This is a genomic window from Lentzea sp. NBRC 105346 (assembly GCF_030269605.1).
Classification (GTDB): Bacteria; Actinomycetota; Actinomycetes; order Mycobacteriales; family Pseudonocardiaceae; genus Lentzea.
In genome coordinates, this window is record NZ_BSTQ01000024.1 from 1 (window position 1) to 56,042 (window position 56,042).

Below are 56,042 nucleotides of genomic sequence, written 5' to 3' on the forward strand. Positions count from 1 at the left end.
TGCCCGCTGGTGCCCAGCTGTCGCTGCGTGGCGAGGCTGTGGTGACCGAGGTGGCTCGGGCCGACGGCGGCACGCCGGGCGTGTTCTCGAAGACGCCCGGCAAGGCCGAGAAGGTGCACATCAAGGCGAAGAGCACCAAGACCGGCAAGGACGTCGGCTTCACCGTCGACCCCGCGGCAACGCCGAAGCAGGCACCGCAGGCAAGTGTCGCGGAGCCCGGCATGAGCACGCAGTCGGACATGCAGGCGACGGCCAACCAGGACATGAGCGACGAGGCGGCCACCTGCGCGATCAAGCGCAACGACCTGGGCAAGCAGGTCTACCAGCCCAAGCCCAAGCAGGTCGAATGGGCGGCGAACTGGGCGGTCTACGGTCTGCTGGAGGACAAGGTGGTGCGGCCCGCGGGCTGGCACAACAACGGCCTGGACTTCTCCTACAACCTGCAGAAGCCGGGGATGCTCGAGTCGCTCCCGCTCAGGGGCGGTGGCCGGGTCCCGGTCCAGGTCCTGCTCGGCGTCCTCGGTCAGGAGTCGAACCTCTGGCAGGCCAGCAGGCTCGTGCTGCCCGGTGAGTACGCCAACCCGCTGGTCGGCAACTTCTACGGCAACGACATCTACAACAGGAACACGGCCGACGACTGGATCGTCAACTTCGCCAAGGCCGACTGCGGGTACGGCGTGTCGCAGACGACCGACGGCATGCGGCTTGCCGGCCGTGAGGGCGACCACCCGAAGGCACGTCCCTACGGGCAGCAGGTCATCATCGCCACGGACTACGCGGCGAACGTCGCGGCGGGTCTGCAGATCCTGCAGAACAAGTGGAACGAACTGCAGGACGCCGGCGTCCGGATGAACAACAACGACCCCAGCAGACTGGAGAACTGGTTCGGCGCTGTCTGGGCCTACAACTCCGGTTACCACCAGCCCGGCGAGGCGGGGTCGGACGGCGCCTACGGCCTCGGCTGGGGCAACAACCCCGCCAACGCCCGGTACCCGGCGGACCGGAAGGACTTCGGGCGTTACCCGACCGACTTCGCCCGGCCACAGCAGTGGCCCTACCCCGAGAAGGTGATGGGTTTCGCCGCGAACCCGCCGTCGACCTTCGAGGACGCGACCACCGAGGTTCGGTTCTTCAACGCCGCGACGTGGAACGGCGACCCGGAACTGGACATCACCGATCCGGGGAACCCGGAGTACCGCAGGAGGGCCGTCAAGCCTGACATCGACACCTTCTGCAAGCAGGCGGACAACCAGTGCGACAAGAACTGGAAGAACCTGCCGAACGCACCCGATGTGATCGGCGAACCTCCCAGCAAGTGCGGGCACACGAACGCCGCGGGCCAGTACGACCTGAAGTGCTGGTGGCACGGTTCGGCGACGTGGAAGCCGGACTGCGAGGAGTCGTGCGCCTACGAGAGCTTCCGGTACCGCCGCCCGGACGTCGAGGTGGAGCCTGCCGACGGCATCAGCTCGCAGCCGACGTGCGGCGGCGCGAACCTGCCCGGTGACGCGAGCGTGGTGGACGACGTCGACGCCGACACCAAGCCGGCGTTCGACGACACCAGGGCGAACCACCCGACGTGCCTGCGGGCGGATCTCGACCGCAACGGCACGTTCAACATCGAGTTCGCCAAGGACACGTACGGCGAGGAACCGGCGCGCATGGACCTGCACCAGGCCACCAGCGCTTACGGCGGCCACATGTGGTTCAGCCACGCCTGGGGTGACGACGACGACGGCAAGAAGCTGAGGATGACGGCCACCTGGACGTCGGGCCGTACGTTCACGATGCCGATGAAGGTGTGGGTGCATCAGCCCGCTCGATCGCAGAAGACCCTGGGACGGCTGGACTACACGGTTTACACGGCGGACGGCCCACTCCAGGTGACCGCTCCGTACCCCGACGAGTACACCCCGACGCCGCTGAACTGGGTGGAGCTCGGCACGTTCAGGTTCACGGACAAGCCCAAGGTCTCGCTCAGCAACTGGAACGCCGACGGCAACGGCCGGGAGGTCCCGTTCGACGCGGTCGCGTTCGTACCGGGGGCGGGCAACTGGGGTGACAACAACATCGCCAAGATCATCAACAAGAACAGCGGACGGTGCCTGGCCGAGAGCCCGCCCGGTGCGTCCGGCAAGGTCTACGCGATCCAGAAGGCGTGCACCGACCAGTTCACGGACAACTGGACGTTCCGCCTCATCAAGGTCCAGATGAGGGGGAGTGCCGAGGGGCCCAAGGCGCACTACACCTACAAGATCGTGAACCGCGTCAGCGGTTCCTGTATCAGCGCCACGGAGTTCCCGTCCGTGCGCCTCGGTGGTTGCTCAGGCGTGTCCTCATCCCTGCTGTGGGAGACCGAGTTCGGGTTCATGGCCGATGACAAACCGATCCAGAACATCCAGAGCCTCGCGCACAAGGGAAAGATCGAACTGCTCTCCATCGCGAACTGTTCCAAGGAGGACGACGGGAGCGCGCAGGTGATCGACTCCTACCCCGACCCCAACGGGGATCCACTCGGAACGCAGCCGGGCTGCAAGCCTGACGAGACGTCCTGGGATTGGAACATCGCCAGGCAAGGTTCCTGACCGGATAGGAGTGACACCATCGCCGGCCGCTGCTCGTGCAGCGGCCGGCGATGTGTTTCACCGGTCACCGACGGATCGGGCGGACCGCCTCGACGCCACGGCTCGCCGGATCATCGAGCTCCCAGTCCACCTAGCCCTTGCCGGGCAACACCGGGCACGTGTCGCCGCACCCCATGGTGACCACGACATCGGTAGCGCGAAGCGTGTCGTCGGTCCACTTCCGCGCCGAACCGCCGGAGAGCGCCACGGCGCGATCGCCCGCGAGGTGGCGGAAGAAGCCCATCGCCATCTGCGACCGGCCGGCGTTGTGCACGCACAGGAAGAGCACGGCTGGTGTCATGTGCGCATGATCCTGCGCTCGGTACTCCTGTTCGTGCTCGCCGCGCTGGCGGAGATCGGCGGCGCCTGGCTCGTGTGGCAGGGGTTCCGCGAGCACAGGGGACTGCTGTGGATCGCGGCCGGCGTCCTCGCGCTCGGCGCCTACGGGTTCGTGGCGACCTTCCAGCCGGACCCGCACTTCGGCCGCATCCTCGCCGCCTACGGGGGCGTCTTCGTGGCCGGCTCGCTCGCGTGGGGCGTGCTCGTCGACGGCTTCCGGCCGGACCGCTGGGACTACGTCGGCGCCGTGGTGTGCCTGGTCGGGGTAGGTCTGATCATGTACGCCCCGCGCGGCTAGGCGCTAGAATCGCGCCGATCCGGGGGAGGGAGAGGCGATGACACATCCATCCCTCGCCCAGAAGCTCACCGACCTGTTCGAGGTCGTCCGGCCCAGCCCGGAGCGCGAGTACCGCAACACCGAGGTGGCGGACGCGCTGGCGGCCATGGGCATCAAGGTCACGCCGACGCAGATCGCGAACCTGCGCAGCGGCAAGCAGGACAACCCCTCCGCCCGTCTCAGGGACGGCCTGGCGCGGTTCTTCAACGTGCCGCTGGAGTACCTGGCCGATCCGGTCGAGGAGCCCGAGCGCCCCATCGAGAACGCCATCGGCTGGCAGAACGCGCGGCAGCTGGCGGTGGCCGTGCAACGCATGCTGTCGTCGATCGGCAACGACCTGGACGGGCTGCCGCAGTCGGCGGTCGACTGCCTGACCAACCTCGCGGGCGCGCCGGACGGCACGCTGTCGATCACCGAGCTCGCGAAGCTCAGCGACGTCACCACCGCGACGGCGAGCCGCATCGTGACGCAGCTCGTCGAACGCGGGCTGGTGGTGCGCGTGCTGCCGCGCGAGGACGACAAGGACCGGCGGTTCCGGCGCGTGCGGATCACCGACGAGACGCGCGACCTGGTCGGGCACTACTACGAGCTGCAGCCCGAGCATCAACTCAAGTTGTTCGGGCAGTTCAGCGCGGAGGAGCTGGAGATCGCCGCCAGGGTGTTCGGCGTCGTCACCGAGATCGCGCACGACCGGGCGGACGCCATTCAGAGCGACCGCGAGCAACCGCGGGCGACCAACCGGGACGCCGGTTAGCCGACGTCGTTCTCCGAGTCGGAACCACGGCCCGTCTGGATCGACGAGGCGCGGTCGTGCGCGATCCGCGTGACGACCGAGAACACCTTTGCCGCGATGGCCAGCTCCTCGTCGCTGAACTGGTCGAACCACTCGAGGTTGTGCGGCTGCAGCGCGTAGTAGCCGATGATCATCTGACGGGCGGTGCCGGTGATCTGGACGCGGCGCCTGCGCCGGTCCTCGCCCTCGCGGGGCAGGACCCGCACGACGAGGTTGCTGTCCACCAGCTCGGTCACGGTCCGCGCGGCCGTCTCGGGGCTGATGTCGCCCAGCTCGGCGATCTCCTTGATGGTCAGCGTGCCGTCGGCCGACTTCGTGAGGTTCGTCAGACAGTCCACAGCGGACTGACCGAGCCCGTCCAGGTCGTTGCCGATCGACGCCCACATGCGGCGCACGGCCAGGGCGAGGTCGCAGACGTGCTTCGCCCACAACTGCTTCTGAAGATCTGCTCGTTCCACGTTTCCCCCAGGACTTCGCTTCAGGTGCGCAACACTACCGGGTATGACTGACCTGGGGCCCTTCATCCGGACGACGAGCGACGTGCCTTTGGTGCCGTTTCTCGGCCTGACCAACCAGTTCACGCTGCCGGCCGAGGCGACGGGCGGCGCGCTCACGCTCATCGACGCCGGCACGATTCGGAAGAACTTCTCCCCGCCGCTGCACCACCACCTGACCGAGCACGAGGTGTTCCTCGTGACGAGCGGGGTGGTCGACTTCGCCTGTGGTGACACGCGGACGACGGTCGAGGGCAGCGGCGCCGCGTTCCTGCCCGCCGGGCGGCCGCACTCGTTCCGCGTCGTCGAGGACGCGCGGATCTACGTGATCACCGTGCCGAGCGGGGCCGAGCCCGCCGGCGACTTCGAGCGGTTCGTGCACGACGTGAGCGCCGCGGGCGGTGACCTCCAGGCCGTCGCCGAGCTGGGTGAACGGCACCGCATCCCGATCGTCGGACCGCCGCTTGCGGAGTGAACAAGTTTCCTGATGCACGGATCGGCGCCAGAAACTGTCGGCCATTAGAGTGAATGGACCAAGCGTGGCTCAACTCTAGTTCAGTAGACTGGTAGACATGTGGTGGCGGTGGGGTCACCGGAACTGGGGGGCGACGATGACCGTTGGTTCAGTCGGGGGGTGCGGTGGCCTCACCGTCGAGTGGAAGGGCGCGGCCGCGCGCGATCACGTGAGGTCGGCGGCCGCCTCGGGCCAGCGCGGGTACTGAAACTCGAAGCCCGCGTCGAGCAGCACGCCGGGCACCACGAAACGGCTCTTCAGCAGTAGTTCGGGGTCCGAGCGCAGTGCGAACGCGCCGAGCGAGGCCATCCACGCGGTGGCGGGCAGGCCGAACGGCATGCCGCACGCTCGGCGCAGCGCACGGACGAAGTCGCGCTGTGGCAACGGATTCGGCGCCGCCAGGTTGACCGGACCGCTGATCTCGTTCTCCAGCAAGAACTCCACGGCAAGCACGAAATCCAGCCAGTGCAGCCACGACATGTACTGCCTGCCGCCGGCGGCCGGTCCGCCGAGCCCGAGCCGGGCCATGCGGCGCAGCACGTCGAACGCGCCGCCCCGGCCGGGCGCCATCACGATCGCGGTCCGCAGCGCGACCTTGCGGACACCCGGAAGATCGGCGTCCGACATGGCCCGTTCCCACGCGGTGGCGATGTCCACGCTGAACCGCCAGTAGCCCGGCACGTCCGGCTCGTGGCCGCCGATCATGCCGGTCGCCTCGTCGTTCGGCTGGTCGAAGCGGTGCGCGTAGATGGTCGCGGTGCTCATCTGCAGCCACACCGGAGGCGGCGCGGAAGCCTGCGCCAGAGCCGCGCCGACCGCCCGCGCCGAGTCCACCCGCGACGCCATCATCTCGGTGAGGTTGTTCTTGGTGTACCGGCAGCTCACGCTGCGCCCGGCCAGGTTGACGACCGCGGCGGCGCCGTCGATCTCGGCAGCCCACGGGCCGGGCGTCCGGCCGTCCCAGCGCACGTGCCGGACGCCGTCACGCACTCCCTCGAAGCCGCGGCCGAGCACGACGACCTCGTGCCCGCGCGCGGCCAGTGACCTGCTCAGAAAAGTACCGATGTGACCGGACCCGCCGGGTATCACGATCTTGCCGACATCCCCCATGAACCGACGGTAACACCGAATTTGAACGCGTTCAACTAGACGTGCGCGCTAGCGTCGGCGGATGGAGGGTTACGGGTTCAACCTCGCGCTCGTCGGTGTGCTGATCCTGCTCAACGCGGTGTTCGCGGGCAGCGAGATGGCCCTGATCTCCTTGCGGGAGGGGCAGATCCGCCAGCTGGAGCGCGAGGGCAAGCGCACGCTGGTCCGGCTGACCCGCGACCCGAACCGGTTCCTCGCGACCATCCAGATCGGCATCACGCTGGCCGGCTTCCTGGCCAGCGCGACGGCCGCGGTCTCGCTGGCGGAACCGGTCAAACCGTTGCTGGGTTTCCTCGGCACCGCGGCCGACGCGACGGCGGTCGCGATCATCACGGTCGTCCTCACGTTCGTCACGCTGGTGTTCGGCGAGCTGGCGCCGAAGCGGCTCGCCATGCAGTACGCGCTGCGCTGGGCGCAGATCGTCGCGAAGCCGCTGGACCTGCTGTCCACGGTCTCGCGGCCCGCGGTGTGGCTGCTCAGCGTCTCGACGAACCTCGTCGTGCGGACCTTCGGCGGCAACCCGAACGCCGACCCCGAGCAGATGTCACCGGACGAGCTGCGCGAGCTCGTCGCGAGCCAGCGCGGGCTCAACGCCGAGCAGCGGATCATCATCAGCGGGGCGCTGGAGATCCACGAACGGCGCCTGCGCGAGGTCTTCGTGCCACGCCGGGCGGTGTTCACGCTGCAGACGGACCTGCCCGTGCCCGAGGCGCGGCGCACGCTCATCGAGACCGGGCACTCGCGCGCTCCCGTCGTGCGGGACGGCCATCTCGACGACGTGATCGGCATCGTGCACGTCCGCGACCTGTTCGACGACGACGCGAACCTCGCCGACCTGTCCCGCCCGCCCGTGCTCTTCCCGGACTCGCTGCGCGTCGCGGACGCCCTGCGCAGGTTCAAGGCCGAACGCGAGCAGTTCGCGCTCGTCGTCGACGAGCACGGCGCGGTCGAAGGTGTCGTCACTATGGAGGACCTGCTCGAGGAGGTCGTCGGCGAGATCTACGACGAGACCGACCGCGACATCATCAGCCTGCGGCGGGAACGCGACGGCTCGATGGTGCTGCCCGGCACGTTCCCGATGCACGACCTGTCCGACATCGGCGTCGAGCTGACCGAGGTGCCCGACGTGGACTTCACCACGGTCGCCGGGCTGGTCCTGGCCATGCTCGGCCGGATCCCCGAGGAACCGGGAGACGAGGTCGCCGTGGACGGCTGGTCGGTCGAGGTGCTGGAGGTCGACCACCACGCGATCACGAAGGTGCGGCTGCGACGGTCAGAGTGACCTGACCCAGCGCGCCGAAGTCGGCGGTCACCACGTCACCGCGGCGCACCGGGACCTGCACCACGGCACCGGTGATCACCAGGTCGCCCTCCTGCAGGCGTTCCCCGACGGACTCGAGGATCCGCCCGACGGACGTGACCCGGTCCAGCACGTCGGAAGGAATCGGCGCACTGGCCCGCACCTCGCCGTTCACCAGTAGGCGCACCGTATCCGCGACCTGCTCCGCCGGAGCCCCGAGCGCGAACGCGCGGTGGAACACGTTGTCCGCCACGATCTGCGGCGCCTCGTCGGTCCCGCTCAGGTCGACGATCTCCAACGCGGGGGAGAAGGCAAGGTCCGGGCCCACGGTCACGGCGATCTCCGCGTCGGCGTGCAGCTCCTCGCCGTCGCGCGGCACGTAGGTCTGGCCGGGCGAGAGCTGGCTCTCCGAGGTCAGGTGCCCGACGACGATCCCGTCGCCGATCCGTTCCCGTTGGCCCGCACCGACTTTCCAGCCGACGCGCCACGCCCCTCGGCGGAGCGCGGCGCGTTGCTGTTCCAGCTGGGCGGAGAGTGCGGTGCTCAATGACGTCACCGCACAGAGATACCCGTTCTCAGTTCTTCTTCACCTGGTTCAACCGGGTGATGACCGCGCCGCCGTCCTTCGGGCCGGTCGACTGGCAGGCGGTCGCCCAGTCGAAGCGGCTGCAGGCGTTCGACTGCGCCACGATGTCCTGCTCGTTGTTCCAGCCGTACCCGATGATCTTGCCCGCCGGGGAGACCCAGGTCGCGGTGACCGGGTTGTAGGCGAACCAGAGCAGGTTGCCGCTGGTCTGGTCGACGGCGTAGAACACCTCGCCGCCGGGCGAGCTGAGGTTCTTCAGGTTCTGCCAGCCGGTGGTGACCTGCGTCGTCGGCTGGACCCACGTCGCCGTCGCGTTGGTCCACCAGTCGATGTGGTAGCGGTACACCGTGCCGGCCGCGTTCCGGGCGTACACGACGCCACGGCTGGTCGCGACGATGGCGTTGTACTGCGTGAACCCGGTGTCGAGCAGCGCGCCGAGCACGGCCCACTGGTTGGTGCCGAAGTCGTAGTACCACGCCTTCAGCTCGCCGTTCGGCTCCAGCGTGTAGATCACGCCGTCCTCGTCCACCGAGATCCGGTTGCGGGTCGACGCGGACGAGTAGGACCAGCCCTGGCCGATCACCGCGTAGCCGCTGCCGCCGATCGGGTCCCACTTGGCGCCGTTGTAGTGCAACAGCCTCAGTTCACCACCGGTGGTGATGCAGAACATGTAGCCGCTGGGGCCCGCGAGCACGCGCCCCTGCCAGCCGTTGCCCACCTGGTAGTTCTTGCCCCAGGTGAAGTCACCGGTCGTGGGCTTCTTGTGCTCGAACAACCACAGCCGGCCGTCCGTGTGCACCGGGTACAACGGCGCGACGCTGTAGCGGGCTGTCAGTGTCGTGCTGGGTCCTGGCATGTCTGTCTTCGCTCCCCGAACTGTTCGTCAACGTGGCGGCGCCCCTCGGCGAGTACACCGAGGGGCGGAGATGGATGCAGGGCTAGTTCTTCTTCACCTGGTTCAACCGGGTGATCACCGCCCCGCCATCCTTCGGGCCGGTCGACTGGCAGGCGGTCGCCCACGGGAAGCGGCTGCACGCGTTGGACTGCACGACGACGTCCTGCTCGCTGTTCCACCCACTGCCGATGATCTTGCCCGAGGCGGACTTCCACGCCTTCGTCACCGGGTTGTAGCTGTACCAGAGCAGGTTGCCGTTCGAGGAGTTCACCGCATAGAAGACCTCCCCGCCGGGCGAGCTGAAGTTCTTCAGGTTCTGCCAGCCTGTGGTGACCTGGGTCGTGGGCCGCACCCACGTCGCCGTCGCGGTGGTCCACCAGTCGATGTAGTAGCGGAACACCGTGCCGGCCGTGGTGCGCGCGTACACGACGCCACGGCTGGTCGCGATGATCGCGTTGTACTGCGTCAGTCCCGTGTCCAGCAGTGCGCCCTGTACCGCCCACTGTTTGGTCGCGAAGTTGTAGTAGTGCGCCTTCAGGTTACCTGAAGTGTCCAATGTGTACAGAACTCCGTCCTCGTCGACGGAGATCCGGTACCGGGTGCTCGCCGCGGTGTGGGACCAGCCCTGGCCGAGCACCGCGTACTCGTTGCCGTTGAACAGGTCCCAGTAGGCGCCGTTGAAGTGCAGCAGCCTCAGCTCACCGCCGGTGGTGATGCTGAACATGTAGCCGCTGGGGCCCGCGAGCACGCGGCCCTGCCAGCCGGCGCCGATCTGGTACGCCTCGCCCCACGCGAACGTGCCGGTGGTGGGAGTGCTGTGCTCGAACAGGTACAGGTCGCCCGCCGTGTCACACGGATAGACCGGAGCGAGGCCGTACCGAGCGCTCAAGGTCGTGCTTGGTGCTGGCATGTCTCACATCCGTTCAGCTGTTCAACAGGGCCGTGGCGGCGTCCAGGAGGGTCTTCTCGGTCGTGCCGGCGACGGCGCCGGCCGCCGAGTACGCCAGCGGGCAGGCGTAGGCGTAGAACGAGGTCCAGGTGCCGGGGCCGGACATCGTGTTGTCGTCGGTCCAGCCCGCCTCGTAGCCGAAGTGCTTGGTCTCGCCGGCCTTCAGGGTGTCGTTGCCCGCCACGTAGCCCTCGCACTCGTTGGCGTAGGCCATGACCCACAGGTTCCCCGCGAACGCGGCCTTGAGCGCCACCTCGTACCGGCTGAGCACCTCGTGGCCGAGCGCGAGGACGGTCAGGCCGCCCATGTGCCAGCGCTGGATCGGCATGTTCATCCAGCGCGGCACGCCCACGCCCTGCAGTTGCTGGACCATCACCGCGGCGTGCCGGTACGCGGTGTCGTCCGGCGGGTACGTGTCGAGCCGCGCCGAGTACTTGTCGCGGGTCTGGATCACCGCGGCCGGGTCGCCGAGGTCGACCATCAGCGGCAGCTTGACCTCGGTGAAGCCGGTGCTGAACGGTCCGGTGACCGCGGTCCAGCCGGTCGTGTTGACCATGTTGACGACCTTGTTGCCCAGTTGCGCGCCGAGGGTCGTGACCTGGCTGGGCTGGTGCGGGTCGTTCGGCTCCTGGTCGCCCGCGGTGCCCTGGAAGAACAACGCGGGCACGCCGAGCGCCGAGGTGATCGTGTCCGTCGCGGCACCGGGGTAGTCGCTGCAGAACACGCGGTCGTTGCCCCTGGACACGGGGTGGCACGCGTAGCCGAACAGCACGGCGAACGGGCTGTTGTCGCTGGACTTCCGCGCGAGCAGGGCGGACACGGTGCTGAGCACGGTGCCGGCTTCCGCGCGGTTGTACCCGATGGTCGTGGTGCCCGTCTTGTACCACAGCGTGACCGGCGTGCGGCCCAGCGCGACGGTCTGCTGGACGAGCTGCACCAGCTGGTTGACGAAGACGGTGGTGGTGCCTTCGATCGCGTTGATGTCCGCGGGCGTCAGGCCCATCATGATGTACGGCTCGGGCCGCGTGGTGCCGATCATCGGCCCGGAGTGGGTGTGGCTCGCGATCATCATGAAGTTCGCGGTGTTGTTGCCCACCAGGGACAACACCTGGGATCTGATCGCCTGGTGCACGTATGCGGGGATGCTGACGACGTCGACGCGCAGCAGCACCTTCACGCCGGCGCCGTCGTCGAACACGACGCACTGGGCGCGCAGCCTGCGGTCCACCTGGCCCTGGTTGCCACGCGGCGAGCCGGCGTACCCGCCCATCCACAGGCTGGGGTAGGGCGGCGCGGTCGGGGTGTAGTCCAAGGTCTTGACGGCCATGGAGATGGGCATCGCTGGTTCCTCCGGCGGTTCAGGCGGTCTCGACGTACGCGACGCAGGTCGGCTTGTACGAGTCGGGGGTCGACAGGGCGTTGTCCGGCTTGCCGGTCGAGGTGTCCGCGGAGGTGGTCTTGCGGTTCTCCTTGTCGATCACGTAGGTGCGCGCGCCGTCCTTGCTGAGCGTCAGCGGGCCGTTCGCGCGGGCGTTGTCGGACTGGGTGACGATCCGGTTCGCCTGCACGTTCACCGTGGCGAGCACGGCGGGCTTGCTGTTGCCCGTGTAGAGGCTGACGACCGCCAGCACCTGGCCGGGGTGCAGCGCGAGACCGCCGGGGCGGCCCGGCAGGTCGGTCTTGCCGCCGGCGTTGCCGTTGCGCAGGTCGTAGGTGACCAGCTCGCGCGGCGCCGCCGCGAAGAGCCTGGATCCCTTGTCGTCCACCGCGAGGAACAGCGGCGTCTGCTCGGTCTTGATGGTCCCGGCGACCTCGTTCCTGGCCGTGTCGATCACCGAGATGCCCTTGGCGCGCTCGTCCGCGACGAACAGGCGGGTGCCGTCCGGCGTGATGGCGAGCCGCTGGGGCAGCAGGCCGGCCTCGATCCGGGCGCGCACCTCGCCGGACGCGGCGTCGACCACGACGACGTGCCCGCGGGATCCACCCGCCGCGCTGGAGCCGGTCGCGACGTAGACCAGCTTGCCGTCGGGCGAGAGGACCGGCGCGGTCGCGAACCCGCCGACCTCGAACTCGGCGGTGACCTTGCCGGCCGCGACGTCGACGACGCTCAGGCCGGGGCCGAACTGCTGAGCCACGTAGGCGCTGCGGCCGTCCGCGGTGCTCGTGATGCCGTTGGGCTGGCCGCTCAGGGCGACCGACGCCGGCGTGCCCGTGAAACCGGGGTCGGCCAGCTGGAGGAACCCGCCTCCGAAATGATCAACGCTACCGATCAGCAACGTCTTGCGGCCGGCCGCGGCGAGCGCGGGGCTCGCGAACAGGCTCTGGCCGACGACACCGGCAGCGGCACCCCCCAAAGCGGCGGCCAACAACGTGCGTCGGGAAAGCGGACGCGCTTCGTTCGTCATGCCGCTGATCCCCCTCCTCGTCGAACTCGATTGGTTCGTGATTCGACGTGAGGGACGCGCGTGTTATCACCGGGTGTGACCAGCGAGAAGGCTGTGACCGACTTGTTGCAAATTAACACTTAGGGTGGTCGTCAGTTCACTACAACCGTCTGAGCTGGGCTGTTCGGCCTATTCGTCAGAGGACTGTTAATGGGACTTTGTGCCCTGTTCACGGTCTTCAGGCCGTTGTATAAGCCCGATTGTCACGGAGAGTTAAGACGTTATAGCTCGATGACGGTGCCGTCCGGCGGCACTTCGACGCCCGCTTCGCGGAGCTTCGCCGACTCGGCCGACTCGGGGTCGAGCACCGGGTTCGTGTTGTTCAGGTGGGTGTAGATCCGCCGCACGTGCGGATGCCGCCGCAGCTCCGGCAGGCTCAGCGTGATCGGCAGGTGGCCCATCGCGGCCTGGCCGGACGAGCTGCCGGTCGCCGAGCCCATTTCGGACGCCGCGTAGAACGTGCCGTCGAGCAGCACGCAGTCCGCCCCGGCGACGACGTCGTCGAAACCCGCCGGCCACGATGCGAGGCAGGGCGCGTACACCAGCACGCCGCCGGTCGCCGGGTCCTCGATCCGGTACGCGACCACCCAGTGGCCGCCGATCTCCGAATTACGGGTGTACTTCGGACGCTTGCCGCTGATCGGGATCGCCGTGACGGTCAGTCCGCCGGTGAGCTCGAACGGTTGTTCCGGGTCGACCTGCCGCCAGGCCCAGGGCGAGTAGCCGTCCAGCACGGACTTCAGGTCGAACGACTCGCTCAGCGCGTGCCGCACGGTCGCCGGCGCGTACACGGTGAGGTCCGCGCCGCCGCGCAGCGTCAGCAGGCCGAGCGTGTGGTCCAGCTCGGCGTCGGTGAACAGCGCGCCGCGCAACGGGGTGTCGCGCGGGCCCGGTCCGGGGGTGAGCAGCGGGGTCGACGTGATCTGCGTGCGGATGTCGGGGGAGGCGTTGACGAGCCACCAGTCCGTGCCGTTGCCGCTGACCGCGAGGCAGTCCTGCGACCGCGGCGCCAACCGTCCGGAGTGGACACCCGCGCACATCGCGCACGCGCAGTTCCACTGGGGGAAGCCGCCGCCGGCCGTGGTGCCGAGCAGAATCGCCTTCACCCGCCGATCCTCCGCATCGCCATCGCGGGCACGATCTCGGGGGTCATCTCGGTCTCCAGGATCAGATCCACCTTGGGGGACAACGGGCGCACGGGGTCGGTGTTCGCGGTCAGTTGTAACGACTGGCAGCGGTATCCGCCGCCGGCCGTGGTGCCGAGGAGAACCGCCTTCACCCGCCGATCCTCCGCATCGCCATGGCGGGCACGACCTCGGGTGTCATCTCGGTCTCCAGGATCAGATCCACCTTGGACCGGTTGGGGGACAACGAGCACACCGGGTCGGTGTTCGCCGCGTCACCGGTCAGCTGGAAGGCCTGGCAGCGGCAGCCACCGAAGTCGATCTCCTTGCGCGGGCAGCTCCGGCACGGATCGCGCATCCACTCGAAGCCGCGGAACGCGTTGAACGACTCGGAGTGGTACCAGATGTCGTGCAACGAGGAGTCCCGCACGTTCTCGATCTTGAGCGAAGTGATCACGGTCGCCGCCGGGCAGGGCAGCACGTCGCCGTTCGGGGCGACGGTCAGCTGCCGCGCGCCCCAGCCGTACATGCACGGCTTCGGGTGCGCCTCGTGGTAGTCGGCGATGACATAGACGATCTCCATCCGGCCGCGCAGCCGCTCCTGGGCGGCGTGCACGATCGGGTCGGCGTGCGCCAGCTGTTCCTTGGTGGGCAACAGGACCGCGCGGTTGCGCAGCGCCCAGCCGTAGTACTGGGTGTTGGCGAGCTCCAGCCGTTCCGCGCCCATCTCCTCGGCCATCGCGATGACGCCGGCGATGTTGTCGAGGTTCTGCCGGTGCAGGACCGTGTTGACGGTCAACGGCAGGCCCTCCTCGCGGACGTACGCGGCCGCCTCGATCTTGCGGTCGAACGCCTTGATGCCCGCGATGCGGTCGTTGCCCTCGCGGGTGGCGTCCTGCAGCGAGAGCTGTACGTGGTCGACGCCGCGTTCGGCGAGGTCGTGCAGCCGTTCCCGCGACAGGCCGACGCCGGAGGTCACCAGGTTCACGTAGCAGCCGAGGCTGTTGGCATGTGTGACGAGCTCGGGCAGGTCCTTGCGCGCCAGCGGCTCCCCGCCGGACAGGTGGATCTGCAGCGCGCCGAGCGAGCGCGCCTGGTCGAACACGCGGCGCCAGTCCTCCGTGGACAGCTCGGCCTCGCGGTGCACGAGTTCGAGGGGGTTCGAGCAGTACCCGCACTGCAGCGGGCACCGGTGGGTCAGCTCGGCGAGCAGTCCGAACGGGGCCTCAGCCGTCGGTGACATCGATGTCGACCACCCTTCGGGCGACGAGCCGCTCGACGAGTTCCGCCACGTCGGCCGGCTCGACGCCGTCGAATTCCTCCGCCAGGCGCAAAGCGATGTCGCCGACGGTCGTCTTGCCGTCGCACAGGTTCACCACGGACGCGGCGGTCTCGTTGAGCACGAGCACGCCTTCGGGGAACAGCACGACGTGGCTGCCCCGGATCTGGTCGAAGGTGCATTTCACACCTCGCCGGATCCGGGGAACGGCCTGCAGTGAGCTCACGGTTTGCCCTTGCCCGAGTAGTAGTCGACGGCGTCGAGGACCGCGCGCAGCACGTCGCACTTGAACGACAGCGCGGCGATCGCCTTCTCCTGCTGCTCTCTTGTGACGCAGTGCTCGACGACCAGGTCCAATGTGGACTTTCCTTCGCCGGCGACGGCCTTGATGCGCGAGGTGAAGTAGGCGAAGCCCTCCTCGGCGATCCACGGGTACTGCTCCCGCAGTGCCGCGAGCCGCTTGCGCATCAACGCACCGGAGAACATCTCGGTCAGGCCGGAGGCGACCGCCTCGACCCAGGGCTTGGTGCGGGCGAAGGTGACGTAGGCGTCGACCGCGAACCTGGTGCCGGGCAACACGTGCCGCTCGTCGAGCACCTCTTCGCGGGTCAGTCCGACGGCCTCGGCGAGACGGAGCCAGTTCTCCGCACCACCCTCGCCGGGTTGGGTGCCGTCGTGCCAGATGATCCGTTCGCGCCACTGCCTTCGGACGTCCGGCAGCGGGCAGTTGGAGAGGATCGCGGCGTCCTTCTGGGCGATGCAACGCTGGTAGTACCAGCGGTTCGCGGCCCACGCCTGCAGTTCGTGCTTGCTGAGGCTGCCCTCGTGCATCCTCAGGTGGAACGGGTGGCTGTCCCAGTACCGGGGGGCAAGGGCGCGCAGTTCGGCGACGAAGTCGTCCGGAGCTGCAAGGGTCATGGCGGACTCCTCGGCAGGGAAGGTCTGAACCGGGGTCCCCTCTTCGGTTCGGGGACCCCGGCTACGTGCTCACGTCAGCTGCGCGCGGCGTAAGCCGTGACCTCCATAGGAGTGTCGAAGTCACGGAAGTCGGGCTTCACCCAGACACGCTTCTCGGTGACCGTCTCGGTAACTGGCATTGCGCAACTCCTCGGGTCGTGTGCAGGACTGCTCATTGGGCAGCCCTCAGTACTCCGTGGGGCGCGGCGGCAAGCAACACGTTAGGTCCTCTAACCTTCGCTGCGCTAGACCGTACATAAAGTTACCTAAAGTCATCGGATGCTTAACCCTTTGGGTGGTACGTCCGCAACTACGCTCTGTGCTTGAGTCGGGATTGCCCCTCTTGTGACGTAAGTCATGAACTTTCGTTACGAGCGCTTCGCCGCCGCAACGACGCGGAGTTGGAGGGTGAGCACATGGGTGCTCGTCGTACTGCGTTCGCAAGCGTCCTGGCGCTGGCGGTCGGCACCTTCGTGGGACCGACGGCCCTGGCCGCCGGCGATGACGTCGAGCCGATGGCCATCAAGCAGATCGCCAGCGGACTGAAGCAAGCCTGGGGTCTGGACTTCCTGCCTGACGGGACCGGTGTCTTCACGCAGAAGGACGCCAAGACGGTCAGCACGATCACGAAGGACGGCAAGGTCACCAAGATCGCGGACATTCCCGGGGTCAGCGTGACCAAGGAGGCCGGCCTGCTGGGGATCGCCGTGTCGCCGGACTTCGCGACCGACAAGACCCTGTTCATCTACTACACGACCGGGAGCGACAACCGGATCGCGAAGCTCCCGTACGGCAGCTCGACGCCGCAGCCGATCGTGACCGGCATCCCGCGCGGCTCGCAGTTCCACCACGGCGGCCGGCTCGAGTTCGGACCGGACGGCTTCCTGTACGCCGGCACCGGTGACGGTCAGAACGGCGGCAACGCCCAGAACAAGAGTTCCTTGGGCGGCAAGGTGCTGCGCATGACCAAGGACGGCAAGCCCGCGCCGGGCAACCCGTTCAACTCGCTGGTCTACTCCTACGGCCACCGCAACGTGCAGGGCCTGGCCTGGGTCGGCAGCACGCTCTACGTGTCGGACATCGGTGCCAGCAAGGTCGACGAGCTGAACAAGATCGAGGCCGGCAAGAACTACGGCTGGCCGACGTGTGAGGGTTCGTGCAGCAACCCGAACTTCGTCAACCCGGTGAAGCAGTGGCCGACGTCGTCGGCGACGCCGAGCGGCCTCGCGTCGTTCAACGGCAAGCTGTACATGGCATCGCTCAAGGGCGGTACGTACAAACTGGACACCAGCGGAAACGGCGGCAAGATCTACACGAACCTCGGCCGGACGCGCGCTGAGGAAGACGGCCCGGACAACTCACTGTGGGTAGTCACGCCGGGCGGAATCTACATCGCCGACGGTAACTGACCGTAGCCCGCGGCGCTCCGCGTCTCGACCGCTCGTAGGCGCGGAGCGCCGCACCCCTCCGATGACTGTTGTGTACCACTGCGTTCTGTGATTGCATCGCTACGCCCCGATCCGCCGCCGCCAAACGAGCGGACCTGGAGGAGAGCACATGCGTGCTCGCCGATTCGCGGTCGCGGCCCTCGGCGCCGCGGCTGTTGTGTCATTCGGCGTTGGGCCGGCCGTCGCACAGGACGGACCTTCGGCGCAGGCCGTGCGGACCATCGCCACCAAGCTCGATATCCCCTGGGACATCGAGTTCGCACCCGACGGCAGCGGTATCTTCACCGAGCGGGACACCCGGAAGATCAAGAAGATCAAGGGTACGACGATCACCACCCTCGACACCGTCTCGGAAGCCTCGACGACGGGCGGTGAGGGCGGCCTGCTCGGGCTCGCGTTGTCGAAGACGTTCGCGACCGACAACACGGTGTTCATCTACTACTCGACCGGTAGCGACAACCGCATCGCCAAGAAGAAGCTGGGCAGCCCGGCGCAGCCGATCGTGACCGGAATCCCGAGGAACCGCTACCACAACGGCGGCGGTCTCGAGTTCGGTCCGGACGGCTTCCTGTACGCCACCACCGGTGACGGCCAGAACAAGGCCAACGCGCAGAACAAGAACTCGCTCGGCGGCAAGATCCTTCGCTTCGACACCAACGGAAAGGCCGCGCCGGGCAACCCGTTCAACTCGCTGGTCTACTCCTACGGTCACCGCAACGTCCAGGGCATCACGTGGGTCGGCACCACCGCGTACGCCACGGAGTTCGGCGACGCCAAGACCGACGAGCTGAACAAGATCGAGGCGGGCAAGAACTACGGCTGGCCCAACTGTGAGGGCCCGTGCAACACGCCCGGCTACACGAACCCCGTGAAGTCGTGGAGCAACAAGGAGGCCGGCCCGGCCGGCATCGGTTTCTACAAGGGCGCGCTGTACATCGGCGCGGTCACCGGCAAGCGGGTGTGGAAGGTGCCGGTGAACGGCGCCTCGCTCGGCAACCCGCAGTCCGTCTTCACCGGCTACGGCCGGGTCCGTGCGGTCGCCCCTGCCCCGGACGGAACCCTGTGGCTCGGAACGTCCAACCAGGACAACAACGGTTCGCCCGGTGCCACGGACGACCGGATCCTGTCGACTGACGGCTGATCTGCGCTAGTTGCGTGCTGCGGGCATCCGGCGGAACTGTTCCAGTACCGCCGGATCCTGCAGCTGCATCCACTGAATCACCTCGGTGTAGGTGGCGCAGACCGTCTCCGGCTTGCCGCACACCTCGTCCATGTACTGCTCCACCGCGGTGGAGAACGCCCCGCCCGCCCACTCGTTGAAGTGGTTGCCGATCACGATCGGCGCGCGGTTTCCGTTGAGCGCCGCCGTGTACACCGACCGGTAGGTGTCGACGACGATCTGCGTGAACTCGGCCGTGCGCGCGTTGTCGTCCTTGGCGCCGTTGAGCGCGTACCAGAGGTTGAAGTCCATCATCACGACCTGCTTGCCCAGTGCGGGCACTCTCACCTCGGGCATGGGGAACTCCCACATTCCGTCCACAACGGACGGCCACTGGACGCCGAGGCTCACGTGGCTCGTGTCGTAGGCCAGGCCGTGGCCGAGCATCGCCGGGAACGCCTGCTTCCAGTCGCCTTCCAGGCACGGCGTTCTGCCGCCGCGCACGGCGTCCGGCGGCAGGTTCAGCCCCGCGGCGCGCGCCTTGTCGAGGATGCGGCGGAACGAGTCGAGCTCGGCGTTCCAGTCCGCGGTCTGCCAGCGTCCGACCGAGGGCTCGTCGCCGGTGCAGTAGTGGCCGTTGTAGTGCGTGCCGATCTCGTGCCCGTCGGCGATCACGTCGTTGAGGTACTTGATGCGGTTCGCGACGTCCTGCCGCGACCCGCCGAACCCGATGGACGAGTAACCGCGCTGATGGCCGGGACCGGTGTAGTCGTTGGCGTCCTGGTCCGCGACGAGGTACACACCGGACAGCAGACCGGTGACGTGCGCGCCCTTCCGCTTCGTCAGCGGCAGCACGCGATCCCAGTGTTCCTTCGACGCGGCGCCGTCGAACGAGAACAGCACGAACTGCGGCGGCTTCTCACCCGGCGCGAGCTTGCGCATCCACGGCTGGTTGCCCGATCCGGCCGGGACCGTCGGCGTGGGACCGGTGTTCTTCGGCGACGGCAGGCGCGGGGCCATGGGTAACGGCGAGGACTCCTGTGTGGTCTGTTCCGGCTCGCCGCCGACGAACATCAACAGGATGAGGGTCAGTGAGAGCGCGACCCCCGTGCTCAACCATGCCCAGCGCTTCACATAAGGGGAAGACTCGCCGTCACCCGAAAGGGTTGCTTCAACCCTGTGTTTGATTCCTAGAGGGGGTCGGCGATCACAACGCGGTTCGCCTCGTACCCGCTCTGGCCGCCGATCCACTGTCCGCCGCAGGTCACGAGCACGAGCCGGTGCGCGCCGCGCGGTCCGAAGAGCTCGAGCGCCCGGTTGGGCAGATCGTTCTTGTTGATCGTCAGGACCTGCGAGACCTTGAACGTGAACTGCTTGCCCGCGCTGTCGGCGACGGTGATCTCGCGCCCGACCGCCGCGCGCCACAGTTCGGCGAACGGGCCCTTGGCGCCCTTCCAGTCGACGTGTCCGGCGAGGACGGTCGCGCCTTCCTTGCCGGTGAGCTCGGCGCCCCACCAGGTGGCCTCGCCGATGCCGTCCGGGACGGGCAGCACGCCGTTGACGACCTCGCGGCGCACGAGCGTCGCGGTGCCGCCCTCGGGCAGCTTCACCGTGCCGGGCTTGGGTTTCTCCTGCGGTGGTGCGGCCTTCTGCTGTTCACCCTTGATCCGGGCGCCGCCGACGAGTCCCGTCAGGTCGGCGCCGCGGCCGGTGGCGAGGCTGTCGCCGATCGGGCCCGCGGGCACGACCGGGACCTCGTCGCCCAGCGCTTTGCCGAGGACGATCTCGGGCTTGGACGTGGCGACCAGCGCGCCGGTGGCGAGGATCCCCGCCACCAGCGCGCCGGTCAGGAACGCCTTGGAACTCACTGCCTGCGCCACACCAGGAAGCCGGCCAGGGCGGCAACCGCCACCACGAGGCTGCCGACACCGAGGATCAGGCCACCGCGCAGCTCGGTGCTGAAGGAGGCCGTGGCCACCGGGGTCTGGCCGTTCGCACCTGCCGGGATGGTGCTCGGGACCTTCGGCTTGTTCGGCTTGTTCAGCACCTCGAGCGCGAGCGTCTGGCCCGGCTCGACCTTGCCGCACGCGGCCGGCGGTGCCTTCGGGTCGAAGAACTCCTCATAACCCTTGGGCGCCGCGACCTCGATGATGCAGATCTCCTGCGGGGTGCGCAGGTCCGGGATCGCGACGGTGCCGTCCTCCCCGGTCTGCAGCACGATCGGCTTGCCGTCCGTGCCGACGAGCTGCGTGTCGTCCTGCTTGAGCGCGGGCGCGACCTTGTCCGCACCGGTGACGCGCAGCGCGACGCCCGCGATGGCCTTCTTCGTCTCCGAGTCCAGCTTGGTGATCTTCACCGCACCGGGCGCGGTCTTCGCGGTCGTCCCGGCGTTCGCGGGCAGCTTCTTCTCGCCGCCGGTCGTGACGATGCGCTGCATGTTGTCGGTCGTCGTCGGCACATGCACGACCGGCCGGTCGGCCGGGCTGTCCGCGACGATCGCGAGCGCGGGCTTCGGGCCCGTCGGGATGACGCTGACCTTCAGCGCCGAGCCGTCGGCGGGCGTGGTGAGCGTGCCCGTCGTCGACCCGTCCTCGAGCTTGGCGTCGGTGAGCGTGAACGAGACCGGGGCGCTCGGGACGCCCTTCTGGTTGGCCTTCAGCAGCTGCACGGTCCACTCACCGGCGGTGCCGATCACCTGCGGGGTGGCCGGCGCCTTCGCCTGCAGCGTCCACGGGCCGCGGTTGGCCTCGGCGTCCGCCTTCAACCGGCCGACGGCGTCGCGGACGACCTGCGGCAGGTTGTTGAAGTAGAACTCGGCGTTGTACGCCAGGAACTTCGGGTCGGTCGTGTCGTAGCGCAGCTGGTTGTGCGGGAAGGCGGTCCAGCTGTGCAGCAGGTGCGCCAGTGCCGCGGCCTCTTCGGGAGCCTTGGTCGTGGTGTAGCGCAGCAGCAGATAGGAGATGTTGGCGGCGATCTCGGGGGCGAGCTTCGCGCCGCCCTTGGTGAGCAGTTCGTCACCGTCCTTGTAGGGGACGGCGCTGTCGGGGGCGGGCAGCGCGTACTGGACGCACCAGACCTGCTTGCCCTGCCAGATGTAGGAGCCGTGCCACTCCGACCCGGTCGGGGCGTTCGGCTGCAGCGCGCCCGCGTTGAAGCCGATTCCCTTGACGCCGACCGCGTCCGCCGCCGCGGGGGCGGTCAGCAGGGCCAGCCCTGCCACCACCATCGCGCCGGCAAGTCGTTTCCAGCCCATCGCTGATCTTGATCCCCTCTGACCTGTGGGTTTCCGGATGCGAGACTGGCCTTCCCCCACATTGGGGACAAGCCGCCACAGGGGGGAAGTGTGTGGTCACTCTCGGTGTGAATGTGATTGGAATGTGACGAGGGTTACTCACTTTGGGACCGACACGCCGCGACACGCCGCCATCTCATTACGCTCCGGAGTTATTGCATGTTGCGGTACATGTGATCTCCCTCGCGGGTAAAGTCCCTTTTACCGACGGGGGAACCGGGCGCACAGCAGGTTCGTTGAACCCGTGACGGCGTCAGATACGCCAATCCAGGAGGACGAGGTGCGTTCCACCAGCAACCCGGCTTTCCGGAACCTGCCGACAAGCGGTGGGTACGGAAGCTACGCAGGCTTCGGCCAGCCGCAGGAAGCGTACGGCTACCAGCAGGCCCCGCCGCTGGCCGGCGAGCGGCCGATGACGATCGACGACGTCGTCACCAAGACGGCGATCACGCTCGGCGTGGTCGCGGTCGGTGCCGTCGCGACGTACCTGACCAAGGCTTACGCGCTCGCGTTTCCGGCGGCCATCGTCGGTCTCGTGCTCGCCTTGATCATCATCTTCAAGCGCACGCCCAGCCCCGCGCTGGTCATCAGCTACGCCGTCGCCGAGGGCATCTTCCTCGGTGGCATCAGCGGCATCATCGGTCGTGCCCTCGACAACGTGGTGCCGGGCAACGGGATCGCGGTCATCGGGCAGGCCGTGATCGGCACTCTCGGTGTGTTCGGCGGCATGCTCGTCGTTTACAAGACCGGCGCGGTGCGGGTCACTCCCAAGTTCACCAAGTGGATCGTTGGGGCGATCATCGGTGTCGGCGTGCTCATGCTGTTCAACCTGATCGCATCGTTCTTCGTTTCCGGTGGGATCGGGCTGCGGGACGGTGGGCCGCTCGCCATCGTGTTCTCGCTCGTTTGCATCGGGTTGGCGGCGTTCTCGTTCTTGATCGACTTTGATGCTGCCGATCAGGCTATTCGGGCCGGCGTGCCGGCCAAGTACTCGTGGCAGATCGCCTTCGGACTGACGGTCACGCTCGTGTGGCTGTACACCGAGATCCTGCGGCTGCTGTCGTACTTCAACTCCGACTGATCGTTGCTTGCTTAGGCGCCCCTCGGCTTCGGCCGGGGGGCGTTTTGCGTTGCGTTTGTGTTGACGCGGCGGCTTTCGTGGTGGGTCGCGTTTGTGTTGACGCGCTGACTTTCCTTGGCTGCCGGTTCCGTGCGTGGTTGCGCCTTGGCTGCCGGTTTCGTGCGTGGTCGCCTTTTACTGCTCGGGGCTCCGCCCCGGACCCCGGCTCAGCTCAAAGAGGGGCCCATGGGTGGTTTCGTTTCGTAGTGGGTTGCGTTGGGGTGGTGTGCCCCTCCCGTCGCATCGCACCAGAGGCAGCCACAACTGAGCCCCGAGGTCAAGCGAAAAGCGTGCTTGACCTCGGGGCTCAGTTGCGGCAGGGCTTCGCCTGCGATGCGACGGGAGGGGCCCACCACCTGGTGGTTTCCTGCGCTGGCGCGCAGGTGAGGGCTCGCTCGCTTCGCATCGCGAGTCCCACGTTCCTGCACCCCGAGTCCTACGTTCCCGGGGCCTCGCGCTTCGCGCATCGTGTGCGCGAGTCGCAATTCAGCCCGCGTGTTGCCCGCTCAGCCCCGCTGAGTTGTCCTTTCAGGCGACAAAAAAGGGGCTAACCCCTTGTGGGGCGCCCCTAGCTCCTCCAGCGGACCTCTTCTGGGAGTTCCGTTCCTACTTTGATCAAGCAGGTCGTGCAGAGTTGTCCGTGTTGCTCGCGCTCGACCCGTTCCTGGGGGACCGAGTGTTCGCACACCGCTTCGTAGTAGCCGCGTGCCGCGTCGTGTGCCTGGTCTATGGCGAAGGCGTGGCATCGCAGGTCGTATCCGCTGTGCCACCACACATATGGCATGTCCGACCCTCCTTGCTCACCGGTAGGGACGGACTCCCACGCGTGTGATGACGCCGGTTGCGGCGAATAACGTCATCGGCACCTGAGAGGGTGTGCGAGTACCTCCGATCGGGTGGTACTCGCACACCTGTCAAAAGACCGTCAGGACAAACGCTCCAGGACCATCGCCATGCCCTGGCCGCCGCCGACACACATCGTTTCCAGACCGAACTGCTTGTCGTGGAACTGCAGTGAGTTGATCAAAGTGGTGGTGATTCGGGCGCCCGTCATGCCGAACGGGTGGCCTACCGCGATGGCGCCACCGTTGACGTTCAGCTTGTCCAGGTCGATGCCCAGGTCCTGGTACGAGGGGATTACCTGGGCCGCGAACGCCTCGTTGATCTCGACCAGGTCGATGTCGTTGATCGACAGGCCGGCCAGGGCGAGGGCTCGCTTGGAGGCCTCTACCGGGCCCAGGCCCATGATCTCCGGGGACAGGCCCGAGACGCCCGTCGACACGATGCGGGCCAGCGGGGTGATGCCCAGTTCGCGGGCCTTCACGTCGGACATGATCACTAGGGCTGCGGCGCCGTCGTTGAGGGGGCAGCAGTTGCCTGCGTTCACTCGGCCGTTGGGGCGGAAGACCGGCTTCAGGCCCGAGACCGCCTCGTACGTGACGCCTGGGCGGGGGCCGTCGTCGGAGGAGACCACCGTGCCGTCGGGGAGGGTTACCGGGGTGATCTCGCGCGCCCAGAAGCCGTTGGCGATGGCCTTTTCCGCGAGGTTCTGCGAGCGGACGCCGAACTGGTCCATCTCCTCGCGCGAGATTCCCTTGGCCAGGGCCAGGTTCTCGGCGGTCTGGCCCATCGCGATGTAGATGTCCGGCACACCACCGGACGTGCGCGGGTCCTCCCACGTCGTCGCGCCGGCCTCGGCGGTCGACGCGGTGCGGGCCTCGGCGTCTGCGAAGAGCGGGTTGTGGGTGTCCGGCCACGAGTCCGACGAACCCTTGGCGAAGCGCGACACGGTTTCCACGCCCGCGCTGATGAAGACGTCGCCCTCGCCCGCCTTGATGGCGTGCAGCGCCATGCGGGTCGTCTGGAGCGAGGACGCGCAGTAACGCGTCACGGTGGTGCCGGGCAGTTCGTCGTGGCCCAGGAGAACGGAGACCACGCGCGCCATGTTGAAGCCCTGTTCGCCGCCGGGCAGGCCGCAGCCGAGCATCAGGTCGTCGATCTGCGCCGGGTCCAGTTGCGGGACCTTGTCCAGCGCCGCCTTGACCATCTGCGCGGCCAGGTCGTCGGGGCGGACCTCCTTGAGCGAACCCTTGCCCGCCCGGCCGATGGGCGAACGGGCGGCAGAGACGATGACGGCCTCGGGCATTGCGAAACTCCTTCGTTTCACCGCATCAGGTGTGCGCAGCCTAGTTAACGCCGGTTCAGGCGCACACGTGATGTCAGACTCCCGCGGCGGCGCACACCGGGGCGAGGAGTACCGCTACCGCGGCGGCGTAGCCGACCGCGCTGGGGTGGAAGCGGTCGCGGCTGAAGTAGTCGGCCGGGCGCGCCACGAACTCGGGGGACAGGAGTTCCGCCAGGCCGACTGGGGTGCCGCCCGCCTTGAAGACCTCGGCGCGTTGGGCTCGGGCCAGGCGCAGGCTGTACTGACGCGCGACGGTGCGCAACGGTTGGGCGATCGGCAGGACCGAGCCCAGGTCCGGGCACGTTGCGACGACTACGCCCGCGCCCGCGGCGCGCAGGCGGGCCACCTGGGAGCCGAGCAGGCGGGCCGACTCCGCGATCGACATGCGGGTGGTCACGTCGTTCGCGCCGATCACGATCAGGGCGACGGTCGGGGGAGACTCCAGGACCACGTCCACCTGCCGCGGCAGGTCGCGGGTGGTCGAGCCGCTGACCGCCAGCGTGTCCAGGCGCACCGGGCGGCCCGCCTCCTCGGCCAGGCCCGTGGCCAGCAGGACGCCGGGGAGCTGTTCGAACGTCTCCACGCCGACGCCGACGCCCATGGAGTCGCCCAGCACGGCGAGGTGCAGTGGCTCACCGGTGCCTGTGCCGAACAGGCCGTTCGCGGCCGGCGCCAGATGCTCCAGCACGCCGATCGCCAGCCTCGCGCGCCTGCCCTGCTCGGTGAGCAGGCCGAAGAGCGCGCCCGACAAACCTCCCACCGCGCCGAGCGCCATCACCGCCGCGCGTACCTGCCGTAGTCCGGGCATCCGAACCACCCCCTTACTGCAGTGAATCGTCACAACCGCCGTTCGAATTAACCTCAGAGGTCACTAGGGTTAGGCTTCGTTTCGGTATCTCGGGGATTGGGAAGGAAGACCGGTGGAGTACGTCGAGCACGTCGTGGACCTGGTCGGCAACACGCCGCTGGTGAGGCTCAACTCGCTGACGGACGGCATGTCGCCGCTCGTGCTCGCGAAGGTCGAGTACCTCAATCCCGGTGGAAGCGTGAAGGACCGGATCGCGCTGCGCATGGTCGAGGCCGCTGAACGGGACGGTTTGCTCAAGCCGGGCGGCACGATCGTGGAGCCCACGTCCGGCAACACCGGTGTCGGCCTCGCGCTCGTCGCGCAGCGCAAGGGCTACAAGTGCGTGTTCGTCTGCCCGGACAAGGTCAGCGAGGACAAGCGCAACGTCCTGAAGGCCTACGGCGCCGAGGTCGTGGTGTGCCCGACCGCCGTCGCGCCGGAGCACCCCGACTCCTACTACAACGTCAGCGACCGGCTGGTCCGTGAGATCCCCGGTGCGTGGAAGCCGAACCAGTACGCGAACCCGGAGAACCCGGCGTCGCACTACTTCCAGACGGGCCCGGAGATCTGGCGGCAGACCGAGGGCAGGATCACGCACTTCGTCGCCGGCGTCGGCACCGGCGGCACGATCAGCGGCACCGGCAAGTACCTCAAGGAGGTCTCGGACGGTCGCGTGCAGATCATCGGTGCGGACCCCGAGGGCTCCGTGTACTCCGGCGGCACCGGGCGGCCGTACCTCGTCGAGGGCGTCGGCGAGGACTTCTGGCCGGAGACCTACGACAAGACCATCTGCGACCAGATCGTCGAGGTGTCCGACGCGGACTCGTTCGACATCACGCGCCGGCTCGCCCGCGAGGAGGGGCTGCTCGTCGGCGGCTCGTGCGGCATGGCGGCCGCGGCGGCGTTGCGCGTCGCGCGCGACCTCGGCCCGGACGACGTCGTCGTGGTGCTGCTGCCGGACGGTGGCCGCGGCTACCTGTCCAAGGTCTTCAACGACCGGTGGATGTCGTCGTACGGCTTCCTGCCGCCGGACTCGACCGGCGCCACCGTCGGCGACGTGTTGCGGCGCAAGGGCGGCAAGCTTCCCGACCTGGTGCACACGCACCCGCACGAGACGGTCGGTGACGCGGTCGCGATCCTGCGCGAGTTCGGCGTCTCGCAGATGCCGGTCGTGAACGCCGAGCCGCCGGTGATGGCGGCCGAGGTCTCGGGCGCGGTCAACGAGCGGGACCTGCTCGACGCGCTGTTCACCGGCAAGGCGCAGCTGTCGGACCGGCTCGACAAGCACATGTCCCCGCCGCTGCCCACGATCGGTGCGGGCGAGGCGGTCGGCGTCGCGATGAACGCACTGTCCCATGCGGACGGTGCTCTGGTGCTGGAGGACGGAAAGCCCGCCGGCGTCGTGACCCGCCAGGACATTCTGGGCTTCTTGGCTGGTCGCTGAGCGTCCTCACGGGTGCGTCCGATAGCGTGATGCCGACTCACTAGCCACAACGGCCCAGCCAAGGGGGTTGGAAACCGGATGAACGCTCCGCAGCCGCCAGGAAACCAGCAATTCGGCGGTCAGCCGCAGCAGGACCAGGCGGACAAGACGCAGGTGGTGCCACAGGGCGGGCAGCCGCCTGCCACTCCGCCGGCGGACGCGACTCAGGTCGTCGCCCCCGGCGCCACTCCTGCGGCTCCCCAGCCCAACGCGGACGCCACCCAGGTCGTCAGCCCAGGCCAGGTGCCTCCCGCAGCGGCGGCCAACCCGTACGGCCAGCCCCAGACGCCGGGCTCCGGCGGCTTCCCGGCCCAGGGGCCGGGTTCGGGCGGGTTCCCCGCCCAGCAGCCGCCGGCCTACGGTCAGCCGCAGTCGAACCCGTACGGCCAGCCGCAGGCGCAGCAGCCCTACGGTCAGCCGCAGTCCAACCCGTACGGCCAGCCGCAGCAGCCGTACGGACAGCCGCAGCAGCCGGCCTATGGCGCACAGCCTGGCTACGGCCAGCCGCCTTACGGCGCGCAGCCGGGTTACGGCATGCCGGGTGCGTTCCCGCCGCCGCCCACCGGCTACGCGGAGTGGGGCTCGCGCCTCGTCGCCGGCCTGGTCGACTACGTCGCGCCGGGTGTGGTGTTCGGTCTGCTCCTCGGTATCGCCGGCGCGACCGGTGAGCCGTCGCTCGTCTTCATCCTCATGGCGATCGGCTACCTCGGCCTGATCGGTTTCCAGGTTTACAACTCCTGGTACCTCGCGGGCACGACCGGACAGTCGTTCGGCAAGAAGATCGCGAAGATCAAGCTGATCAAGGAGGACACGGGCCAGCCGGTCGGCTTCGGCAACGCCTTCGTCCGCCACCTCTGCCACATCGTCGACGGCCTGCCCTGCTACGCGGGTTTCTTCGCCCCCTTGTGGGAGCCGAAGAAGCAGACCTGGGCGGACAAGATCATGGGCACCATCGTGGTCAACGCCCCGGAGACGCCGGGTGGCTACGGCCAGCCGCCGTTCGGTGGTCAGCCGGGCTACGGCCAGCCGCCGCAGCAGCCGCAGTCCAACCCGTACGGCCAGCCACAGCAGGGCGGCTACGGCCAGCCCCAGCAGTGGTAGTTCGTTGAGCTATGCGCATCCTCCGCACCAGCCCCCGGCCCCGTGGCCGGGGGCTGGTCCGGTGAAACCCCCGAGTCCACTCACCGCGTCCCTCGCGGGCATGGGCGCCATCGTCGCGGCGGCCTTCCACGCGCTGGGCCTGCTGATGTTCTGGATGGACGCGCGGATCTTCAAGTTCACGCTCGACCAGCCGCCGGTCATCATCGGCCTGGTCCTGCAGCTGCTGAGCGTGCTCGTGCTCGGCATCGGCGGCGCCATGCTCATCGCACGGGCGGCCGCGGGCCGGTTCCTGGTGCCGCTGGGCGCGCTGCTCGTCGTGCTGCAGCTGGTGCTGGCGATCGGCCAGGCCGCCCCGTTCTTCTCCCGGCAGCTGCTGTTCCACGTCGGCTACCTGTCGGACTGGGCGCTCGGCGTCGTGCTGTGCGCCCTGGTCGCGGCGGTGCTGGCGATCCTGCCGTCGACCGGTGCGTACATCGCCACCAAGAAGCCGAAGCAGCAGCCCGGATTCCCGCCACCTGGATTCCCGCCGCCCGGAAATCCGCAATCGGGGTACGGGCCGCCACGTCAGTGGTAATACTCGCGCGGTGAGCTACCCCCAGCCGCCCTACCCGCAGCAGCCCCAGTGGGGGCCGCCGGGGCCCGCGTTCCCGAAGCCGCCCTCCAAGGGCACGACGATCACCGCCGCGATCCTCGCGCTGATCTCCGGCCTGCTGTCGAGCGTCTTCCAGGTGACCTCTCTGGTGCGACTGGGAGAGTTCCTCACCACCGCGCTCGGCGAGCCCGGATTCCTCGTGCCCTTCGGACTGGGCGTGCTCGCCACCATCCTGCAGCTGCTCGGCGCGATCATGTTGTTCGCGCGCGTGGGCGCGGGCCGGTTCCTGGTGCTCGCGGCACCGGTCATCGCACTCGGGCTGATCGCGTGGAACGCCGTCGGCTACGGGTTCCTCGGCCTGACGCCCGCGACGCTGCTGCTCCTGGTGCTCGACATCTCCGCGGCAGTGCTCGCGATCGTGCCGCCGACCGGTCGCTGGATCGCGGCGAAGAAGCAGCCGCCGCCCGGATTCCAGCAGCCGGGTCCTCCGCCACCGGGATACCAGCAGCCCGGTCCGCCGCCACCCGGATATCAACAGCCGGGTCCTCCACCACCCGGATACCAGCAGCCGGGCAACCCGCATCCGGGATACGGGCCGCCTCAGTGGTAACACTCGCGCGGTGAATTACTCCCAGCGGCCGCAGTACCCATCACCGCCCGGCCGGTGGATCGCGGCGAAGAAACAGCCGCATCACGGTTTTCCCCCACCGCTACCGGGATATCAGCAACCGGGATACGGGCCGCCACCGCACTGGTGATACTCGCGCGGTGACCGAGCACACACCCGCGCCAGGCGCGACACCGACCCAGGGCACCACCATCGCCGCGGCGATCCTCGCGCTGATCGCCGGACTCAACGCGGGATCGCAGGCGTTGACCTGGATCTACATCTTCAACGGTGGCCCGATGCCGACCGCGGCGGCGCCCGGCACCGAAACCGTCGAGCGTGGTCCGGCCTGGACCCTGATCGCGGCCGGGTTCGCGGTGGAAGCGGTGAGCGCGCTGTTGCTGATCCTCGGCGCGATCCTGCTGTTCGCGCGGAGAACGGCGGGCAGGTACGTCACGCTCGCCGGCATGCTGCTGGTGGTGGGCGCCGCGGTCGCGCGGATGTTCATGATGGCGATGTCCGGTATGCCCGGAACCGGGTCCGGGCTCATCGCCTTCGATTTCGTCGGCCTCGGGCTGCCGATCGCGGCGGGCGTGCTGGCGATGCTGCCGTCGACCGGCCGCTGGATCGCGGCGAAGTAGCAGCAGCCGCAGCCCGGTTTCCCGCCACCGCCGGCCGGATATCAGCAGCCGGGCTACGGCCCGCCGCCCCAGTGGTGATAATCGCGTGGTGAGCCATCCCCAGCCGCCTTATCCGCAGCAGCCCCAGTGGGGCCCGCCCGCACCGACGCCCCCTTCTCGGGGGACGGCGGTCGCCGCAGGTGTGCTCGCCCTGGTCGCCGGTCTGTTCGGCGCGGGCGATCTCATCAGATTCCTGGTCAGCGTTCGCGAGTACCTGGGCGGCGTCTTCCAGCAGCCGACGTTCCTCGTGTCCATCGCGCTGCAGGTGCTCGCGGTGATCCTGCTGCTGATCGGCGGGATCATGCTCTTCGCGCGTGCGGGCGCCGGGCGGTTCCTGGTGGTCGCGGGCGCGGTGTGCGTGCTCGGTCTGGTGGCGTGGAGCATCATCAGCATCGGCGTTGCCGTGCTCGACCTGAGTGCGCTCGCGGTCCCGCTGTTCGCGGTGCTCGCGTCCGTGCTCGCGCTGCTGCCGTCGACCGGACAGTGGATCGCGGCGAAGAAACAGCCGCCTCACGGTTTCCCGCCACCGCCGCCCGGATACCACCAGCCGGGTTACCCGCCACCCGGATACCAGCAGCCGGGAGCCCAGCAGCCGGGATACGGTCCGCCTCGGCAGTGGTGAGTACTCTCATGGAATGACGGACAGCACTGCCCCGTACGGCTTCGCGACCAGGGCCATTCACGCAGGCCAGGAGCCGGACCCGACGACCGGGTCGGTCATCGTGCCCATCCACGCGACGTCCACGTATGCGCAGGACGGCGTGGGCGGACTGCGCCAGGGCTACGAGTACTCGCGCACCGGCAACCCCACGCGGACCGCGCTGGAGGAGTGCCTCGCCTCGCTGGAGCGCGGCAGGCACGGGCGCGCCTTCTCGTCCGGCATGGGCGCGACCGACACGGCCATCCGCGCGCTGTGCCGTCCCGGCGACCACATCGTCATCCCGAACGACGCCTACGGCGGCACGTTCCGGCTGATCGACAAGGTCTTCAAGCTGTGGGGCATCGAGCACACGCCGGTGGCGCTGTCGGACGTCGACGCCGTGCGCGCCGCGATCCGCCCGAACACCAAGGTCGTGTGGGTCGAGACGCCGACCAACCCGCTGCTGAACATCGCGGACATCGCCGCCCTCGCCGAGGTCGCGCACCACGCGGGCGCCAAGCTGGTGGTGGACAACACCTTCGCCTCGCCCGCGCTGCAGACGCCGCTGGAGCTCGGCGCCGACGTCGTGCTGCACTCGACGACCAAGTACGTCGGTGGTCACTCCGACGTCGTCGGCGGCGCGCTGATCACGTCGGACAGTGAGCTGGACGCCGCGTTCGGCTTCCTGCAGAACGGCGCGGGCGCGGTGCCCGGCCCGTTCGACGCGTTCCTCACGTTGCGCGGCATCAAGACCCTCGAGCTGCGCATGGAGAAGCACTCCGACAACGCCGAGCTGGTCGTCGAGGCGCTGGTCAAGCACCCGAAGGTGACGAAGGTGCTCTACCCCGGCCTGCCGGCGCACCCCGGCCACGAGGTCGCGGCGAAGCAGATGCGCCGGTTCGGCGGCATGATCTCGTTCACCGTGGCCGGCGGCGAGGAGGCGGCGCTGGCCGTGTGCTCGCGCACGAAGCTGTTCACGCTGGCCGAGTCGCTCGGCGGCGTCGAGTCGCTGATCGAGCACCCCGGCAAGATGACCCACGCGTCGACCGCGGGGTCCATGCTCGAGGTCCCGTCCGACCTGGTTCGGATCTCCGTCGGCATCGAGTCCGGCGACGACCTGGTCGCGGACCTGCTCGAGGCCCTCGCCTAGGGAGCTGTGGCCGCGCCGAACCGGTTGATGTTGTCCGCCTCAGCCGTCGGCGCGGCCGGCAGGTCACGGCCGTTGACGCAGCCACCGGTGAACTCCAGGCCGGTGCTCGTCCGCACGAAGGAGCCGACCTCGTCGCAGCCCGCGTGCGCCACGGTGAAAAACGCCGCGCCGGTCAGCGCCGCAGCCGTGGTCACGGCTCCGACCAGCGGTACTACCGCGGCTACGCGTCGCGCGAGCGCCATGCCACCTCCCCAAGATGTAAGGTCCCCGTTTGGCAGGGTACCCGTCACCTCAGGGGTGGTGGCGATCAGCCAGCATGACGATCTCACCCTGCTCGTTCAGAACGATCTTGGTTCCGTAGTGGCTCGCCATGCCCAGGTACTCCGCCCGCGTGCACGCGAGCGCTCCCACGCCCTCCGCGTCGAGCGTCACGCCCTTGGGTTCGCCGCACTCCAGCGGGTGGTAGAACTTCACGTCCGGCGCGAGCTCCGCGGTCTCGTGCTGTGTGCCTTCGATGGGCTGGACGACGCCGTTGTCCGGCCCGCCGGACACGATCTTGCCCGTGATCCAGGTGACCTTGCCGTCGTCGATCGAGCTGATCATCGCGACGTCGACCGTGCGCGCGCCCTTGGGCTTGTCGTCGACCGGCTTCTTCTCGGGCGTCTTCGGTGCCGAGGAATCCGAGGCCGGGGATGACGAACTCGTCGGCGCAGGCTTCGGGGTGCTGGTCGGCGCCGCCTTCGGCGTTCCGCACGCGGAAAGCACCAGGACGGCGCCGACGAGCAGCAGAGATCCCTTGATGAACTTCACGACTTCCCCCACGGGTGAGCGGTTGCCGTCAACCTAGGTGTGGGGGTGGCCGGGAGTCGTGTCCTGTTCCGACAGTCGGATCACGGGTGGTAGCGATCGGCCATCTTGACGATCTCGCCCTGCTCGTTGAAGAAGATCTTCGTGTCGCGGTGGCCGCCCGCCGCGTTCTGGTATTCGTCGGCCGAGCACTCGTACGTCCCCAGACCCTCGGCGTCCAGCGACGGCGACTCGGACTCGTCGCAGCCCATCGGGGTGAGGAACTTCGCGCCCGCCGCGAACGACGCCTCCTCCGGCTGTGCGCCTTCGACGGGGACGACCATCACGTTGTTGGTCTCCGCGGGCACGATCTTGCCCGGCACCCAGGTGACCCTGGCGCCCTTGTGGATGCTCTGGACGATCGCGACGTCGACCGTGCGCGGGTCCTTCGGCTTGACCTCGATGGTCTTGTTCTCCGGCGTCTTCACGGCAGCCGAGGGCGTGCTGGACGCGACGGTCGGGGTGCCGGTCGGCGTCGGCGCCGCCGTGCTGGTTCCGCATGCGGACAGCAGCACGGCAGCGCCTGCGAGCAGCAGAGATCCCTTGATGAACTTCATGACTTCCCCCAGGTAAGCGTTGTTTCGCCTACCTAGACGCAGGGTTCGGTCAGAGGTTGCCCCGGCGTTCCTGCTCCCGCTCGATCGCCTCGAACAGGGCCTTGAAGTTGCCCTTGCCGAAGCCGAGCGAGCCGTGCCGTTCGATCAGCTCGTAGAACACCGTGGGCCGGTCGCCGATCGGCTTGGTGAAGATCTGCAGCAGGTAGCCGTCCTCGTCGCGGTCGACCAGGATGCGGTGCTGCTTGAGCACCTCGATCGGCACGCGGACCTCGCCGATGCGCGCCCGCAGCTCCGGGTCGTCGTAGTAGGAGTCCGGGGTGTCCAGGAACTCGACGCCCGACGCCCGCATGGACTCGACCGTGCGCACGATGTCGTTGGTGGCCAACGCGATGTGCTGCACGCCCGCGCCCTCGTAGAACTCGAGGTACTCGTCGATCTGCGACTTCTTCTTCGCGATCGCGGGCTCGTTGAGCGGGAACTTGACCCGGTGGTTGCCGTTGGAGACGACCTTGCTCATCAGCGCCGAGTAGTCGGTCGCGATGTCGTCGCCCACGAACTCCGCCATGTTCACGAAGCCCATGACGCGGTTGTACCACTCGACCCAGTAGTCCATCTTGCCGAGCTCGACGTTGCCGACGCAGTGGTCGATCGCCTGGAACAGGCGCTTCGGCGCACCGGCGGGACGCACGACGGTGGACGTCCGCGCGACGTAGCCCGGCAGGTAGGGGCCGTCGTAGCGGGAGCGGTCGACGAGCGTGTGGCGGGTCTCGCCGTAGGTCGCGATCGCGGCCATCCGCACGGTGCCGAACTCGTCGCTGACCTCGTACGGCTCGTCCAGCACGGTCGCACCCTGGGCGCGGGCGTGCTCGACGCAGCGGTCGACGTCCTCGACCTCCAGCGCCAGGTCCACGACGCCGTCGCCGTGCTTGCGGTGGTGGTCGAGCAGTGGGCTGCCCGGCCGCACGCCGCCGTTGATCACGAAGCGGGCGGAGCCCGACTTCAGCACGAAGGACTTGTAGTCACGCTGCCCGGTCTCGGGACCGGCGTAGGCGACCAGTTCCATGCCGAACGCCACCTGGTACAGCCAGGCGGTCTGCGTGGCGTTGCCCGCGACGAACACCACGGCGTCCATGGCGCGCACGGGGAAGGGGTCCTTGGTCGCGTCGTAGTCGACCAGTCCCACGAGCTGCCGGAGCTGGTCGTAGCTCACGTCGTCAAGCTGCTGAGTCATGTGGAAAAGCATGAATCGACCGGACAGGCTGAGCAACAGTCGCTCATTTTGCTATACAAGTTGTACAGTGATCTATGCCTAGCGATCAGCAGAGTGAACACTCTGACCAGCCGTTGGACTCCCTCGACGCGAGGCTGCTCCTGCTGCTCACCGACGAACCCCGGCTCGGGGTGCTCGAATGCTCCCGCCGGCTGGGCGTCGCCCGCGGAACGGTCCAGGCCCGGCTCGACCGTTTGGTGGCGAAAGGCGTGCTCACGGGGTTCCCGCCGGCGCTCGACCTGGCCGCGATGGGCTACGGCCTGACGGCGTTCGCGGTCCTGGAGATCGCGCAGGGCCGGCGGCAGGAGGTGTCGGACGGGCTCGCCGCCATCAACGAGGTGTGCGAGGTCCACGCGACGACCGGGCAAGGCGACCTCTTCGTGCGCATGGTGGCGCGGTCCAACGCGGATCTGCAGCGGGTGATCGACGAGATGGTCGACGTGCCCGGCGTGCAGCGCCTGTCGACGTCGATCGCGCTGTCGACTCCGGTGCCCCCACGGGTGCGGCCGCTGCTGGAACGCACCACCTGAAGGTCACGCGGGAGCCCCGCGATGCATGACATGCATCGCGGGGCTCCCGCGTGACAGTCAAACCATGACTAAGGGGCGGCCACCCGGTTCGGTGGCCGCCCCTTGAAGTCGTGTGGGTCAGGCCGAGTACGGCACCGCCTTGATCAGTGTGACCTTCTGGACGCTGCCGTTCGGCAGCTCGTACTCGACGGTCTCGCCGTCCTTCGCGCCGAGCAGGGCCTTGCCGAGCGGCGACGCGGGGGAGTAGACCTCGATGCCGCCGTGCGCACCCTCCTCGCGGGTGGCCAGCAGGAACGTCTCGCTCTCGTCGTCACCCTCGTAGCGAACGGTGAGCACAGTCCCCGGTGCCGCGACGCCCTTGGTGGTCGGCGCCTCGCCGACCTTGGCGGACTGCAGGAGCTCGTGGAGCTGGCGAATGCGAGCTTCCTGCTTGCCCTGCTCCTCACGGGCGGCGTGGTAACCGCCGTTCTCGCGGAGGTCACCCTCCTCCCGGCGGGCGTTGATCTCGGCAGCCATGACCGGGCGATTCGCAATGAGCTCGTCCAGCTCGTGCTTGAGCCGGTCGTAGGCCTCCTGGGTCAGCCAGGTCACCTGGGTGTCGCTCACGGTCACCAACTCCTCGTCTTGCTTCCAGGCCCACCTGTGCGGGCTGGCAGTTCCCGGACGCTCGGCCCGGAACGGAAAAACACGGCCCGCGCGGGGGCCGTGCTGAGCGTCAAGAGTAACACGTGGACAACGTTCAGCGACGGCGATTTGTTCCCGAGGCCGCCGCTAAACCCGCAGATCACCCGCTTGGCCGCTAGGGCGTGGACAAATATGCGGGAACCTGGTAGGAGCACCCGAACACCTCGCCGGTGACCGGGGGCTTGCTGCTGTGCAAAACAGTTGTCTCGCGGACGATCGAATTTCCGGGAGGAACCAGAACTTCTCGTCTTCCGGCTTCGTCGCCGTCCTTCGAACGCGCCCGGATGATGCAAACCGCGGGCCGTTCCGGGGTGTCCCGGGAAACCTCGAATGTGACCTTCACCGAACCGTCGTCGATGATCTCGAACGACGTCTGTTTGGCCTCGATCGGTTTGGTGCCGAGATTCCGATACCCCACGAACGCGACCACCAGGCCGACCAGCAGTGCTACGGAGAGTAATGTCCAGCGCTGCCAGCGTTTGATCGTCCGCCTGGCGCCGTACCGGCCCTCCGGAAGTGCGCGTTCTGCCACTTTCACGCGCCCTCCTGGTCGTGAGGAACAATGACGGTCGACGCTCGGTTGTGAGTGTCGCAGAGCCGGGTGTTCAAGGAGGACCGCGGGGGTCATGGTCGAGAAGCTGCGCCTGATGGCAGTGCACGCGCACCCTGATGACGAGTCGAGCAAGGGTGCCGCCACCATGGCCCGCTACGTCGCCGAAGGTCATGAGGTGATGGTCGTGACCTGTACGGGTGGGGAAGCGGGCAGCATCCTCAACCCGGCGATGGACCGGCCCGAGGTCCTGGAGAACATGACCGAGATCCGCCGTCAGGAGATGGCGGAGGCGGCCAAGATCCTCGGCATCCAGCACCGCTGGCTCGGCTTCGTGGACTCGGGCCTGCCGGAGGGCGACCCGAAGCCGCCGCTGCCCGAGGGCTGCTTCGCGCTGGTGCCGCTGGAGGAGTCCGTCCCGGCGCTGGTCCAGGTGATCCGCGAGTTCCGCCCGCACGTGATCGTCACCTACGACGAGAACGGCGGCTACCCGCACCCGGACCACATCCGCACGCACGAGATCTCGATCCCGGCGTTCGACGACGCCGGCGACCCGGAGAAGTACCCGGAGCTCGGCGAACCGTGGCAGCCGCTGAAGCTGTACTACTCGCACGGTTTCTCGCGCGCGAAGCTGACGGCGTTCCACGAGGCCCTGGAGGCCCGCGGCATCGAGTCGCCGTACGCCGAGTGGCTCGCGAACTGGGATCCGTCCCGCCCCGACGTGATCGACCGCGTCACCACGCGCGTCGAGTGCGCCGACTACTTCCACCTGCGTGACGAGGCGCTGAAGGCGCACGCCACGCAGATCGACCCGGACAGCCGCTGGTTCATCGTGCCGCTCGACGTGCAACGCGAGGTGTGGCCGACCGAGGAGTACGAGCTCGCGCGTTCGCTGGTCGACAGCACGCTGCCCGAGGACGACCTGTTCGCGGGCGTTCGGGAGAAGGTGAACGCGTGAACGCGTGGACCGACACGGTGGCCATGGTGGTGCAGCCGTCCACCCCGCCGTCGGAGAAGGACAAGGGCGGTCAGGGGGAGGACTTCGGCAAGTCCTCGCCGCTGGGCCTGCTCGTGCTGGTGTTGTTCTTCATCGCGGTGTTCTTCCTGGTCCGCTCGATGACTAAGCACCTCAAGCGGGTGCCGGAGTCGTTCGACGAGCAGCCCGATACCAAGTCCGACTAGCCTTTCTCGCCGTGGACGAACTGCGCTCGCTGGACATTCCCTGGTGGATCGGGGGCAGTCGCGCGTTGGAGCGGTTCACCGCGGTTCGCCGGCCGCACCCGGACACCGACGTCGGCATCTTCCGCGACGACCTGCCGGTCTTCGTGGCGACGTTCCCCGCTGTGGAACGGGTGTCGCACGACCGGCTGAAGTTCGGCTCGTTCGACATCTGGCTGCACGACACGGTGTTCCCGCCGGACCCGTCGGTGGTGCTGCCGCTGGACGACGTGACGTTCACCAGCGACGGCGTGCGCTACCTGCGGCCCGAGTACGTCCTGGTGTACAAGGCGGCGCAGAAGACGACGACCGACCTGGAGTCCACGCTGCCGTGGCTGCACGCGGACGCCCGCGCGCGGCTGGTCACGCTGCTGGACCGGGTGCATCCCGGTCATCCGTGGCTCGACCTGATCTCGTCCTGACCCGCAGGTCCACGACCAGGTCGTTGATCTGTTCGTCCGCGCTGGGGCGTTCGGGCAGCTCGCTGTGCTCCTGCGCGTGCCGCAGTTCGTCGTGCCACAGCTTCACGTCCTGCTCCAGCCGCGACTTCGTCGGCCGGTAGGGCACCCCGGCCAGCGCGCGGTGCTCGCCGAGCGCCTTCGCGTCGATCAACGGCCTGAGGTACTCCGGGCCGTCCAGCTTCGTGAGCAACGTCGGCAGGTGCGCCACGACCTCGCCCGTGCGCATCAGGTGCACGCCGGTGAACAGCGCGCGGAACGTGTACAGCAGCGGCTTGAGCTCACCGGTCTTCTCGAACAGCCGCCACTGCGTGTGCGCGAACCCGCGGTAGTGGTGTGCGTGCCGGCTCGTGACGAGCTCCGGGGTCAGGTTCCTGAGGTCCTGGTGGCCCCTCGTCGTCAGTGCGACGATCGGCGAGAGCAGCTGCTCGAGCACGTACCCGTTGGGCCGCAACAGGAGGCGGCAGAACTTCAGCAGGTCGTGCGTCACCAGATCGAGCTCGACGCCGTCGCGCACCCAGATCCGCTGCAGCGTCTCCGGGCCGGGGCGCAGCCCGACGACCTCCTCCACGGGCAGGATGTGCACGCCGCGCAGGTCCACATCGGAGTCGCGCGACGGGAACCCGTAGAGGTGCGCCCCGGACACGGTCGCGAAGAGCAGCGGCATCGGCTGCTCGCGCACGACCTCGCTCAGGTCCGGGACCTCGTACCCCACCCCACCATCCTGCACCACGGACTGGATTCCCCCTCGTGTGGAACTGGAGTCCACAACGGAGTCACCGTTGCCGATACCAGATCCGGCGGGCCCGAACGGACACGATTTCCCGTTCGGGGTAGCGCAAAGCGGTGAGCTTGCCGCCGAACACGACGCCGGTGTCGAGACACAGCGTGTTGTTGACCCACTCCGCGTCGGGCATCGGGGTGTGCCCGTACAGCACCGTGGCCGCGCCGCCGTAGTCGTTCGCCCACGGGTAGCGCACCGGCCGGCCGTGCTCGTCGATCTCCCCGGTCGGCTCGCCGTACAACGCGAAGGCGCGTGCCCGCGAACTCTCCCGGCCGTGCAGGTGCTCGGGCAGTCCGGCGTGCGCGAGGACGAGGTCGCCGCCGTCCAGGACGTAGTGCGTGACCAGGCCGTCGCAGAACCGCGCGACCTCGTCGCGGAAGTCCTCCGGCTCTTTGGCGAGTTGTTTCAGTGACTCCGCGAGGCCGTGCCTGATCTGCACCTTGCGGCCGCGCAGTGCGTTGACGAGCTTCACCTCGTGGTTGCCCTTGACGCAGAGCGCGTGCCCGGCCTCGACCATGCCCATGACGAGCCGCAGCACGCCCGGCGTGTCCGGCCCGCGGTCGACCAGGTCGCCGACGAACGCCGCTCGCCTTCCGGCCGGTGGGATGGCGTCGATCGATCGGCCCTCGTCGTCCTCGACGAGCTCGTAGCCGAGGGTGCCGAGCAGGTCCTCCAGTTCCTCCCGGCAACCGTGCACGTCGCCGATCACGTCGAACGGGCCGGTCTCGTGGCGCAGGTCATGTGATTCTCTGTCCACTTCGGACTGACTCGTCGACATATACGGAGTCTGACTGAACAGCCTGTCTCGCGCGGCCTATTTTGGAGGTATGACGAACCGGCTCGCGTCCGCGACCAGCCCGTACCTGCTGCAGCACGCCGACAACCCGGTCCACTGGTGGGAGTGGTCGCCCGCGGCGTTCGAGGAGGCACGGGCCCGGAATGTTCCGGTGCTGCTGTCGATCGGCTACGCCGCGTGCCACTGGTGTCACGTGATGGCGCACGAGTCGTTCGAGGATGCCTCGGTCGCCTCGTACCTGAACGAGCATTTCGTGCCGGTGAAGGTGGACCGCGAGGAACGGCCGGACATCGACGCGGTGTACATGGAGGTCACGCAGGCCATGACCGGCCACGGTGGGTGGCCGATGACCGTCTTCCTGACGCCCGCGGCCGAACCGTTCCACGCGGGCACCTACTACCCGCCGTCGCCGCAGCCCGGCATGCCGTCGTTCCGTCAGGTGCTGGAGGCCGTGACGGCGGCGTGGACCCAGCAGCACTCCGAGATCCTGGAGTCGGCCGCGGCCGTGGTTTCGGAGATCTCGCGTCGCTCGCTGCCGCTGCCTCCGTCCGCCGTGGATGGTGCCGCGCTCGACGGCGCGGTCGTGTCGCTGCTCGGCGAGTTCGACCGCCGCAACGGCGGTTTCGGCGGCGCCCCGAAGTTCCCGCCGTCGATGGTGCTCGAGTTCCTGCTGCGCAACCACGAGCGCACCGGTTCCGTCGAGGCGCTGTCGATGGCCACGGTCACCGCGGACGCCATGGCGAACGGCGGCATGTACGACCAGCTCGGCGGCGGCTTCGCGCGATACAGCGTCGACGCGTCGTGGACCGTGCCGCACTTCGAGAAGATGTTGTACGACAACGCTTTGCTGCTGCGCTTCTACACGCACCTGTGCCGGTTGTCGGACAATCCCCGCTATCGCCAGGTGGTCTCGCAGACCGCTTCGTTCCTGTTGCGGGACATGCTTTGTTCCTCGGGCGGCTTCGCTTCTTCTCTGGATGCCGACACCGACGGCGTCGAGGGCCTTACGTATGTATGGACTTTCGATGAGCTCGGTGACGCCGCGCCTTTCTTCGGTGTGACCGCCACGCCGAACTTCGAGCACGGAACGTCGACCCTGCGCTTTGTTTCGGAGCCCGGTGACTCGGTTCGTTCGCGGCTGTGGGAGTTGCGTTCCGCGCGGCCCCAGCCCGGCCGTGACGACAAGGTCGTGACGGCGTGGAACGGTATGGCCATCGCGGCCCTGGCCGAGGCCGGCGCGTTGTTCGCCGAGCCGGCCTGGATCAAGGCGGCCTCCGACGCGGCGTCCCTGCTGCTGGATGTGCACCTGGTCGAGGGCCGCCTGCGCCGCACCTCGCGTGACGGCTCCGTGGGCGCGGCGTCCGGCGTGTTGGAGGACTATGCGTGCCTGGCGGACGGCCTGCTGGCGTTGCACCAGGTCACCGGCTCGATCCGCTGGCTGGACGCCGCGTGCGGCCTGCTCGACACCGCCCTGGCCCGGTTCGCCGTGCCCGACGCGCCGGGTGCGTACTACGACACCGCCGACGACGCCGAGACGCTGGTCCGCCGCCCGGCCGACTCGACGGACAACGCGTCCCCTTCGGGCGCTGCTGCTCTCGCAGGCGCCCTGCTGACCGCTTCCTTGCTGGCCGGTCAGTCTTCCGTGTATCGGACGGCCGCTTCGGATGCCGTCACGCGAGCCGGCCTGCTGGCGGCCCGCGCTCCGCGGTTCGCCGGTCACTGGCTTTCGGTCGCCGAGGCTGCGCTGGCGGGTCCGTTGCAGGTGGCCATCGTGGGTCCTGACTCGGAACAGCGGTCAGCTCTTTGGACGGCGGCCCTCTCCGTGTTGCCGGGCGGTGCCGTCGTGCTCGCCGGTGAGCCCGACTCGGCGCCGCTGCTGGAGCAGCGTCCTCTGGTCGACGAGGCGCCGGCCGCCTACGTGTGCCGCGGTTACGTGTGCGACCGCCCGGTGACCAGCCCTTCTGCGCTGTTGGAGGCCCTCCGCTGAGAGCGAACACCTCTGCGTTGTGTATCGGCGTAACGTCGGTAACGACGTAATCATGTAATTGTTTGGTCGGAGGTGGGCCATGCGGGGACGTGGATGGCGAGGAAGAGGGGGCTGGCAGCAGGCCGATCTGCCGTCAGCCGATGACGCGGCGGCCTGGTTCGCGGGCCGCCTGCCGGACGGCTGGTTCACATCGGCGCCGGACGTGACGGTCGACCGCGAGGAGATCCTGGTGGTCGGGGCCCTGCCGGACCTGTCGGGTGAGTTCGACGAGGCCGGACGGGCCGCGGCCGAGTCCGGCCGCATCAGCCGGTGGCGTGAGGAAACGCGCGACGAGCGGATCGAGATCGCCCGGCAGGCCGAGCACCGCTACGGCCGCAAGGTGGCGTGGGGTGCTCGGCTGGGCGGCACCACGGAGCTGTTCACGACGCTGTCCGTCCCGGTGATGACGCGCCTGCGTCAGCCGGAACGCCAGGTCCTGGACACCCTGGTGGCGGCCGGTGTGGCCCGTTCCCGTTCCGAGGCGCTGGCGTGGGCCGTGCGGCTCGTCGGGCAGCACGCCGAGGCGTGGCTCGGCGAGCTCCGGGACGCCATGTCCAAAGTGGACGACCTGCGGGACCAGGGTCCGAACCTCGCGTGAGTGGGAGGGGAGCCGGGCTCCCCTCCGCTCAGACGACGATCGTGCAGTCCGGCAGGGCGGGCGCCGGCACGCACTGACCGGGCTTGGGCACCTGGATGTCGTCGTCAGCCGACGCGGTGGTCGCGCCGAGGGTGGCGAGGAACGCCGCGGCGGCCACGGCGATCAGGAACTTGCGCATGATTCTCCTTGCTGGATGGGAAACGCGGCGGAACGGTAGGGACGCGTTCCGCCGCGTCGCAAGGAGCTCGTCTCAGCGGGATCGAAGGATTAGTGTGGCTTCACTGTCCCAGGTAACAGACCCTGCTTGCGCCAAAGTGGACGAACTGTGCGTACAGGGCCCGGATCTGGCCTGACGGTTGAGGGGAGCCCGCACGGGCTCCCCTTCCGTTCACCCGAGCAGACCGTGCCGGTCGACCCAGCTCTTCAGCGCCGCGGCGAGCGCCTCCGGTTGTTCCTCGGGCGTGTGGTGCCCGGCCGTCTCGTCGCGGTGCTCGATCTCGAGCGCCGCGATGTTCCCGGCACACCAGTCGATCATCTCCGGCGTCATCATCGTGTCGTGGCCCGGCCGGAAGACGACGAGCAGCTTGGGCACATCGTGGCTGTCCGCGAGCCACTTCCCGTACCGCTCGACGCGGGCGACGACGTCCGCGGGCTCCCCGCCCAACGGCATCGACCGCGGCCACTGCAGCAACGGCAGCCTGCTCTCCCGCGTGGGATACGCCCTGAGGTACTCCGCGTCGAGCCCCGCCATCATCGCGTTGCCGTCGAGGATCAACGCCTCCCCGGCACCGGGCGTCTTGATCTGCTCGAACAACCCGCGCCCACCCTCGGGAAACTCCTGCCACGACATGGGCTTGACGATGGTCTCGGTGAACGCGATGCCCTTGACCCGGCCGGGATGCCGCGCCGCCCAGTCGAAGGCGAGCGCGCCACCCCAGTCGTGCCCGACCAGTACCACCTCGGTGAGCCCGACCGCGTCGAACCACGCGTCCAGGTATCGAGCGTGATCGTCGAACGTGTACCCGACGTCCGGCTTGCCCGAGTCACCCATGCCGATGAGATCCGGCGCCAGCCCGCCGACCGCGGGCATGACGTTGCGCCACAGGTACGACGACGTCGGGTTGCCGTGCAGGTAGACGACCGGCACCCCGACTCCCACCTCTCGATGGAACATCGTCGAGTCGAGCACCTGAATCACCGGAACGCCTCCGCGTTCCCCGTAGTCACGATCATGCGTCCCTCCTCGTCTGTGATCTTGGGAGGACGCTAACAAGCTGGTCGCAGTAGGTACCTAGGAGAAAGTGACTGTGCCTACGGGTAGAGCGCGAACCAGATGGCGATGTAGTGGCAGATCGCCGCCACGACCGTCGCCGCGTGGAAGAACTCGTGGTACCCGAACACCTGCGGCCACGGGTTCGGCCACCGGGTCGCGTAGAAGACGGCTCCGGCCGTGTACAACGCCCCGCCGACCAGCAGCAACACGAGAGCCGCGACGCCCGCGTGGTGCAGCAGGTCGGGCAGCACGAACACGGCCACCCAGCCGAGCGCGATGTAGATGGGCACCCCGAGCCAGCGCGGCGAGTGCGGCCAGCCGAGCTTCAGGATGACGCCCGAGAACGCGCCGATCCAGACGACGAGCAGCACGATGCGGCCGGTGTCCGGGGGCATGGCGAGCATCGCGAACGGCGTGTAGGTGCCGGCGATGAAGATGAAGATCATCGAGTGGTCGAGGCGCTTCATCCACGTGCGCATGCGGTCGTTGGTCCATGTGACGCGGTGGTACGTGGCGCTGACGCCGAACAGGCCGAGCACGGTCACGACGTAGACCGAAGTGGCCAGTGCGGCGACGGCGGACACTGTGGACGCCGCCAGCGCGATCAGGGTCGCTCCGGTGGCGACCGAGACGACAAAGGACCAGAAGTGCAGCCATCCACGCAGTCGAGGCCGCAACGCCGGAAGGGTGGGTGCGTTGGTCACGCATCCGAGGTTACGGCACCGTAGGTTACGCACCCGTGGCTCAGTGACCAACGTTGCACGGCGTACGCTGTTCGGACGTGGCTCTTCGTTCCCGCGTGAAAGACGTCGTCATCCGCTTCTACGAGTGGATTCTCCGGCGTGAGCTCAGCGAAGTACCGCAGCGTCCCCGGCACGTCGGCGTGGTGCTCGACGGAAACCGGAGATGGGCGCGTGAAGCCGGTTACACCGATGTCGCGCATGGACATCGGGCCGGCGCACGCAAGATCCTCGAGTTGCTGGACTGGTGCGGTGACGCCGGTGTCGAGGTGGTCACCCTGTGGATGCTCTCCACGGACAACCTGAACCGGCCCGTCGAGGAACTCAAGCCGCTCCTCGACATCATCGCCGACATCGTCGACGAGCTGGCCGAGCCGGACAAGAAGTGGCGCATCCGCCACGTCGGCGCGATCGACATGCTGCCCGCGGAACACGCGGCCAGGCTGGCCGCCGCGGCGGCCCGGTCGAAGGACCGCACGGGGCTGCAGGTCAACGTCGCCGTCGCGTACGGCGGGCGGCAGGAGATCGCGGACGCGGTGCGCAAGCTGCTCACCGCGCACGCCGAGCGCGGTGGCACGATCGAGGAGCTCGCCGAGGTCCTCGACGTCGACCACATCGCGGAGCACCTCTACACGTCCGGGCAGCCGGATCCGGACCTGCTCATCCGGACGTCCGGCGAGCAGCGGCTGAGCGGTTTCATGCTGTGGCAGTCGGCGCACTCGGAGTTCTGGTTCTGCGAGGCCTACTGGCCTGGCTTCCGGCGCACGGACTTCCTGCGCGCGCTGCGTGAGTACGCCAAGCGGCACCGCCGTTACGGGAACTGATCAACGAAACGGGGGCGCCTGCCGAAGCAGACGCCCCCGTTCGCTTACGACGAAGGTCAGCCCTCGACCGTCAGGTCGTCGCCGTCCTCGATGCCGCCCGCGGCGCAGGTCTCGGTGATCGAGGGGGAGTTGACGGGGACCGCACCGCCGAACACACCGACGTTGTTGCCACAGGCGCCCAGGACGCCGTTCAGGTTGTTGGCGTTGCCAACGACCAGCAGCGGGGCGTTCTCCCAGTGGTGGCCCTCGCCGGCCATCGCGGCGGGAGCGCCGATCATCAGGAAGCTCGCAGCGGCGGCCGCAGCGGCGCCAGCCTTCTTCAGCACGATTTTCTCCTTGGAATTGGTAATGCGAAAATGGGTCCGGGGACGCCATGAATGACGTCCCCGGATTTCGAGACTGTGAAATCAGCCCTCGGTGGTGAGGTCGTCGCCGTCGACGATCCCGCCGGCCGCGCAGGTCTCGGTGATGGACGGCGAGTTGATCGGCACCGCACCGCCGAAGACGCCGACGTTGTTGCCACAGGCGCCGACGGTGCCGTTCAGGTTGTTGCCGTTGAGGGCGACCAGCAGCGGGCCGTTCTTCCAGTGGTGGCCACCGTGGCCCTCGCCCGCCATGGCGGCGGGGGCGACGATCATCATGAGACCGGTTGCGGCGGCCGCGACGGCGCCAGCCTTCTTCAGCACGTCAATTCTCCTTCATGTCGGGTTATCCCCGTCATTTCCGGAGTCTTCGGGGATCTCCGGACGGTGGGGTGTCCTCGGGCGGAAAAGCTATCGCTCCGGAACTCCTCTCGTACGCGTGCTGACACCATTGTGTGACGGCAAGATCGCCAACTATCCCCCAATAGGTGGTCTTTCATTTCACGATTCGGTCGCCTGCGAGGGCCTGTGGTAGGAGCCGTACGCTCTCCGGTTCATGGACGCGAATCAGGTGGTGCGCGGGTACCTGACGCTCGGGCTCCGGCTCGGGCGTCTCGAACCCGGATTCGTCGACTCGTTCACCGGCGATCCCGCACTGCGCAAGCAGGTCGACAACGAGCCGCGCCCCGACCCGGCCGCGCTCGCCGCCGACGCGCGCCGGTTGCGCCGTGAGCTGACCGGCGCCGAGCTCAGCGAGCCGCGCACGCGGTTCCTCGACGCGCACCTGGTGGCCCTCGAGTGCGGTGCCCGCAAGCTCGCGGGCGAGCACGTCGGGTTCGTCGACGAGGTGGAGGCCTATTTCCAGGTGCGCGTGCGGCCGGGCGAGGAGGACCTCTACGCGCAGGCACACCAGCGGTTGTCCGAAGTGCTGCCGGGGCGCGGCTCGCTGCGCGACCGGCTGGCCGACTTCCGTGAGGCCGACGAGGTGCCCGTGCGGCGCCTGCAGGGGTGCGTGCAGGCGTTGTCCAGCGCGCTGCGCGACATCGTGCGGAAGCGCTACCACCTGCCGGAGCAGGAGATCGTCGAGTACCGCGTCGTGACCGACAAGCCGTGGAGCGGGTTCAACTACTACCTCGGCGGCTACCGCTCGCGCGTCGCGATCAACGCGGACCTGGGGCACCGCATGTCCAACCTGCCGCACCTCGTGGCACACGAGTCGTACCCCGGCCACCACACCGAGCACTGCCGCAAGGACGCCGGCCTCGTCGCCAAGCGCGGGTTCGCCGAGCAGTCGATCTTCCTGATCAACACGCCGCAGTGCCTGATGGCCGAGGGTATGGCGGACCTCGGCCTGCACGCCGTGGTCGGGCCCGGCTGGGGGCGGTGGGCTGAGGAGATCTTCGCCGACCTCGGGTTGCGAATGGACGGTGAGCTCGCCGAGCGCGTCGAGCTGGCGGCCGCCGGGCTGCTCACGGTCCGCCAGGACGCCGCGTTGCTGCTACACGATCGTGGTGCGGATCCGGATGACGTGGTTGACCACCTGCGCAGATGGCTGCTAGTGCCGGAGCAACGGGCACGGCAGATGGTGCGATTCCTGGCTGACCCGTTGTGGCGCGCCTACACGACTACCTACGTCGAGGGCGTCCGCCTCGTCCGGGCGTGGCTGGACGTCCGGGCACCGGGCGAGTCGCTGGACGACAAGTACCTGCGTCTGCTCGACGAACCTCTGGTGCCCCGGACCCTCGCCGGCGAAGTTGCGGACGGTGTTTCGTGGTTGTCCAGGAATCTCTCGGAAAACGGCGTCTGACCTGCGGATATACGCGTGCGGTCACGTTTCGGGATGTTTTCCGGTAGATGACAAATCGGGATTCACCTGTGTGGCTGCCTGCAAACCGGGTACTCGCGCAGGTAACTTCGGATGTGGCGGTTCGCGACCACTGCGGATCGCTGCAGGGAGGCTCTGATCGTGGCAGACGAAGTCGCGAGGGGGCCGGCACCCGGCCCTCGTGGTCGGATCACCTGAGGCCATACGGCTGACGGTGAACCGCCAATCAGGGTAGTGCCTGGCCCAGCGAGGAGCGGACGCGGGTGCCGCGTTCGTGAGGGAGTTGCCGTGAACGCACGACGTCCCGCGAGCCGTTCCTCAGGCTCATCGCGCACCCCTTCCCGGCGCAAGACCGCGCCAGCCGTCACCACATACGTGCTGGACACGTCGGTTCTGCTGTCCGATCCTCTCGCCGCCACCCGCTTCGCGGAGCATGAAGTCGTGCTGCCGCTCGTGGTGATCAGCGAGCTGGAGGGCAAGCGACACCACCCGGAACTCGGCTGGTTCGCCAGGGAAGCGCTGCGCCTGCTCGACGACCTGCGCTTGCGGCATGGTCGCCTCGATTCGCCCGTCCCGATCGGGGACGTGGGAGGCACCTTGCACGTCGAGCTCAACCACTCCGACCCGGAGGTGTTGCCATCAGGTTTCCGAACGGACTCCAACGACGCCCGAATCCTGGCCTGTGCCCTCAATCTCGCCGCTGAGGGCCGTTCGGTCACCCTGGTGACCAAGGACATGCCGCTGCGGGTCAAGGCCGGATCGGTCGGCCTCGCCGCGGAGGAGTACCGGGCGCACGACGTCACCCTGTCCGGCTGGACGGGTATGTCCGATCTGGACGTTGACCAGTCACTGGTCGACGCCCTGTTCAAGGACAACGTCATCGATCCGACTCTGTACGGCTTGGAGCACGTCGCGGAGATGCCGTGCCACACCGGGCTTCGGTTGCTGGCCGGCACGGCGAGCGCGCTGGGCAGGGTCACCGCGGACAAGCAGATCAAGCTGGTGCGCGGGGATCGGGAGGCGTTCGGGCTGCACGGAAGGTCCGCGGAGCAACGCATCGCGCTCGACCTGCTGCTCGACTCCGATGTCGGCATCGTCTCGCTGGGCGGACGGGCCGGTACGGGTAAGTCGGCGCTGGCGTTGTGCGCGGGCCTCGAAGCGGTGATGGAACGCAGGCAGCACCGCAAGGTCGTGGTGTTCCGCCCGCTCTACGCGGTGGGCGGGCAGGAGCTCGGTTACCTGCCGGGTTCCGAGAGCGAGAAGATGCAGCCGTGGGCGCAGGCGGTGTTCGACACCCTCGGCGCTCTCGTCAGCCAGGAGGTGCAGGAAGAGGTGCTGGGCCGCGGGATGCTCGAGGTCCTGCCGCTCACCCACATCCGCGGCCGTTCGCTGCACGACGCGTTCGTGATCGTGGACGAGGCGCAGTCGTTGGAGCGCAACGTCCTGCTGACCGTGTTGTCCCGCCTGGGCTCCAACTCCCGCGTCGTGCTCACCCACGACGTCGCCCAGCGCGACAACCTCCGCGTCGGCCGGCACGACGGCGTGGCCGCGGTGATCGAGAAGCTCAAGGGTCACCCGCTGTTCGCGCACGTCACGCTGTCGCGGTCCGAGCGGTCGCCGATCGCGGCCCTCGTCACCGAGATGCTGGAGGACTACGCGTCCTGAGTGGACAGTTATTTCGGGTTCGGGGAGGCCCCGCCGGTTTCGGCGGGGCCTCTCCCTTCAGTCGAGCGAGCGACGCAGGAAACCGCGCATGCCGAGCGCCCCGAAGATGAGCGTCGCGAACGTCAGTACCGCCAGGCACACGACGTACGGGATGTGCGGCACGGCCGGCGCCAGCTCCGCGCGCATGCCCTCGCTGACGTAGGTCAGCGGGTTGAGCGCGCAGATGATCTGGAACCAGCGCAGGTGGTCCAACTGCGTCCACGGGAACTGCGCGGAACCCGTGAACAGCAACGGGGTCAGGATCACCGCGAACATCACGTTGATCCGGCGCGGCGGCACGGACGTGCCGATCACCATGCCGACGGACGCGCCCGCGAGCGTGCCCAGAATGATGATCAGCAACGCGCCCGCCAGTCCCTCGACCGGCCACGTCACGTCGAGCATGATGAAGCCGACGGGCACCATCAGCAGCGCCGACAGCAGGCCGCGGATCGCGCCGAACACGATCTTCTCGACCGCGACGAACGGGATCGAGATCGGTGCCAGCAGCCGGTCCTCGATCTCGCGGGTCCACGAGAAGTCGAGCACCAGCGGCAGCGTCGTGTTCTGCAACGCGCCCAGGAAGCCGTTCATCGCGATGATGCCCGGCAGCAGCACCGTCGCGAAGTCGCCCTGCACGTACCCGATGTCGCCGAGCACCTTGGCGAAGATGAACAGGATGAAGAACGGCTGGATGATCACCTGCGCGAGGAAGCTCGGCAGCTCCCGGCCGGTGACGAACGTGTCGCGCCACAGGATGGCGCCGAACGTCCTCATCGGAGCTCCCTTCCGGTCAGGTGGATGAAGACGTCCTCGAGGTTGGGTTTGCCGATCGCGAGGTCGCTCACCGGCACGTCCAGCTTCTGCAGCGTGTTGAGGACCGCGGGCAGCGTGACCGCGGTGTCGACATCGGTGTAGATGCGGAACATGCCCTGCACCTCTTCGACGCGCTGCACACCGTCCAGTTCGGACAGCGCGTTGCTGACCGGACCGGGGCCGGAGCCGTTGAGGCTCACCGTGACGCTGACCGTCCGGCTGCCCGGCAGGCTCCGGGTGAGCTCGTCGGGTGTGTCGAGGGTGAGCAGCTTGCCGTGGTCGACGATGCCGACGCGGTCGCACAGCTTCGCCGCCTCGTCCATGTCGTGCGTGGTGAGCACGACCGTGACGCCCTCCTCGTGCAGCGCCTGGACCCGTTCGTGCACGAAGAGCCGGGCCTGCGGGTCGAGACCTGTGCTCGGTTCGTCGAGGAACAGCACCTTCGGCTTGTGCATCAACGCGCGGGCGATCATCAACCGCTGGGCCTGGCCGCCGGAAAGCGTGTCCACCAAAGCCTTCTGGTGGTCCGCGAGGCCCATGCGTTCGAGGATCTCGTCCGCGAGCCTGACGCGTTCCTGCCGTGGCACGCCGTGGTAGGCGGCGTGGAACAACAGGTTCTGCCGCGCGTTGAGACTGCGGTCGAGGTTGTTGCGCTGCGGCACGACGGCCAGGAGTTGCCTGGCGCGCTTGGATTCCGCGACGACGTCGACGCCCTCCACGAACGCCCTGCCACTCGTCGGCATCACGCGGGTCGTGAGCACCCCGACCGTGGTCGTCTTGCCCGCGCCGTTCGGGCCGAGCAGCCCGAACACCTCGCCGCGGCGCACGGCGAAGCTCAACCCGTCGACCGCGGGTTTGAGGCCGGGTTTGTAGACCTTGACCAGGTCTTCTACTGATACGGCGGTTTCGTCCACCCTCACCATCCCCCTGGCAGCGGCCTTCCCTCGGCGAACCCGGCCGCGGACTGAACGCCCAGCACCGCACGCTCGTGGAACTGCTCGAGATTGACCGCGCCCGCATAAGTACACGCCGAACGCACGCCCGACGTGATGGAGTCGAGTAGATCCTCCACACTCGGCCGCGTGGGGTCCAACGACATTCTGCTGGTCGAAATGCCTTCTTCGAAGAGTCCCTTTTTCGCGCGATCAAACGAATTGTCCGAACGCGTCCGCGCGGACACCGCCCGCTTGGAGGCCATGCCGAAGGACTCCTTGTAGAGCTTCCCCCGCTCGTCGCGCTGCAGGTCGCCGGGCGACTCGTACGTACCCGCGAACCACGACCCGACCATGACGCTGCTCGCTCCGGCCGCCAGGGCCAGCGCCACGTCCCGCGGGTGCCGCACGCCGCCGTCCGCCCACACGTGCTTGCCCAGTTCGCGTGCCTGGGCGGCGCATTCCGCGACCGCCGAGAACTGCGGCCTGCCGACGCCCGTCATCATCCGCGTCGTGCACATCGCGCCGGGCCCGACGCCGACCTTGATCACGTCGGCGCCGGCCTCGACGAGGTCGCGCACGCCTTCGGCCGTCACGACGTTGCCCGCCACGACCGGCACTTTTGGCTGCGTCGCGCGGACGGCCTTGAGTGCGGAGAGCATCTTCTCCTGGTGCCCGTGTGCGGTGTCGACGACGAGAACGTCCACCCCGGCCCCCAGCAACGCGGTGGCCTTGCCCGCCACGTCGCCGTTGACACCGACCGCAGCCGCGACGCGCAGCCGGTTTTTGTCGTCGGTTGCGGGAGCGTAGATCTCAGCGCGCAACGCGCCGGTCGCGGTCAGCACACCGCTGAGTTTCTTGTTCTCGTCGACGCCCAGCGCGATTTTGTGGGTGCTGCCATGCAAGGCGTCGAAAACATCGCGCGCCGGGGTGCTGATCGGAAGCGTGAGGATGTGCTCGTCCGCGACATCGGCGATGCGCGTGAACCGGTCGACGCCGCCGCACGCGGCCTCGTCCACGACCCCCGTCGGCCTGCCTTCGTCGTCGATGACGACGACCGCGCCGTGGGCCCGCTTGTGCAGCAGGTTCCAGGCGTCGGCGACCGCGTCGGACGCGTGCAGCGTCAGCGGCGTGTCCCACACGGTGTGGCGTGCCTTCACCCAGCTCACGATCTCGCCCACGGCCTCGGGCGCGACGTCCTGCGGCAACACGACGAGGCCGCCGCGCCGGGCCACGGTCTCGGCCATGCGGCGCCCGGCGACGGCGGTCATGTTCGCGACCACGATCGGGATGGTCGCGCCCGTGCCGTCGGACGTGGAGAGGTCGACGTCGAACCGCGACTCCACGGCGCTACGGCCGGGGATGAGGAAGACGTCGTCGTAGGTCAGGTCGTTGGTGGGGCGATGCCCTTCGATGAACCGCACGAGTACCCGACCCTACGCCTCTCGGCGTCCGTCAGCAGGTCAAAGGCGCCACTTCTGGTTGTTGCCGCCCCAGTAGGGCCACTGGATGAGCTGGGCGCCGTTGTCCGCGGAGATGCCGAACACGTCCAGGCACATCCCGCTGTGCTTCGCGGTGAACTTCACCCACCCGTCGCCGACGCCTTCGGGCTTCCACTTCTGGTTGTCGCCACCCCAGTACGGCCACTGGATGACGCGCGCGCCCTGCTGCTTCGAGATGCCCTCGACGTCGAGGCACATGCCGCTGTGCTCGACCATGATCCGGTAGTAGCCGTCACCGACCGGGTCCAGCCGCAGCCGCTGGTTGCCGCCGCCCCAGTACTGCCACTGGATCACGGGTGCGCCGGCGTTGAGCGAGATCCCGGAGACGTCGATGACCTTGCCGCTGTGCCGCGACGTGATCGGCGCCGGCCCGACGCGCCACCGCTGGTTGTCCCCGCCCCACCAGTCCCACTGAACGATCTTGGCGCCCGAGTTCTGCGTGATGCCGGAGACGTCCAGCACGCGACCGCTGTTCTTCGCCACGATCCGGTAGTAGCCGTGCCCGACGGGGTCGAGCCGGAACCGCTGGTTGTTGCCGCCCCACCAGTCCCACTGGTGCACCTGCGCGCCGTTCGCGGTCGACTGCCCCTCGATGTCGACGACCTTCCCGCTGTGCTGGGCGATGAGCCGGTAGTGCCCGGTCTCGACCCACTCCAGCCTGAAGATCTGGTTCCCACCGCCCCAGTAGTCCCACTGGTGTGCGTCCGCGCCGTTCGCCGTCGAGATGCCCTCGATGTCGAGGCACTTGCCGCTGTGCTTGACGAACAGCGGCCCGGTCGGCGGGTACACCCGGCGGATGCCCTCCAGGTCGTCGTTGGTCAACGTGCGCTGCGTGAAGTTCGTGCCCCTGGTCGAGAACATGACCGACCCGGTCACGCTCGAGTGCTGCAGACCCAGGATGTGCCCGATCTCGTGCAGCGCCACGGTCTCCACGTCCAGCCCGCCGACGACCGCCCCGATGACCCAGGCGTGCTCCTGGTCGTCGAAGTGGAACGGCCGCGGCAGCGCGTTGCCGTAGAACCCGCAACCCGGCGGGTAGTCGGCGTGCGCGTGCACCCCACCGGTCATGTTGGCGTCGCCGCACTGGGCGTTGCCCCACCGGATCAGGACGTCCGGACTCTGGTTCGACGCCACCTCCCGAAACGCGACCGGCGCCGCGGCCGACCACGTGATGAAGGCGTTGCGCACCGCCTGCCGCTCGTCGTCGCCCGCGATGTCGTTCGTGCCCTGGTCGAACGCGTACGTCAACGACGTGCGGTTCCACCCACACGTGGGCGAGGACAGGGGCCCGGCGTCCTGCGGATCCGGCAGCGCACACCGCGTCCGCGTCATCATCTCGCGCGTCGCCTCGTCGAAGATCCCGCTCGTCGGCAACCCGTGGAACGCCTGGTATCTGGCGAGAGCACTGGACGTGTCGTTGTCCAGTTCGCTCGCCTTGAGGCCTTCGCTTTCGGCGAGGTAACCGAAGCGGCGCAGGAAGTCCTGCACGTGGCCGAAGCCGTCCTGCGCTTCGTCCAGCTTCGTGTCCGCGACCTTGGCCACGGCCTCGAACGGCGGAGGCGTCATTTTCGGTTGTGACATGGTTTCCCACCCGTCATCCGGTATCACGGGGCTGGCGGTGCCCCGTGTGGATGGAGAGGGAGCGGCATGTGCTGCAGATACAGCCACGCCCTACGCCGTCTGGGGGGAAGATTCCATGCGGTCGTTTTGTCTCTTTCTACTCACAGTGCTCACCGGGCTGCCCCGCACACGTCGGGACCGCCGACCACGTCGCGTTTGAGGCGTACGGGGGTGTGCTCGATCTGAAGTCGGACGAGTACAGCAACCCGTGCACGGTCTGCAACGACTTCGCCGAGGCGATCGTCGCGCGGCTCAAGCGTCCGCGGTGAGTGATGGCCTTGGTTGGGTGACGGCATGTCTACGCCGCGGCCGCTCGGGGTGCCAGGGGTGGCTGGGCGGCTCGTTGGGCGCGGTTCGGTGGGAGCGCTGGCGCTGCGGCCGCCTTGTGCTCCGTTGGGTCAGCGGCTCGTTGTCGCGCGGCTGAAGTGTCCGCGGTGAGTGGTCCCTCGCGGCGTGCCTGAGGTGGCTGGGCGGCTCGTTGGGCGCGGTTCGGCGGGAGCGCTGGCGCTGCGGCCGCCTTGTACCCGTTGGCCGGGCGGCTCGTTGTTGCCCGGCTCAGTGGAGCGGCCGCGGCCGCGTTATGCCCCTGTCGGGCGAGCGGCTCGTTCGTGGCGACGCTCAAGCGTCCGTCGTGAGCGGGGCTCCGCCGGAGCCTGGGAGTAGTTGGCGCACCTCCTCGATGGTCGTCGCTTCGGACGGGGCCTTGTCCGGCCGGTACCGGACCACGCGGGCGAACCGCAGTGCCACACCGCCCGGATAGCGCGGCGAGACCTGCACGCCGTCGAGTTCGATCTCGATGACGAGTTCGGGGCGCACGTGGACCACCCAGTCGTTCTGCTCGGTCGCGATGGCCTGCAGCGCCTGGGTCTGCCACGTCAGCAGTTCGTCGGTCAGGCCCTTGAAGGTCTTGCCGACCATGATCGGCGGACCGCCGTCCGGGTCGCGGGCGCCCAGGTGCAGGTTCGAGAGCCAGCCCTTGCGGCGGCCGCTGCCCCATTCGACGCCGATCACGACCAGGTCGAGCGTGTGGACCGGCTTGACCTTCTGCCATGCGCTGCCGCGTCGCCCGGCCGCGTACACCGAGTCCAGTGACTTCACCATGACGCCCTCGTGGCCGGCGGCCATCGCCTGCGCCACAACGGTTTCCGCCTCCGCCAAGGTGGGGTCGAGTGCGCCTGGGATGACGTGCTCACCCGCCACGCGCCGGAGTGCGGACAGCCGGTCCCGCAACGGCAGGTCGAGCAGGTCCTGCCCGTCCAGGTGCAGGCAGTCGAAGAAGAACGGGCTCAGCAGCAGCTCACGAACGTCCTGCGCACCGAACCGGCTCATCGTCTCCTGGAACGGTCTTGGCCTCCCTTCGTCGGTCAGGGCCAGGGTTTCGCCGTCCAGGACCACGGACTGGCAGGGCAGTCCGCGGACCAGGTCGACCAGCTCCGGCACGGTTTTCGTGATCTCGCGCAGCGTGCGGGTGAACACGTGCACGTCGTCGCCCGATCGGTGCACCTGGATGCGGGCTCCGTCGAGTTTGTGCTCGACCACGCAGCTGCCGAGTTCGGCGAGCGCTTCCGGCAGCGATTCGGCGGGGGAGGCGAGCATCGGGCGGACCGGACGCCCGATCTCCAGCTGGAACGCCCCCAACGCCGACTCGCCGCCGGACAGCGCCGCCACGGCCGTCTGAGGTAAACGGCCGGACAGCATGAACGCCCTGCGCACGGTCTCGCCCGGTACCTCGGCGGCCGACGCCACGGCGTCCAGCATGACTCCCTCCAACGCGCCCTGTCGCAGTTCGCCGGTCAGGAGTCTGCGCAGGAAGTCCTGTTCTGCCTCGGTGGCCCGGCTGAACAGGTCGGCCAACAGGTCGGCCCTTCGCTGCGCTGATCCCTTGCCGCTCGTGGCTGCCACCGTCGCCAGGACGGCATCGACCTCTGCGACCGTGAGTGTTGATCTGCCGACGGGACAGACAGACAGCTCGAACACCGTGCGCCAGCCGGCGCCGATGCGGCCCTGTTTCGGCACGCCGATCAGGAACGACACCACGG

The 56,042-nt window shown here is 68.4% G+C and carries 57 protein-coding genes and 4 pseudogenes (1 of these 61 running past the window's edge); 24 read left to right on the plus strand and 37 right to left on the minus strand.

Features of this window, described 5'->3' with window-relative positions; translation table 11 throughout:
• Window positions 1–2,585 (plus strand): annotated as a pseudogene (locus tag QSK35_RS38165) (hypothetical protein); the annotation flags it as partial.
• A gap of 64 nt (window positions 2,586–2,649) precedes the next feature.
• On the opposite strand, the pseudogene QSK35_RS38170 reads toward QSK35_RS38165, so the two are convergent.
• Window positions 2,650–2,925 (minus strand): annotated as a pseudogene (locus tag QSK35_RS38170) (low molecular weight phosphatase family protein).
• On the opposite strand from QSK35_RS38170, the gene QSK35_RS38175 reads away from it, so the two are divergent.
• Both QSK35_RS38175 and QSK35_RS38180 read left to right on the plus strand, forming a co-directional pair.
• The gene (locus QSK35_RS38175; protein ID WP_285752704.1) at window positions 2,926–3,261 is read left to right on the plus strand and encodes a YnfA family protein; all 336 of its coding nucleotides are present in this window, start codon (window positions 2,926–2,928) and stop codon (window positions 3,259–3,261) included.
• Window positions 3,262–3,298: 37 nt separating this feature from the next.
• Window positions 3,299–4,054, plus strand: coding sequence for a MarR family winged helix-turn-helix transcriptional regulator (locus QSK35_RS38180; protein WP_285752705.1), 756 nt, complete (start codon window positions 3,299–3,301; stop codon window positions 4,052–4,054).
• Here QSK35_RS38180 and QSK35_RS38185 read toward each other — a convergent pair.
• Entirely contained in the window at window positions 4,051–4,551 is a 501-nt protein-coding gene (locus tag QSK35_RS38185; protein WP_285752706.1) for a MarR family transcriptional regulator, read from the minus strand. The genes QSK35_RS38180 and QSK35_RS38185 overlap by 4 nt on opposite strands.
• A 43-nt stretch (window positions 4,552–4,594) precedes the next feature.
• Here QSK35_RS38185 and QSK35_RS38190 point away from each other — a divergent pair, with 43 nt between their 5' ends.
• Window positions 4,595–5,062, plus strand: coding sequence for an AraC family ligand binding domain-containing protein (locus tag QSK35_RS38190; RefSeq protein WP_285752707.1), 468 nt, complete (start codon window positions 4,595–4,597; stop codon window positions 5,060–5,062).
• 204 nt (window positions 5,063–5,266) lie between these two features.
• Here the strand turns inward: QSK35_RS38190 and QSK35_RS38195 are convergent, their stop codons facing one another.
• Window positions 5,267–6,211, minus strand: a complete 945-nt coding sequence (locus QSK35_RS38195; protein WP_285752709.1) for an epimerase — start codon at window positions 6,209–6,211, stop codon at window positions 5,267–5,269.
• A gap of 61 nt (window positions 6,212–6,272) precedes the next feature.
• On the opposite strand from QSK35_RS38195, the gene QSK35_RS38200 reads away from it, so the two are divergent.
• A complete protein-coding gene (locus QSK35_RS38200) occupies window positions 6,273–7,532 on the plus strand; it encodes a hemolysin family protein (RefSeq protein ID WP_285752711.1) in 1,260 nt (419 codons plus the stop codon).
• Here QSK35_RS38200 and QSK35_RS38205 read toward each other — a convergent pair.
• The 11 genes from QSK35_RS38205 to pqqA form a co-directional block, all read right to left on the minus strand.
• A complete protein-coding gene (locus QSK35_RS38205) occupies window positions 7,501–8,097 on the minus strand; it encodes a hypothetical protein (RefSeq protein WP_285752712.1) in 597 nt (198 codons plus the stop codon). The genes QSK35_RS38200 and QSK35_RS38205 overlap by 32 nt on opposite strands.
• Before the next feature lie 28 nt (window positions 8,098–8,125).
• Window positions 8,126–8,992, minus strand: a complete 867-nt coding sequence (locus QSK35_RS38210; protein WP_285752714.1) for a tachylectin-related carbohydrate-binding protein — start codon at window positions 8,990–8,992, stop codon at window positions 8,126–8,128.
• A gap of 82 nt (window positions 8,993–9,074) precedes the next feature.
• A complete protein-coding gene (locus QSK35_RS38215; RefSeq protein WP_285752716.1) occupies window positions 9,075–9,941 on the minus strand; it encodes a tachylectin-related carbohydrate-binding protein in 867 nt (288 codons plus the stop codon).
• 13 nt (window positions 9,942–9,954) lie between these two features.
• Window positions 9,955–11,319: a hypothetical protein gene (locus QSK35_RS38220; protein ID WP_285752718.1), complete on the minus strand. Its 1,365-nt coding sequence runs from the start codon at window positions 11,317–11,319 to the stop codon at window positions 9,955–9,957.
• 19 nt (window positions 11,320–11,338) lie between these two features.
• On the minus strand, window positions 11,339–12,385 hold the full coding sequence (locus QSK35_RS38225; protein ID WP_285752719.1) for a YncE family protein: 1,047 nt from the start codon (window positions 12,383–12,385) through the stop codon (window positions 11,339–11,341).
• A 260-nt stretch (window positions 12,386–12,645) separates the two neighbouring features.
• Window positions 12,646–13,530 (minus strand): pyrroloquinoline quinone biosynthesis protein PqqB, encoded by an 885-nt coding sequence (pqqB, locus tag QSK35_RS38230; RefSeq protein ID WP_285752720.1) that lies wholly within the window; start codon window positions 13,528–13,530, stop codon window positions 12,646–12,648.
• Complete coding sequence (locus tag QSK35_RS38235; protein WP_285752722.1) at window positions 13,527–13,703, minus strand: SPASM domain-containing protein; 177 nt, start codon at window positions 13,701–13,703, stop codon at window positions 13,527–13,529. The genes pqqB and QSK35_RS38235 overlap by 4 nt, the downstream gene beginning before the upstream one ends.
• Entirely contained in the window at window positions 13,700–14,791 is a 1,092-nt protein-coding gene (pqqE, locus tag QSK35_RS38240) for a pyrroloquinoline quinone biosynthesis protein PqqE (protein WP_285752724.1), read from the minus strand. The genes QSK35_RS38235 and pqqE overlap by 4 nt, the downstream gene beginning before the upstream one ends.
• A complete protein-coding gene (pqqD, locus tag QSK35_RS38245) occupies window positions 14,775–15,053 on the minus strand; it encodes a pyrroloquinoline quinone biosynthesis peptide chaperone PqqD (protein ID WP_285752725.1) in 279 nt (92 codons plus the stop codon). Before pqqD ends, pqqE begins: the two co-directional genes overlap by 17 nt.
• The gene (pqqC, locus tag QSK35_RS38250) at window positions 15,050–15,745 is read right to left on the minus strand and encodes a pyrroloquinoline-quinone synthase PqqC (protein WP_285752728.1); all 696 of its coding nucleotides are present in this window, start codon (window positions 15,743–15,745) and stop codon (window positions 15,050–15,052) included. Before pqqC ends, pqqD begins: the two co-directional genes overlap by 4 nt.
• Before the next feature lie 74 nt (window positions 15,746–15,819).
• Window positions 15,820–15,924 (minus strand): pyrroloquinoline quinone precursor peptide PqqA, encoded by a 105-nt coding sequence (gene pqqA / locus QSK35_RS38255; protein WP_285752729.1) that lies wholly within the window; start codon window positions 15,922–15,924, stop codon window positions 15,820–15,822.
• A gap of 276 nt (window positions 15,925–16,200) precedes the next feature.
• On the opposite strand from pqqA, the gene QSK35_RS38260 reads away from it, so the two are divergent.
• Both QSK35_RS38260 and QSK35_RS38265 read left to right on the plus strand, forming a co-directional pair.
• On the plus strand, window positions 16,201–17,193 hold the full coding sequence (locus tag QSK35_RS38260; protein WP_285752730.1) for a PQQ-dependent sugar dehydrogenase: 993 nt from the start codon (window positions 16,201–16,203) through the stop codon (window positions 17,191–17,193).
• A 148-nt stretch (window positions 17,194–17,341) separates the two neighbouring features.
• A complete protein-coding gene (locus QSK35_RS38265; RefSeq protein ID WP_285752731.1) occupies window positions 17,342–18,373 on the plus strand; it encodes a PQQ-dependent sugar dehydrogenase in 1,032 nt (343 codons plus the stop codon).
• Between the two features lie 6 nt (window positions 18,374–18,379).
• Here the strand turns inward: QSK35_RS38265 and QSK35_RS38270 are convergent, their stop codons facing one another.
• From QSK35_RS38270 to QSK35_RS38280, 3 genes are all read right to left on the minus strand, one after another.
• Window positions 18,380–19,507, minus strand: a complete 1,128-nt coding sequence (locus tag QSK35_RS38270; protein WP_285752733.1) for a polysaccharide deacetylase family protein — start codon at window positions 19,505–19,507, stop codon at window positions 18,380–18,382.
• 74 nt (window positions 19,508–19,581) lie between these two features.
• On the minus strand, window positions 19,582–20,259 hold the full coding sequence (locus QSK35_RS38275; RefSeq protein WP_285752734.1) for a class F sortase: 678 nt from the start codon (window positions 20,257–20,259) through the stop codon (window positions 19,582–19,584).
• The gene (locus tag QSK35_RS38280; RefSeq protein WP_285752736.1) at window positions 20,256–21,644 is read right to left on the minus strand and encodes an MSCRAMM family protein; all 1,389 of its coding nucleotides are present in this window, start codon (window positions 21,642–21,644) and stop codon (window positions 20,256–20,258) included. Before QSK35_RS38280 ends, QSK35_RS38275 begins: the two co-directional genes overlap by 4 nt.
• A 319-nt stretch (window positions 21,645–21,963) precedes the next feature.
• Here QSK35_RS38280 and QSK35_RS38285 point away from each other — a divergent pair, with 319 nt between their 5' ends.
• The gene (locus tag QSK35_RS38285) at window positions 21,964–22,764 is read left to right on the plus strand and encodes a Bax inhibitor-1/YccA family protein (protein ID WP_285752738.1); all 801 of its coding nucleotides are present in this window, start codon (window positions 21,964–21,966) and stop codon (window positions 22,762–22,764) included.
• A 964-nt stretch (window positions 22,765–23,728) separates the two neighbouring features.
• Here QSK35_RS38285 and QSK35_RS38290 read toward each other — a convergent pair.
• Together QSK35_RS38290 and QSK35_RS38295 are read right to left on the minus strand one after the other, a co-directional pair.
• Window positions 23,729–24,949: an acetyl-CoA C-acetyltransferase gene (locus QSK35_RS38290; protein WP_285752740.1), complete on the minus strand. Its 1,221-nt coding sequence runs from the start codon at window positions 24,947–24,949 to the stop codon at window positions 23,729–23,731.
• Between the two features lie 73 nt (window positions 24,950–25,022).
• On the minus strand, window positions 25,023–25,796 hold the full coding sequence (locus tag QSK35_RS38295) for an SGNH/GDSL hydrolase family protein (protein WP_285752742.1): 774 nt from the start codon (window positions 25,794–25,796) through the stop codon (window positions 25,023–25,025).
• A gap of 112 nt (window positions 25,797–25,908) precedes the next feature.
• Between QSK35_RS38295 and QSK35_RS38300 the strand changes: the two genes are divergently transcribed.
• From QSK35_RS38300 to QSK35_RS38330, 7 genes are all read left to right on the plus strand, one after another.
• Window positions 25,909–27,279 carry a cystathionine beta-synthase gene (locus QSK35_RS38300; protein WP_285752744.1) on the plus strand — a complete coding sequence of 457 codons (1,371 nt, stop codon included), beginning with the start codon at window positions 25,909–25,911 and terminating at the stop codon, window positions 27,277–27,279.
• 78 nt (window positions 27,280–27,357) lie between these two features.
• On the plus strand, window positions 27,358–28,419 hold the full coding sequence (locus tag QSK35_RS38305; protein WP_285752746.1) for an RDD family protein: 1,062 nt from the start codon (window positions 27,358–27,360) through the stop codon (window positions 28,417–28,419).
• A 61-nt stretch (window positions 28,420–28,480) separates the two neighbouring features.
• Complete coding sequence (locus QSK35_RS38310; RefSeq protein WP_285752747.1) at window positions 28,481–28,993, plus strand: hypothetical protein; 513 nt, start codon at window positions 28,481–28,483, stop codon at window positions 28,991–28,993.
• Between the two features lie 10 nt (window positions 28,994–29,003).
• The gene (locus QSK35_RS38315; RefSeq protein ID WP_285752748.1) at window positions 29,004–29,621 is read left to right on the plus strand and encodes a hypothetical protein; all 618 of its coding nucleotides are present in this window, start codon (window positions 29,004–29,006) and stop codon (window positions 29,619–29,621) included.
• A 158-nt stretch (window positions 29,622–29,779) separates the two neighbouring features.
• The gene (locus QSK35_RS38320; RefSeq protein WP_285752749.1) at window positions 29,780–30,259 is read left to right on the plus strand and encodes a hypothetical protein; all 480 of its coding nucleotides are present in this window, start codon (window positions 29,780–29,782) and stop codon (window positions 30,257–30,259) included.
• Between the two features lie 88 nt (window positions 30,260–30,347).
• Complete coding sequence (locus QSK35_RS38325; protein WP_285752751.1) at window positions 30,348–30,920, plus strand: hypothetical protein; 573 nt, start codon at window positions 30,348–30,350, stop codon at window positions 30,918–30,920.
• Between the two features lie 13 nt (window positions 30,921–30,933).
• Window positions 30,934–32,088, plus strand: coding sequence for a cystathionine gamma-synthase (locus tag QSK35_RS38330; RefSeq protein ID WP_285752753.1), 1,155 nt, complete (start codon window positions 30,934–30,936; stop codon window positions 32,086–32,088).
• On the opposite strand, the gene QSK35_RS38335 is transcribed toward QSK35_RS38330, so the two are convergent.
• From QSK35_RS38335 to hppD, 4 genes are all read right to left on the minus strand, one after another.
• A complete protein-coding gene (locus tag QSK35_RS38335) occupies window positions 32,085–32,330 on the minus strand; it encodes a hypothetical protein (RefSeq protein ID WP_285752755.1) in 246 nt (81 codons plus the stop codon). The two genes, QSK35_RS38330 and QSK35_RS38335, sit on opposite strands and share 4 nt — an antisense overlap.
• A gap of 49 nt (window positions 32,331–32,379) precedes the next feature.
• Window positions 32,380–32,898, minus strand: coding sequence for a hypothetical protein (locus tag QSK35_RS38340; RefSeq protein WP_285752756.1), 519 nt, complete (start codon window positions 32,896–32,898; stop codon window positions 32,380–32,382).
• 80 nt (window positions 32,899–32,978) lie between these two features.
• Window positions 32,979–33,491, minus strand: coding sequence for a hypothetical protein (locus QSK35_RS38345; RefSeq protein WP_285752758.1), 513 nt, complete (start codon window positions 33,489–33,491; stop codon window positions 32,979–32,981).
• Between the two features lie 49 nt (window positions 33,492–33,540).
• Window positions 33,541–34,722 carry a 4-hydroxyphenylpyruvate dioxygenase gene (hppD, locus tag QSK35_RS38350; protein WP_285752759.1) on the minus strand — a complete coding sequence of 394 codons (1,182 nt, stop codon included), beginning with the start codon at window positions 34,720–34,722 and terminating at the stop codon, window positions 33,541–33,543.
• A gap of 74 nt (window positions 34,723–34,796) precedes the next feature.
• Between hppD and QSK35_RS38355 the strand changes: the two genes are divergently transcribed.
• Window positions 34,797–35,291, plus strand: coding sequence for an Lrp/AsnC family transcriptional regulator (locus tag QSK35_RS38355; protein ID WP_285752760.1), 495 nt, complete (start codon window positions 34,797–34,799; stop codon window positions 35,289–35,291).
• Window positions 35,292–35,408: 117 nt separating this feature from the next.
• Here QSK35_RS38355 and greA read toward each other — a convergent pair whose 3' ends face one another.
• Together greA and QSK35_RS38365 are read right to left on the minus strand one after the other, a co-directional pair.
• The gene (gene greA / locus QSK35_RS38360; protein WP_285752761.1) at window positions 35,409–35,906 is read right to left on the minus strand and encodes a transcription elongation factor GreA; all 498 of its coding nucleotides are present in this window, start codon (window positions 35,904–35,906) and stop codon (window positions 35,409–35,411) included.
• A gap of 184 nt (window positions 35,907–36,090) precedes the next feature.
• Complete coding sequence (locus QSK35_RS38365; RefSeq protein ID WP_285752762.1) at window positions 36,091–36,507, minus strand: DUF4307 domain-containing protein; 417 nt, start codon at window positions 36,505–36,507, stop codon at window positions 36,091–36,093.
• 94 nt (window positions 36,508–36,601) lie between these two features.
• Between QSK35_RS38365 and mca the strand changes: the two genes are divergently transcribed.
• From mca to QSK35_RS38380, 3 genes and pseudogenes are all read left to right on the plus strand, one after another.
• Entirely contained in the window at window positions 36,602–37,483 is an 882-nt protein-coding gene (mca, locus tag QSK35_RS38370; protein WP_285752764.1) for a mycothiol conjugate amidase Mca, read from the plus strand.
• A gap of 23 nt (window positions 37,484–37,506) precedes the next feature.
• A pseudogene (locus QSK35_RS38375) lies at window positions 37,507–37,689 on the plus strand (hypothetical protein); the annotation flags it as partial.
• A gap of 29 nt (window positions 37,690–37,718) precedes the next feature.
• A complete protein-coding gene (locus tag QSK35_RS38380; RefSeq protein WP_285752766.1) occupies window positions 37,719–38,165 on the plus strand; it encodes a hypothetical protein in 447 nt (148 codons plus the stop codon).
• On the opposite strand, the gene QSK35_RS38385 is transcribed toward QSK35_RS38380, so the two are convergent.
• Window positions 38,107–38,916, minus strand: a complete 810-nt coding sequence (locus QSK35_RS38385; protein WP_285752768.1) for a nucleotidyltransferase domain-containing protein — start codon at window positions 38,914–38,916, stop codon at window positions 38,107–38,109. The two genes, QSK35_RS38380 and QSK35_RS38385, sit on opposite strands and share 59 nt — an antisense overlap.
• Window positions 38,917–38,989: 73 nt before the next feature.
• Window positions 38,990–39,727, minus strand: a pseudogene (locus QSK35_RS38390) (metallophosphoesterase); the annotation flags it as partial.
• 85 nt (window positions 39,728–39,812) lie between these two features.
• Between QSK35_RS38390 and QSK35_RS38395 the strand changes: the two are divergent.
• Window positions 39,813–41,768 (plus strand): thioredoxin domain-containing protein, encoded by a 1,956-nt coding sequence (locus QSK35_RS38395; RefSeq protein WP_285752770.1) that lies wholly within the window; start codon window positions 39,813–39,815, stop codon window positions 41,766–41,768.
• Between the two features lie 79 nt (window positions 41,769–41,847).
• Window positions 41,848–42,405, plus strand: a complete 558-nt coding sequence (abmR, locus tag QSK35_RS38400) for an ATP-binding transcription factor AbmR (protein WP_285752772.1) — start codon at window positions 41,848–41,850, stop codon at window positions 42,403–42,405.
• Between the two features lie 28 nt (window positions 42,406–42,433).
• Here the strand turns inward: abmR and QSK35_RS38405 are convergent, their stop codons facing one another.
• The 3 genes from QSK35_RS38405 to trhA form a co-directional block, all read right to left on the minus strand.
• On the minus strand, window positions 42,434–42,583 hold the full coding sequence (locus QSK35_RS38405; protein WP_285752774.1) for a hypothetical protein: 150 nt from the start codon (window positions 42,581–42,583) through the stop codon (window positions 42,434–42,436).
• A gap of 210 nt (window positions 42,584–42,793) precedes the next feature.
• Window positions 42,794–43,603: a haloalkane dehalogenase gene (locus QSK35_RS38410; RefSeq protein WP_285752775.1), complete on the minus strand. Its 810-nt coding sequence runs from the start codon at window positions 43,601–43,603 to the stop codon at window positions 42,794–42,796.
• Between the two features lie 113 nt (window positions 43,604–43,716).
• Window positions 43,717–44,382: a PAQR family membrane homeostasis protein TrhA gene (gene trhA, locus QSK35_RS38415; protein ID WP_285752777.1), complete on the minus strand. Its 666-nt coding sequence runs from the start codon at window positions 44,380–44,382 to the stop codon at window positions 43,717–43,719.
• Window positions 44,383–44,459: 77 nt separating this feature from the next.
• Here trhA and QSK35_RS38420 point away from each other — a divergent pair, with 77 nt between their 5' ends.
• Window positions 44,460–45,242: an isoprenyl transferase gene (locus QSK35_RS38420; protein ID WP_285752779.1), complete on the plus strand. Its 783-nt coding sequence runs from the start codon at window positions 44,460–44,462 to the stop codon at window positions 45,240–45,242.
• Between the two features lie 56 nt (window positions 45,243–45,298).
• Here QSK35_RS38420 and QSK35_RS38425 read toward each other — a convergent pair whose 3' ends face one another.
• Window positions 45,299–45,568, minus strand: coding sequence for a hypothetical protein (locus tag QSK35_RS38425; RefSeq protein ID WP_285752781.1), 270 nt, complete (start codon window positions 45,566–45,568; stop codon window positions 45,299–45,301).
• A gap of 81 nt (window positions 45,569–45,649) precedes the next feature.
• Complete coding sequence (locus tag QSK35_RS38430; RefSeq protein ID WP_285752782.1) at window positions 45,650–45,928, minus strand: hypothetical protein; 279 nt, start codon at window positions 45,926–45,928, stop codon at window positions 45,650–45,652.
• A 232-nt stretch (window positions 45,929–46,160) separates the two neighbouring features.
• Between QSK35_RS38430 and QSK35_RS38435 the strand changes: the two genes are divergently transcribed.
• Together QSK35_RS38435 and phoH2 are read left to right on the plus strand one after the other, a co-directional pair.
• The gene (locus tag QSK35_RS38435) at window positions 46,161–47,411 is read left to right on the plus strand and encodes a DUF885 domain-containing protein (RefSeq protein ID WP_285752783.1); all 1,251 of its coding nucleotides are present in this window, start codon (window positions 46,161–46,163) and stop codon (window positions 47,409–47,411) included.
• 393 nt (window positions 47,412–47,804) lie between these two features.
• Window positions 47,805–49,094, plus strand: coding sequence for an RNA 5'-3' helicase PhoH2 (phoH2, locus tag QSK35_RS38440; RefSeq protein WP_502881770.1), 1,290 nt, complete (start codon window positions 47,805–47,807; stop codon window positions 49,092–49,094).
• 57 nt (window positions 49,095–49,151) lie between these two features.
• Here the strand turns inward: phoH2 and QSK35_RS38445 are convergent, their stop codons facing one another.
• From QSK35_RS38445 to QSK35_RS38465, 5 genes are all read right to left on the minus strand, one after another.
• Window positions 49,152–49,910, minus strand: coding sequence for an ABC transporter permease (locus QSK35_RS38445; protein ID WP_285752786.1), 759 nt, complete (start codon window positions 49,908–49,910; stop codon window positions 49,152–49,154).
• Window positions 49,907–50,872: an ABC transporter ATP-binding protein gene (locus tag QSK35_RS38450; protein ID WP_285752788.1), complete on the minus strand. Its 966-nt coding sequence runs from the start codon at window positions 50,870–50,872 to the stop codon at window positions 49,907–49,909. The genes QSK35_RS38445 and QSK35_RS38450 overlap by 4 nt, the downstream gene beginning before the upstream one ends.
• Window positions 50,866–52,305: a GuaB1 family IMP dehydrogenase-related protein gene (locus QSK35_RS38455; RefSeq protein ID WP_285752790.1), complete on the minus strand. Its 1,440-nt coding sequence runs from the start codon at window positions 52,303–52,305 to the stop codon at window positions 50,866–50,868. Before QSK35_RS38455 ends, QSK35_RS38450 begins: the two co-directional genes overlap by 7 nt.
• Window positions 52,306–52,344: 39 nt before the next feature.
• Window positions 52,345–53,964 (minus strand): RICIN domain-containing protein, encoded by a 1,620-nt coding sequence (locus QSK35_RS38460; RefSeq protein ID WP_285752792.1) that lies wholly within the window; start codon window positions 53,962–53,964, stop codon window positions 52,345–52,347.
• 657 nt (window positions 53,965–54,621) lie between these two features.
• Window positions 54,622–56,042 carry the 3' portion of an ATP-dependent DNA ligase gene (locus tag QSK35_RS38465; RefSeq protein ID WP_285752794.1) on the minus strand. Its footprint extends 118 nt past the window's final position, so only the last 1,421 of its 1,539 coding nucleotides appear in the window; its start codon lies off the right edge, out of view — the gene reads right to left on this strand; it ends in the stop codon at window positions 54,622–54,624.

Coding starts and splice junctions, on each gene's coding strand:
- QSK35_RS38220 (WP_285752718.1), bottom strand. CDS start 11,319: ATGCCCATCTCCATGGCCGTCAAGACCTTGGACTACACCCCGACCGCG.
- QSK35_RS38190 (WP_285752707.1), top strand. CDS start 4,595: ATGACTGACCTGGGGCCCTTCATCCGGACGACGAGCGACGTGCCTTTG.
- QSK35_RS38225 (WP_285752719.1), bottom strand. CDS start 12,385: ATGACGAACGAAGCGCGTCCGCTTTCCCGACGCACGTTGTTGGCCGCC.
- QSK35_RS38395 (WP_285752770.1), top strand. CDS start 39,813: ATGACGAACCGGCTCGCGTCCGCGACCAGCCCGTACCTGCTGCAGCAC.
- QSK35_RS38305 (WP_285752746.1), top strand. CDS start 27,358: ATGAACGCTCCGCAGCCGCCAGGAAACCAGCAATTCGGCGGTCAGCCG.
- QSK35_RS38195 (WP_285752709.1), bottom strand. CDS start 6,211: ATGGGGGATGTCGGCAAGATCGTGATACCCGGCGGGTCCGGTCACATC.
- QSK35_RS38445 (WP_285752786.1), bottom strand. CDS start 49,910: ATGAGGACGTTCGGCGCCATCCTGTGGCGCGACACGTTCGTCACCGGC.
- QSK35_RS38210 (WP_285752714.1), bottom strand. CDS start 8,992: ATGCCAGGACCCAGCACGACACTGACAGCCCGCTACAGCGTCGCGCCG.
- QSK35_RS38345 (WP_285752758.1), bottom strand. CDS start 33,491: ATGAAGTTCATCAAGGGATCTCTGCTGCTCGCAGGCGCTGCCGTGCTG.
- abmR (WP_285752772.1), top strand. CDS start 41,848: ATGCGGGGACGTGGATGGCGAGGAAGAGGGGGCTGGCAGCAGGCCGAT.
- QSK35_RS38330 (WP_285752753.1), top strand. CDS start 30,934: ATGACGGACAGCACTGCCCCGTACGGCTTCGCGACCAGGGCCATTCAC.
- QSK35_RS38290 (WP_285752740.1), bottom strand. CDS start 24,949: ATGCCCGAGGCCGTCATCGTCTCTGCCGCCCGTTCGCCCATCGGCCGG.
- QSK35_RS38180 (WP_285752705.1), top strand. CDS start 3,299: ATGACACATCCATCCCTCGCCCAGAAGCTCACCGACCTGTTCGAGGTC.
- mca (WP_285752764.1), top strand. CDS start 36,602: ATGGTCGAGAAGCTGCGCCTGATGGCAGTGCACGCGCACCCTGATGAC.
- QSK35_RS38295 (WP_285752742.1), bottom strand. CDS start 25,796: ATGCCCGGACTACGGCAGGTACGCGCGGCGGTGATGGCGCTCGGCGCG.
- pqqE (WP_285752724.1), bottom strand. CDS start 14,791: ATGTCACCGACGGCTGAGGCCCCGTTCGGACTGCTCGCCGAGCTGACC.
- QSK35_RS38215 (WP_285752716.1), bottom strand. CDS start 9,941: ATGCCAGCACCAAGCACGACCTTGAGCGCTCGGTACGGCCTCGCTCCG.
- pqqC (WP_285752728.1), bottom strand. CDS start 15,745: ATGACCCTTGCAGCTCCGGACGACTTCGTCGCCGAACTGCGCGCCCTT.
- QSK35_RS38460 (WP_285752792.1), bottom strand. CDS start 53,964: ATGTCACAACCGAAAATGACGCCTCCGCCGTTCGAGGCCGTGGCCAAG.
- QSK35_RS38355 (WP_285752760.1), top strand. CDS start 34,797: ATGCCTAGCGATCAGCAGAGTGAACACTCTGACCAGCCGTTGGACTCC.
- QSK35_RS38450 (WP_285752788.1), bottom strand. CDS start 50,872: ATGGTGAGGGTGGACGAAACCGCCGTATCAGTAGAAGACCTGGTCAAG.
- QSK35_RS38405 (WP_285752774.1), bottom strand. CDS start 42,583: ATGCGCAAGTTCCTGATCGCCGTGGCCGCCGCGGCGTTCCTCGCCACC.
- QSK35_RS38265 (WP_285752731.1), top strand. CDS start 17,342: ATGCGTGCTCGCCGATTCGCGGTCGCGGCCCTCGGCGCCGCGGCTGTT.
- hppD (WP_285752759.1), bottom strand. CDS start 34,722: ATGACTCAGCAGCTTGACGACGTGAGCTACGACCAGCTCCGGCAGCTC.
- QSK35_RS38260 (WP_285752730.1), top strand. CDS start 16,201: ATGGGTGCTCGTCGTACTGCGTTCGCAAGCGTCCTGGCGCTGGCGGTC.
- QSK35_RS38200 (WP_285752711.1), top strand. CDS start 6,273: ATGGAGGGTTACGGGTTCAACCTCGCGCTCGTCGGTGTGCTGATCCTG.
- QSK35_RS38435 (WP_285752783.1), top strand. CDS start 46,161: ATGGACGCGAATCAGGTGGTGCGCGGGTACCTGACGCTCGGGCTCCGG.
- QSK35_RS38335 (WP_285752755.1), bottom strand. CDS start 32,330: ATGGCGCTCGCGCGACGCGTAGCCGCGGTAGTACCGCTGGTCGGAGCC.
- QSK35_RS38280 (WP_285752736.1), bottom strand. CDS start 21,644: ATGGGCTGGAAACGACTTGCCGGCGCGATGGTGGTGGCAGGGCTGGCC.
- pqqA (WP_285752729.1), bottom strand. CDS start 15,924: ATGCCAGTTACCGAGACGGTCACCGAGAAGCGTGTCTGGGTGAAGCCC.